Source organism: Sphingomonas sp. MJ1 (PH-R8) (genome assembly GCF_048058635.1).
GTDB lineage: Bacteria > Pseudomonadota > Alphaproteobacteria > Sphingomonadales > Sphingomonadaceae > Sphingomonas.
In genome coordinates this window covers 1-55,900 of the sequence record NZ_JBBEFX010000021.1, presented here as the reverse complement: position 1 = coordinate 55,900, position 55,900 = coordinate 1, and the positions used below count along the sequence as shown (strand labels likewise).

The following is a 55,900-nucleotide window of genomic DNA, read 5'->3' as shown; positions in this document are numbered from 1 at the left end:
AGGCGGACCTGAAGCTCTCCGACTCGCAGCTGGGGATGCTGGGGGGACTGGCGTTCGCGACGCTCTACTGCACGCTCGCGATTCCGCTGGCGATGCTGGCGGACCGGACGAGCCGCAGCTGGGTCATTACGATTAGCCTGGCGGTGTGGAGCGGGTTCACGGCGCTGTGCGGGACGGCGCAGGGCTTTGCGCAGATGTTCCTGTTTCGCGTGGGCGTGGGCGTGGGTGAGGCGGGGGGCGTGGCGCCCTCCTATGCGCTGATCGCCGACACCTTCCCGCCCGGCCGGCGCGCGCGGGCGCTGGCGATCTATGGGCTGGGCATCCCGATCGGATCGGCCGTCGGCGTGCTGCTGGGCGGCGCGATCGCGGCGGCGGTCGAATGGCGCACGGCGTTCGTGGTGATGGGGGTGGCGGGGCTGCTCACCGCGCCCGTGTTCCGGTTGCTGGTCCGCGATCCGCCGCGCACGCGTACCGGACAGGCGCCGCTGCTGCCGGTGTTCGGGATGCTGGCGCGCAAGCCGAGCTTCTGGCTCCTCTCGCTGGGCGGGGCTGCGGGGTCGACGGCGGGCTATGGCATCGCCTTCTGGATGCCGAGCCTGATGATGCGCAGCTTCGGGCTGGACCTGGCGGAGACCGGGCGGTTCGTGGGCGCGCTGCTGCTCACCGGCGGCGTGGCGGGCATCCTGCTGGGCGGGGTGATCGCCGATCGCTGGGGGCGGCGGACCCGGCGCGCCTATGCGCTGGTGCCGGCGATCGCCTATGCGGCGGGCGTGCCGTTGCTGGCGGCGGGGCTGCTGTCGGGTTCCTGGGTCGCGGCCTTCGCGCTGTTCCTGGTGCCGCAGGCGCTGGTCTATGCCTGGCCGGGTCCGCTGCTGACGGCGGTGCAGCAGCTGGTTCCGGCGGCAATTCGCAGCACCGCGAGCGCGTGTTTCCTGCTCATCAACAACCTGATCGGGCTGGGGCTGGGATCGTGGCTGGTGGGCGCGCTGTCGAAGGCGCTGACGCCGCAGCTGGGGGACGAGGCGCTGCGCTATGCGATGCTGGCGGCGCTCGGATGCTACCTCGTGGCGGGCGCGCTGATGGCGGCGGCGGCGCGGGTGCTGCCGGGCGACTGGGTCGACGAGTAGCGACAGCGGGGGCGGGGCGCCCTATATCGGCCGGGCCGGCGCAACGACGCCGTGCACGCAGGAGAGATGTATGACCGCCGCCGACCCGACCGTGATTTTGTCCTATGCCCGCACGCCGATGGGCGGGTTCCAGGGGGCGCTCGCGGCCGTTCCCGCCACCCGATTGGGCGCTACCGCGATCCGCGCGGCCGTGGAGCGCGCCGGCGTCGCCCCGGAAGACATCGAGCGCGCCTATATGGGCTGCGTGCTGTCGGCGGGGCTCGGCCAGGCGCCGGCGCGGCAGGCGGCGCTCCATGCCGGGCTGCCGCAGTCGGTCGAGGCGACCACGGTCAACAAGATGTGCGGATCGGGGATGAAGGCGGCGATGATGGCCGCCGATGCGCTGGCCGCCGGATCGTGCGACCTGATCGTCGCCGGCGGCATGGAGAGCATGTCCAACGCGCCGTATCTGATGACGAAGCATCGCGCCGGCGCGCGCATCGGTCACGACACGATCTACGACCATATGATGCTCGACGGGCTGGAAGACGCCTATGAGCCCGGCCGTGCGATGGGCACCTTTGCCGAGGACAGTGCCCGCGAATACCAGTTCACGCGGGAAGCGCAGGACGCGTTCGCGATCGAATCGCTGACCCGCGCGCAGGCGGCGCAGGCGTCGGGCGCGTTCGACCGGGAGATCGTCCCCGTCGAGGTGGTGGGGCGCAAGGGCAGCGTCACCGTGACCGCCGACGAGCAGCCGGCGAAGGGCGACGTCGCGCGCATCCCCACGCTGAAGGCCGCGTTCGCCAAGGAGGGCACGATCACCGCCGCCAATGCCTCCTCGATCTCGGACGGGGCGGCGGCGCTGGTGCTGGCGCGCCAGTCGGTGGCGGAGGCGCGCGGGCTCAAGCCGATCGCGCGGATCGTCGCCCATGCCGCGCATGCCCGCGCGCCTGCGCAGTTCACCACCGCGCCGGTGGGGGCGGTGCAGCGCGTGCTCGACAAGGCGGGCTGGTCGGTCGGCGACGTCGACCTGTTCGAGATCAACGAGGCGTTCGCCTGCGTGGCGATGATCGCGATGCAGGACCTGGGCATCGCGCATGACCGGGTGAACGTGCACGGCGGCGCCACCGCGCTGGGGCACCCGATCGGGGCGTCCGGGGCGCGGGTGCTGGCGACGCTGTTGTCGGCGATGGAAGCGCGGGGCGCCCGGCGCGGGATCGCCACGCTGTGCATCGGTGGGGGCGAGGCGACCGCCATGGCGGTCGAGCGGATCGATTCATGATTGTTGGGGGGAGGAACTGCCGATGCGTCGTCGCGACCTGTTGGGGGCCGGCATGGCCCTGCCGCTAGCTTCCAGCGCGCTTGCGGCGCCTGCACCGGCGCTCCCCAGGGGCATTCGGCGGCTGTCGCCGAAGCTCGACGCGATCCTGGATGCCAACGCGCCTGTGGAGATACTGGGCGGCGGCTATCAATGGTCGGAGGGGCCGGTGTGGGTGCCGCGCGGCGGCGGCATGCTGCTGTTCTCCGACGTGCCGGCCAACCGCATGTGGCGCTGGCGGCGGGACAAGGGCTTCGACCTGTTCCTGGAGCCGTCTGGCCTCGTCGGGCCGATCCCCAAGTCGATCCGGGAAGCGGGATCGAACGGGCTGGCGCTCGACGGGCGCGGGCGGCTGCTGATCGCGGACAGCGGCAGCCGTGTGGTGGCGCGCCTTGACTTCGCCACCAAGCGCAAGACGACGGTGGTGGACCGGTTCGAGGGCAAGCGCTTCAACAGCCCCAACGACGTGATCTGCGCCAGCGACGGCGCGCTCTATTTCACCGATCCGCCCTATGGGCTGGCGGGCGAGGGCGAGTCGCCGCTGCGCGAGCTCGACTTCTGCGGCGTGTATCGGCTGGCGCCGGACGGGCGGCTGGAGGTGCTGGACCGCAGCCTCACCCGGCCGAACGGCATCGCGCTCTCGCCCGATGAGGGCACGCTCTACGTCGCGGTGTCGGACCCCAAGGGGCCGGTGCTGGTCGCCTATACGCTCGGCGGCCGCGGCATGCCGAGCGCCAAGCGCGTGCTGGTGGACTTCGCCGCCGACGTGGCCGCCGGCCTGCCGGGGCTGCCGGATGGCATGAAGGTCGCGGCGGAGGGGCATCTGTTCGCAAGCGGCCCCGGCGGCATGCACGTGCTGAGCCCGGAGGGCGAGCGCCTGGGGCTGATCCAGAGCGGCGACGTCATCTCCAACTGCACGATCGGCGAGGGCGGGGCGGCGCTGTACATGTCGTCGAACCATGCGATCGCGCGGGTTTCGCTGAAGCCGCGGGGGTAGGTCGGGAGACGAGGGTGACCTCAACTCGTACCCCGGCGGAGGCCGGGGCCCAGTTGGTGTGGCCTCCGAGGTTCGGCGCTCCCCTCCGCCGCTATCCCACCTGGGCCCCGGCCTTCGCCGGGGTACGCAAGAAGGAAAAGGCGTTCCCCCTCTTCGTGCTCCCGCGCAGGCGGGAGCCCAGGGTTTTTATCGCTGACGGTGGTTTGCTTGGCCCTGGATCCCCGCCTTCACGGGGATACGGTGGGAGCGCGTCGTCCGCCCAAAGGCGGGGAGGGGGACCGGGCCCTCGCCGCGAGTCAGAGAATGCCCGGGAAGGTGCCGCCGTCGATCAGCAGGCTCTGCCCGGTGATGTAGCCGGCATGGTTCGAGCAGAGAAAGGCGCAGGTGGCGCCGAATTCGGCCGGGGTGCCGAGCCGCCTGGCGGGGATCGAGGCTTCGCGCCTGGCGCGTTCCTCGGCCTCGCTTGCGCCGGACTTGGCCGCCGCTTGCGCGACGATGCTGGCGATGCGGTCGGTGTCGAAGGAGCCCGGCAGCAGGTTGTTGATCGTCACATTGGCGTGGGCGACCGAGCGGGCGACGCCGGCGACCAGGCCGGTGAGTCCGGCGCGCGCGCCGCTCGACAGGTCCAGGCCGGGGAGCGGCATCTTCACAGAGCCCGACGTGATGTTGACGATCCGGCCGAAGCGCCGCTCGACCATGCCGGGCAAGAGCGCGTGGATCAGCAGCGTCGGGGTGACGAGGTTGCTTTCCAGCCCGGCGCGGATCTTGTCGGCGTCGAGCTCCTCGAACGGGCGCAGCGGCGGCCCGGCATTGTTGTTGACCAGGATGTCGGCATCCGGCGCGGCGGCGAGCAGCGCCTGGCGCCCCGCCTCGGTGCCGACGTCGGCGGCCACCGCGATCACCTCCGCACCGGTCGATTGCCGGATCGCCGCGGCCGTCGCCTCGAGCTTTTCGGCATTGCGGCCGTTGAGGATGATGCGGGCGCCCGCCTCAGCCAGCGCCTCCGCACAGCCGCGGCCGAGCCCGGCGCTGGAGGCACAAAGGATGGCGGTGCGGCCGGCGATGCCCAGGTCCATGGTCTTGCTCCTTTTTCCGCGCGCCCGTCCGTTTCCGTTGGCGGCGGATTTGCGTTGAAACCGCGCATGGTCCATTTTGGGGCCCGGACAAAGAGTTGAGTGGCGCGTGACGACGGTAGAGCAACTGCAGGAAAGCGCGCCGATCGGCCATGACCTTTCGGCCTGCGATCGGGAGCCCATCCACCTCTCCGGGGCGATCCAGCCGCACGGGCTGCTGCTGATCGTCGATGCCGCGACGCTCAGGACCGTCGCCGGTGCGGGCGACCTGGAGGCGCGGCTTGCGCCCGACTGGCTCGACCGCCCGATCGCGGAGCTGATCGGCCAGGACATCGCCGCGCTGCTGCGATCGGCCGACATGGGACCCGGCGGCACGCTGCGGCTGGCGCCGGTGGCCGGCACCGAGGGGCGGCTGGAGGCGAGCCTTCACCGTTCGGGCGACATGCTGATCGTCGAGCTGGAGCCGCAGCCGGAGCCGGTGCGGCCGGCGATCGAGGTACTGGTCGGGCTGGAGCGCGCGGCCGCGACCTTCGAGCGGGCGGCCGACCTGGTCCAGCTGTGCGAGCGGGCGGCGGTGGCCTTTCGCCAGCTCACCGGCTTCGACCGGGTGATGCTCTATCGCTTCCTGGACGACGGCGCCGGGGTCGTGCTGGCGGAGGACCGGGCGCCGGGGCTCGACAGCTTCCTCAACCATCATTTTCCCGCCTCCGACATCCCGCGCCAGGCGCGCGCGCTCTATGTGCGCAACCGCGTCCGCGTGATCCCGGACGCGCGCTACACGCCCGCGCCGATCCGGCCGGCATCGGCGAACCAGGGCGGGATCGACCTGTCGGACGTGGCGCTGCGCAGCGTCTCGCCGATCCACCTCCAGTATTTGCGCAACATGGGCGTGGAGGCGTCGGCGTCGATCTCGATCGTGCGCGACGGCGTGCTGTGGGGGCTGGTCGCCTGCCATCACGACAGCCCGCGCCGGATGGATCCGGAACTGCGCGCCGCCGCCCGCGCGCTGGCGAGCGGCCTTGCCCGCCAGATCCGCGCGCAGGAGGAAGCCGAAAGCTATCGCGAGCGGCTGCGGCTGCATGCGGGCGAGGACCTGGTCACCGCGCGGCTGGGCGGCGAGCAGCCGATCCGGGTGCAGCTGGCCCAGTGCGGCAAGGAGCTGGCGGAGCTGCTGGACGCCGACGGCTTTGCGTTGGTGTGCGGCGATAGCGTGACGCGCGAGGGGCATTGCCCCGAGGACGCGGACCTGCTGCGGCTGGCCGAGTGGGTCAACGGGCAGGGCGGCGGCCTGGTGGTCAGCCGGGAGCTTTCGACGCTGTTCCCGCCGGCAGAAGGCTATGCCGGCGTCGGCAGCGGGCTGCTGGGCATGCCGATCGACGGCACCGAGTGCATGGCGCTGTGGTTCCGGATGGAGGAGGTCGAGCGCGTCAACTGGGCCGGCAACCCGCACAAGGCGGTGGAGGTGGAGCCCGGCGCGGTGCTGACGCCGCGCGCCTCGTTCGAAAGCTGGTCGCAGATCGTGCGCGGACGCGCTCGCCGCTGGACGCTGGAAGAGGTCAAGGCCGCGCACCGGCTGCGCGGCGTGCTGCACGACCTGCGCCAACGGGTGCGGCTGCGCGAGCTCAACGGCCAGCTGTCAGCGGCGAACCGCGAGCAGGAGCTGCTGCTGCGCCAGAAGGACGTGCTGATGCACGAGGTGAACCACCGCGTGCAGAACAGCCTGCAGCTGGTTTCCGCCTTCCTGGGCATGCAGGCGCGCGCGGTTGGCGATGCCGACCTGACGAGCCACCTGACCGAGGCGCAGGCGCGGCTGTCCGCCGTGGCGCTGGTCCATCGCCGCCTCTATCGCGACGACCAGGTCGAGGCGGTGGAGCTCAGCCGATACCTGGACGAGCTGATGACCGACATGCGGGCGTCGCTGGGGGCGGACTGGGGATCGGCGCTGCGCGTCTATCTCGCGCCGGTGCTGGTGCCGACGGGCCGCGCGGTGGACATCGGGCTGATCACGACCGAGCTGGTCATCAACGCGACCAAATACGCCTATCCGGGCACCACCGGCCCGATCACGGTGATGCTGGAGCAGCATCGCGCCAACCTGCGGCTGATCGTCGAGGACCAGGGACGCGGCAAGAGCGGCGCCGGCGAGGGCTTCGGCAGCCGGATGATGAAGGCGCTCGTCGGCCGGCTGGGCGGCGAACTGGCGTTCGAGGACAATGCGCCCGGACTGCGCGTGATCCTGACCGCGCCGATCGAGGAGGCCGGCCGCTAGGCGGCTTCGGCCGCCTGCTGGTAGAGCGCGAAGCCGGCGGCGGCGCCGGCAAGCGCAGCCTCGATCCAGCCGGGGCCACCGGCCTCGCCCGCCTGGTCGAGCCAGGCGAGGAACGCGCGCCATTCGCCCTTCTCATGCGCGGCGGAGAGGTAGCGCGCGGGGAGCCCCGCGCCCACCTGCCGCGCGAGATAGACGCCGCCCAGGCGCGATCCCTCCACCACATAGGCGAGGCCGGCGATCGCCCCGGGACCTTGCGGCAGCGCGAACGGCAGTTGGGGCGGCAGCGGCCGGCCGAGGTCTGCGAGGTCCTGGGCCAGCAGCGGGGTGCGCGGGCGCCAACGGGGAAGCGCCGGGGCCGCTGCCATCGCCGCCTCCGCCACGGGCAGCGCGCGGGCGTGGGCCACCAGCATCGCGGCATAGCTGTCGCGATCGGCGAGGTCGAAGCGCGCAAAGGCGGCGTCGACCTGCTCGTGCGCGGCGCGGGTGGTCTCGCGGAGAAGGGCGCTGGCGTGCATCGCGGCGGCTGTAGCGCCGGGGCCGCACCGGGTCGAGCCTGCGGGTCGCGTGGCCCAGTGCGTGCGCTTGCGGCCTACGGCTTCGTGCTCCCGCGTAGGCGGGAGCCCAGGGTAGCGGGAGCAGGCGGGGGTTGTTTTGCTGGGCCCTGGGTCCCCGCCTGCGCGGGGACACGGGTGCGCTTTGCTTTGGGGGGACGTTCCAACTGGGCCCCGGCCTTCGCCGGGGTACGGAGAAGATGGGCGGGGCCGCCCCTAAGCCAGCCGGGCGGCGGCGGTGCGGAGGTCTTCGACGAAGCGGGCGTATTCGTCTTCGGCCTTGGCCTTGTCCGGGATGCGCAGCAGGTAGCTGGGGTGGACGGTGATCCAGCCCTCGCCGCCGCTGGGAAGGGCGATCGCCTGGCCGCGCTCGCGGCTGATGGTGACGGTGCGGCCGAGCAGCGAGCGCGCGGCGGTGGCGCCCAGCGCCATCGTGACCTGCGGCTTCACCAGCGCGGTTTCCTGTTCGATCCACCAGCGGCAGGCGTCGATCTCGCCCGCATCCGGCTTGCTGTGGATGCGGCGCTTGCCGCGCGGTTCGAACTTGAAGTGCTTGACCGAATTGGTGACGTAGACGGTGCTGCGGTCGACGCCGGCTTGGGCCAGCGCGCGATCGAACATCTGACCGGCGGGGCCGACGAAGGGCTTGCCGGCCAGATCCTCCTGGTCGCCGGGCTGCTCGCCGACGAACATTAGCCGCGCGTCGACCGGGCCTTCGCCGAACACCGTCTGTGTCGCGGGCTTCCACAGGTGGCAGCGCTTGCAGCCCATCGCCTCCTCGCGCAGCGCCTCCCACGCGGCCTGGATGTTGCCGCCGATCTGGGTGCGGGCCTTGTCGATCATGCCTGCCTCTCGTGCCTGGGCGCCCGCGATCAGCTGTCCCACCAGCGCGGTCTCGGGCATGTTCTTCCAATATTTGCGCGGCATTTCCTTGAGCATCGCGCCCTTCTTGAGCCGCGCCGGGTTGAAGATGGAGGCGTAATAGGTCTTCCACACCTCCTCGACCGGATCCCCCTCGGGCGCATCGGCGCGGGTGGCGCCCGGGCCTTCGGTGAGCAACTCGCCGTCCCAGTGCAGCGACACCTCCGGCGTCAGGATCGACCAGCGCATGCTGGCGAAGCGGTTGACGAAGAAGGCGGCGTTGGCGCGCACGATGTGGTGCTCGGGCTCGAACCAGGCGACGTAGCGGCTGGTACCGTCGTCCTCCGGCACTTCGCGGAAGCGGAGGAAGGCGCGCATCTTGTGGATGTCGCGGCGGACTTCCTTGGCGAGCCCTTCCAGCTTGCGGATGAGCGGGTCGGCGCGGTCGTCGATCAGGCGGGGCTGGGTGCGCAGGCGGCACAAGAGCGTGTAGAGCAGCGCGAAGCGGTCGGGCGCCGAGGACATCACCACGTCGCGGGCGAGGTCGAGGAAGGCGCGCGGGACCGAGAAGCCGGGGCCGGCGGGGGAAGCTGCCGGCGGAGCTTCGGGTGCCCCTTGCGCGAACAGGTCCGCGACCGTGTCGCCGGTGCGCCACACCACCTGGTCGGGCGCCACCCCCTCGGCCGCGAGCTCGCGCGCGGCGTCGCGCCACGCGTCGAAGTCGTCGGGGGTCGGGAGGGTGACGCCGCGCACGTTATTCGCGCTCGTCGCTGCCGGGCGGGTTGTCGCGGGCTTCCTCCAGCTCCTTGGGCTTGCGGTCCTCGTAGATGTCGGCGAGCTTTTCCTCGGTCGCGTCGTCGAGCTCCTCGGCGGCGGCGGGAAACATCTCTTCCTCCTCCTCGTCGATGTGATGCTCGTAGCGGCGGCGCATGTGGAAGAACTTCTCCTTCCATTCGTCCGAGTCGAGCTCGAGGTTCATGAGCTCGCCGAGCACATCGTCGACTTCCTTGTGCTCGGAAACCGAGTGGCGGGCGTCGTCGCGAAGCTCGGGGTCGCCGAGCATGGTCGCGTAGAGCGACTCCTCCTCGGCCGCGGCGTGGCTCTGCAGCTCAAGGCGGAACTCCTCGAACAGCTGCTGGCGCTCCTCGGCAGGCGTGGAGAAATCGGCCAGCCGGGCGAGCATGCCGCGCTGCTTGTCGTGGTCGCGCTTCAGATCCTGGTAGATGCGGGCGTCCGCCATGATGTTCCTCCCTGGGTTCGAGGGGACAACCGGCGGCGGGGCGCGGCGTTTCACCCGCGAATCACTCTCAGGCGGCGAACAGCTCCAGCTGCTGCTTCTTGGCGGCGACCAGCGGCTTCAGCTCGGCGCGATCGGCGAGCGCGAGCGGGCGCCAGTCGTCCGCGATCAGGAAGGGGCGGAGCTTCTTGATCGAGACGGTGAGGCGGGCGACGTCGTCGAGGCGCAGGCGACGCCAGCGGCGGGCGGAGAGGATCGCGTTGACCGCCTTTACGCCCAGGCCGGGCACGCGCAGCAGCGCTTCGCGCGGGGCGCGGTTGACGTCGACGGGGAAGTTGTCGCGGAACTTCAATGCCCAGGCGAGCTTGGGATCGATGTCGAGCGGCAGCATGCCGGTAGCGTCGTCGGCGGCGGCGCGGACTTCGTCGGGCTTATAGTCGTAGAAGCGCATCAGCCAGTCGGACTGGTAGAGCCGGTGCTCGCGCATCAGCGGCGGGCGCTGGAGCGGCAGCACCGCTGACGCCTCGGGGATGGGGCTGAAGGCGGAGTAGTAGACGCGGCGCAGCTCGAAGCGGTCGTAGAGGGTGGCGGCGCGGCCGACGATGTCGCGATCGGTCGCGGCATCGGCGCCGACGATCATCTGGGTGGACTGGCCGGCCGGCGCAAAGCGGGGGGCGCTGCGATAGCGCTTGCGCGCATCGGTGCCGTCGGTGATCGCGGTGCGCATCCCGTCCATCGCGCCCTCGATCTGGCTCTCCGACTTTTCAGGAGCCAGGCGCTTGAGGCCGCTGGTGGTCGGCAGCTCCACGTTGATCGACACGCGGTCGGCATGGAGCCCTGCCTGGTGGATCAGCTCGGGATCGGCATCGGGGATGGTCTTCAGGTGGATATAGCCGCGGAAATCGTGGTCCTCGCGCAAGCTGCGCGCGACCTCGACCAGCTGCTCCATCGTGTAGTTGGACGATCGGATGATGCCCGAGGAGAGGAACAGCCCCTCGATATAGTTGCGGCGGTAGAAGCTCAGCGTCAGGCGCACGACTTCCTCGGCGGTGAAGCGCGCGCGCCGCACGTTCGAGCTCTTGCGGTTGATGCAATAATGGCAGTCGAAGATGCAGCTGTTGGTCAGCAGGATCTTGAGCAGCGAGATGCAGCGGCCGTCGGGCGCATAGGCGTGGCAGATGCCCATGCCCTCGGTCGAGCCCAGCCCCTTGCCGTCGCGCGAATTGCGCTTGGCCGTGCCGGAGGACGCGCAAGAGGCGTCGTACTTCGCAGCGTCCGCGAGGATCGCCAGCTTTTCGCGGGTGTCGAGCTGCGCCATCTGTTCTATCTATGTTCGAACGAGCGGCGGTGCAAGGCTGGAAGATCAGCGGGTTAGGTTGACGAGCGCTTCACATCGATCCGTTTGTGCTGAGTAGGGCTGAGCCTGTCGAAGCCCGTATCGAAGCATCCTTCGATACGCCATTTCGACTACGCTCAATGGCTACTCAGGACGAACGGCTTTCTGTCGTGAGAGAGCGACAGAACCGTCGTCCGCGCGCCATGCCAGCCAGGCGACGAGACCCAGCAGCGGCAGCGCGACCAGCGCCCAGATGCCCAGTCCTTCCCAGGGGGTGAAGCCCAGCCATTCGTCGGCGACGGTGCGGAGGTAGCCTGGCGCGAATCGCTCCAGCAGGACTGCGCGCCAGACCGCGTAGTCGAAGAAATCCGGCGCGGCGATTTCCGCCGAGGCGATCATCAGGTTGATGGCGATGGAGACGGCCAGCAGCTGCGCGGCGAGGAGCTTGCCGACGGGCGTGCGCAGCAGGGTCCAGAAGCCGGCGAGGCCGAGTCCCAGGAAGCCCAGGGCGGGAACCGCGTGGCGGGGGCCGGTCGAGTGGCCGCCGTCCCAATAATAATAGGCGGCGTTGTAGAGGAAGGGCAGGATGCCCAGCACGATCGCGAGCACGGCGAGGTCGCGGTAGCGGCGATCCCAGAGCAGCCAGGCGAGGCCGATCGGCGCCAGCACCAGCACCGGCGAGACCCACAGGATCCCGCGCCGCGGGCCGAACACGATCTCCCACAGCACGTGCGGCTTGGGATAGGTGAGGCCGAAGAAGCCCTGCTGCATGCCGGCGAAGTCGGTGACCCCGGCATAGCCCGACTGGAACGGCGATCCGAAGGCAAAGGCGTTGTAGGCGAACAGCGGCAGCACCGCGACGAGGGCCACGCCGGCGGCGGCGAGCATCACCGGGAGCCGCTGCGCCCAGGCCCAGCCCCGCATCCGCCACAGCGCCCACAGGCCGATCGGCAGCGCCTCCAGCACCGAAGGCGGCTCGATCACCGCGCCCCAGCCGAGTGCCAGGCCGGCGATCGCGGCATAGCCGATGCTGGCGCGGGTGCCGCCGGGCGTGCGGGTGCCCCGCCACACCGCCCAGACGGCGATCACCAGCATCGCGCCGGAGGCGGCATGGCCGAAGATGGTGGTGGCCCAGCCCCAGGCGATCGAGCCGAGCGCATAGCCGAGCGCCCCGAACAGGCCGGCGGTGGTGCTGCCGGTCACGCCGCGGCCAAGGTCGAACAGCAGCATCGCAGCGATGGCGACGAACAATGCGGAGGTGAAGACGGCGGTCAGGCGGACCCGGATCTTGATGAAGCGGTTGAAGCCGGGGTCCTCGTTACGGATGCGGTGGAACTCGGCATCGTCGCCGGTGACGGCATCGGCGAGCGCGACGAAAGGCACCGCCATCAGCGTCATGCCCGGTGCCTTGTCGGTGTAGAAATGGTCGCCGAACTGCGCGCGATCGATCGTCAGCGCGGCATATTCATCGATGGTGGCATCGCCCTGCTCGACCAGCGAGACGGCCGCGTACATGCGGGTGGCGTTGTTGGGATTGAACTCCCAGGAGCCGAACCAGCCGCAGGAGAACCAGACGACCGCGAACAGCAACCAGGCGATCGGATCGCGTCTCAGTCCCGTCTGTGCCGTCATGCCGCCGCCGCCGTTCCCCGTTCAACGAGGCGTGCGGCTACGACGGCAGGGACGCGGACGCAACGTCCGGCGCGATCAGGGAACGCTGCGTTCGGCCTCCGCCTTGGCGGCGCGGCGTTCCGCCTTCCAGCGGTTCGCGTTCTGGACGAAGCAGCCCGACTGGCCGCTGGCACCCACGGTGCTGCACGAACCGACGCCGGTGGCGCCTGCCTCCAGCCCGGACTGCTGGCGCACGGCCCAGCTCTGCTGGTCGGGCGACGCCTCGGTGGTGCGCAGCTCCTTGGGGATGCGGAAGCGCTCTTCCTCGCCGCGGCGCACGCACACCACGATTTCCTCGCCATTGGCGTTGGTGGGGCATTTGTCGTTGCCGTAGATCACCAGCACGCCGTTCTGGGCGGCATTCTGGGCGACCGCGGGGGCGGAGAGGCCCAGCACCGGCGCGGCCAGCCCGATCGCTGCCATCAGCATCCACTTTGCCATCGGTCGTCCTCCTGTTGCCGCCATCCTAACGCGGCAAGCCTCATATGCGTTTCGATGCGGCGATTGCCACCCGGCAGCCGAGCCGGATCACGGCGGACAGCACCGGATAGCCGATCGCCTGTTCGGCGCCGTGGGCGATCGCCGCTTCCTTGTGCTCCAGCTCCTCGGCCTGGAACTCCAGCACCGCGGCCGAAAGCTCCGGCTCCTCGTCGCGAAGCTCGGCGAGCTGCTGGTCGTAATGCTTGTCGATCTCGGTCTCGACCGCGGCGGTGCAGGCCATCGCGGCCTCCGGCCCGATCGCGGCGGTGACGGCGCCGAGTGCGAAACCGGCGACGCTCCAGAAGGGCTGGAGCAGGGTCGGGCGGACGCCGCGTTCGGCGATCATGCCGTCGAACCAGGCGCGGTGGCGTTCCTCCTGCTTGGCCATGCCGACGATCTCGCGCGCGAGCGGGACGCGATCGCCCATCACCGCGAGCTGCCCCGCATAGATGCGGGTCGCGCCATATTCGCCCGCCTGATCCACCCGGATCATCTGGGAGACCGGTTCCCGCCGATCGCCGGGTCGCCACCGCTTCATGCGCGTTTTCCTGCCAGCACAAAGATCCCCAACGCACCGACGAGCGAAAAGATCGCGTTAAAGCCCGCCAGAGAAATGCCCGCCAGCGTCCATTGCGGCACGTCGCAGCGGATCACCGGCGCCTTCATGATCGCGTCGAGCATGTCGCCGCCGCCGCCCGAAAACGGCGTCGCGCAGCCGGTGATGCCCTGCCACCAGCCATATTCGACCCCGGCGTGAAAGACGCCGATGCCGCCGCTGATCGCGATGGCGATGCCGGCGAGCAGCACCAGCGCGACGCGTGCGGAGGTGCGGGGTGCCACGAAGCTCAGCAGCGCCAGCACGATGGCGGCATAATGCGGCCAGCGCTGCCAGTGGCACATCTCGCACGGGTAGAGCCCGCCCAGATATTGCGATCCGAGCGCGCCCAGCATCAGCACTGCCGGGACGAGCAGCGCGAGCCAGCGCGCCGCCTGGAGATTGCCGCCGCGCATGTCAGCGCTTCTTTGCCGGCGTCGCCGTCGCCACCGCGCGCGGCGCAGGGCCCAGGCGGCCGAGCGTCTGCAGGGCATAGTGAAGCTGGAAGTCCTCGACGCCGCGCTTCTTGAGCGCCTCGGCAGACTCGGTGAAGCGGGGATCGGGCTTGCCGTCGTCTTCCAGCACCGAATTGTCGACCTTGGCCTCGTTGATCAGGTGGCGGCGCAGGTCCGCCTCGCGGAACACCGGGCGGTCCTTATAGTCGGGGTCGGAGATCTGCGGCACCTTCAGGTCGGGCTCGATGCCGCCCTCCTGCACCGAACGGCCCGAGGGCGTGTAGTAGCGCGCGGTGGTGAGGCGCAGCGCCGTCTCCGGCCCGAGCGGCAGCAGCGTCTGCACCGACCCCTTGCCGAAGGTCCGCTCGCCCATGACGATCGCGCGGTGGTGATCCTGAAGCGCGCCGGCGACGATTTCGGAGGCGGAGGCGGTGCCTGCATCGACGAGCACGATGATCGGCAAACCCTGGGTCAGGTCGCCGGCCTCGGCATAATAGCGTTCGATGTCGGTCTTCTCGCGGCCGCGCTGGGAGACGATCTCGCCGTGGTCGAGGAAGACGTCCGACACCTCGATCGCTTCGTTCAGCAGGCCGCCGCCGTTCTCGCGCAGGTCGACGATGTAGCCGAGCGGCTTGTGGCCGAGCGCCTTGTCGATCGCGGCGACCGCGGCGCGGGTGTCGGCGCCGGTCTGGGCGGAGAAGGTGTTGATGTTGATGATGCCGATGCCGTCCTTCACCTCCCACTTTACCGGCTTCTGGACGATGATCTCGCGGGTCATCGTGGCGGTGATCGGCTTTTCCTGGCCCGGGCGGACCAGCGTCAGCGTGACCTTGGTGTTGGCGGGGCCGCGCATCTGGGAGATCGCCTCGTCCAGCGAGCCGCCGTAGATCAGCTTGCCGTCGATATGGGTGATGTAGTCGCCGGCCTTGATGCCGGCGCGTGCCGCCGGCGTGTCCTCGGTCGGCGCGATGACCTTGATCGCGCCGTCGATCATGGTGACGGTGAGGCCGAGGCCGCCGTAGTTGCCCTCGGTCGCGATGCGCATGTTGTCGAAATCGAGCGCGTCGACGTACGAGCTGTGCGGGTCGAGCGCCGCGAGCATGCCCTGGATCGCGCCCTTCACCAGTACCTTGTCGTCCACCTTGTCGACGTAGGACGCACGGACGCGATTGTAGACGTCCATGAAGGTGTCGAGCTCGCGATAGCTGTCGCTGTCGACCTGCGCCATTGCGCCGTTGGCGATCGGAACCAGCGCCAGCGCGCCCACGATCGCAGTGGCCTGGAGGAGCGGGCGAACCATGCGGGGAACCTTATGAACGGACATGCCGCACCGGAATAGCGCCAAAGCGTGGCCGCGTAAAAGGAACTCTGGCGGTCTGCCTCAGCCGAGCATCGTCGCGATGTCGATGGCGGCGCCGTGGCGGCGCAGCTCGACGGTGACCTGGGGCGCGTCGCCGCCGGGGGCGAGGCCGAGCGGCGTGCCGGCGGCCACCTCGGTCCCGCGGCGCACGGTGGCGCGGCCGAGCCCGGTCACGAGGGTCGTCCAGCCGTTGCCATGATCGAGCAGGATGATGGTGCCATAGCTGCGAAAGGGGCGGGCGAGCAGAACGCGGCCCGCCAGCGGCGCGACCACGCGCGCGCCGGGTGCCACCGCGAGCGTCAGGCCGCGCGACCGCACGCCCGCGTCTGAAATCTCGCCGAAGCCAGTCACCACCGCGCCAGCCACCGGCAGGCGATAGGGCGAGCGGTGGACGGGCGTGCCGTCCGACCCCGGGCGCAGCAGCGGCCCGGAAAGGCTCGTGAGCTCGCCCAGCGTCACCGCGGCGAGCTGCGTCTCCTGCATCTGGTCGACGATGTCGCGCGCGCGTTCGCCCAGCGCGATCGCGCGGTCCGACTCGACCAGCGCGGTGCGGCCGAGATCCTGCGATCGCAGGCGCTCCGCCGCCTCCAGCCGCACCAGCTGGAGGCGCTCGTCCTCCAGTCGCCGCCGGCTGCTGCCGAGCGCCTGCACCGCGAGCGCGGCCTGGCGGCGGGTGCGCTGGACCTCGGCGACCTCTGCCCGGACGGCGCTGGTGCGCTGGCGGACGGCGGGAAGCACGGTCGCGAGCACGGCGCGGACGTGGACGGCATCGGCGGTGGAGCCGGGCTGGGCGACGGCTGCCACCGCCGGCCGGCGGGCGAGCGACTGGAGTGCGGCCATCAGCCGCACGATCGGGTCGCGGCGGCGGGCAAGCTCCTCTCGGCGTTCGGCGAGCAGGCGGCCGACGACCGCCACGCGGGCTTCGGCGGCGCGGTGCTCCGCCTCGGCCGCGGCGATGCGGGCGGCCATGCTGCGCTGCCGGGCGGCGGCGCGATCGGCGGCTGTGCGGGCGGCGGCGGCCTGGTGCTCCAGCGCCTGGGCGCGGGCCTGGGCACGATCTGCCTCGATCCGGGCGGTGCGCAGCCGTTCGCGCTGCTGGTCGAGCGGCGGGGGAGCGGCGGTGCCGATGGTGGCGGCGCCCAGTGCCGCGCCCCCGGCGGCCAGCACCAGCAGGGCCGCCGCGACTTTCCCGCCGCGGCGCATCAGCCCTCGCGGTGATAGGGGTGGTTGGCGAGGATGCTGGCGACGCGCCACAACTGCTCGGCGAGCATGGCGCGGGCCATCATGTGCGGCCAGGTGAGGCGGCCGAACGAGATCAGCAGGTCCGCCTCCCGCCGGTCGGCATCGTCGAAGCCGTCGGCGGCGCCGATCAGGAAGCGCGCCTCGCGGACGCCGTCGTCGCGCCATCCACCCAGGACCTGGGCGAACTGGCGGGAGGGCATGTCGCGGCCGGTTTCATCGAGCATGACGATGCGGGTGCCGGGATCGCGCGGCGGCACCTTGCCGCCCTTGTCGGGCAGCTCGGTGACGCGGGTCGGCCAGGTGACGCGCTTGAGATAGCGATCGACCAGCTCGGCCTCGGGACTGCGCCCGATGCGCCCGCGCGCGACGATATGCAGCAGCACGGGCGCGAAGGGTCAGACGGAGGCGGGCGGGTTGCCGGTCGAACCCATCGTCGGCGTGTCGCCGAACGCCCACATCCGCTCCAGGTTGTAGAAGGTGCGGACTTCGGGGCGGAACAGGTGGACGATCACGTCGCCCGCGTCGATCAGCACCCAGTCGGCGGTCGGCAGACCCTCGACCCGGGCGCTGCGGCCGAACTCGGCCTTCACCTTCTCGGCGATCTTGGTGGCCATGGAGGCGACCTGACGGCTCGAACGGCCGGAGGCGACGACCATATAGTCGGCGATGCTGGACTTGCCGGCGAGCGGGATCGAGACGGTTTCCACCGCCTGATCGTCATCCAGCGAGGTGAGGACGAGGCGGTGCAGCGCCTCGACGTCGTCGGTACCGCCTTCGCGTGCGGAAGAGGGGTTGGGCAACTTGTCTCCTAGCCTTTCATGGCCGTGCGCGTGGGGATTTGGTTCGGCGTCGGGTGCCGGTGCCAGGCGGGATCGGCGGCTCGGATGCCGGTCGCCGAGGTCGGATCGGGGCGGAAGCGCAGCAACACAAGTGCCGGCAAACTCCAATTCGTCCATCGTTTCGCCTGGCCTGCGGGCCGCGCATGGCGCCGCAGCCAGCCCATCGCGACACTTGCGCGGGCCCGCCGATCATACCCCGGACGCGCGATAACCGCAATCGGCATGGTGCGCGCGATTTCGCGCCATCCGCGCCAGCGGTGGAACTGGGCGAGATTGTCGGCCCCCATCACCCAGATGAAGTCGTGATCGGGGAAGCGCGCGACGAGCTTTCGCAGCGTGTCGAGGGTGTAGCGCGTGCCGAGCCGTCGTTCGATATCGGTCGCCCGGATGCGCGAGTGGCGCGCCATGCGGGTGGCGGACGCGAGGCGCGCGGCAAAGGGCGCCATGTCGGTCGCGTGGTCCTTGAGCGGATTGCCGGGCGACACCAGCCACCACAGCTCGTCGAGCTCCAGCGCGCGGATCGCCTGGAGCGAGATGCCGCGGTGGCCGCGATGCGCCGGATTGAAGGAGCCGCCGAGGAGGCCGATGCGGGACATGGGGGCGCGATGCCAGTGTTGCGCGGCGGGTGCAACGGCGTGGGGGCGGTGGTCCGCTTCGCCTCGCGCGCGCAAGGTACCCCGGCGGAGGCCGGGGTCCAGGTGGGAAGGCGGTTGCGGAGTGCCCCAAACCCCCTTCGCCGCAACTGGGCCCCGGCCTCCGCCGGGGTACGAAGCGCGTTCCGGGGTGCGGCAGCGCGACCCTCTACGTCGCGCCCTCCGTGCTCCTGCGCAGGCGGGAGCCCAGGGTTTCGCGCGATACCGGTCGTTGCTTTGCTGGGCCCTGGACCCCCGCCTGCGCGGGGGTACGGTTGCGGGTGTGGTTGGCGTTAGCGCTTCCGTCCCGCCGCGAGCGCCGGGGCGCGGTACTCGGATTGGCGCTCGATCATCCAGCCGGGGTATTCCGGCGCCAGCTTGCTGGCCGCATCGAGCGACGCGAGCTGCTCCGCCGTCAGCGCGACGTCCACGGCGGCGAGATTGTCCTCCAGCTGGTCGACGCGCTTGGCGCCGACGATGACGCTGGTGACGACTTTCTGGTGGAGCAGCCAGGCGAGCGCGATGCGGGCGACCGACACGCCATGCGCCGCCGCGATCGGGTCCATGGCGGAGAGCACCGCCTCGCCGCGGGTCTGGTCGACGGGCGGGAAGTTGAAGTTGGTGCGGCGGCCGTTGCTGTCGCCGGCGCGGTACTTGCCCGACAGATAGCCGCCGGCAAGCGGGCTCCACACCATCAGGCCGAGCCCTTCCGATTCCATCATCGGCGCCAGCTCGCGTTCCAGGTCCCGACCTGCGAGCGTGTAGTAGGACTGCACCGTCTCGAACCGGGCGAAGCCGCGGCGTTCGGAGATGCCGAGCGCCTTGGCGATCTGCCACGCCGCCCAATTGGAGACGCCGATGTAGCGAACGTGGCCTTGGCTCACGAGATCGTCGAGCGCGCGCAGCGTCTCCTCGATCGGCGTCACCGAGTCCCAGCCATGGATCTGGTAGAGGTCGATATGGTCGGTGCCGAGCCGCTTGAGGCTGGCCTTCACCTGGTCGAGCAAATGCCCGCGTGAGGCGCCGCGATCATTGTGGCCCGGACCCATCGGCCCGAACGCCTTGGTGGCGAGCACCACGTCTTCACGCCGCAGCCCCAGGTTGCGGATCGCCTGGCCGGTGATCTCCTCCGACAGGCCGTCGGAATAGACGTTGGCGGTGTCGATGAAGTTGACGCCCGCGTCCACCGCGGTGCGGAGCAGCGCGTCGGCGTCGGCCTGCTGCACCTGGCCAACCGCCTTGAACATCCCCTCCCCGCCGAAGGTCATGGTGCCGAGGCAGAGTTCGGACACGAACAGGCCGGTGCGGCCGAGCTGGTTGTAGTGCATGGGGGATGCGCCTCCTGAGCGATAAGCGCCCGGCAGATGGGGATGCTTTTCGCCCGCGCAACCGATCGGTATGAAAAAGCCCCGCGTCAGGGGCGGGTCTGGCCGGTGCCGGTGACGGTCCATTTGTAGGTGGTGAGACCTTCGAGCGCGACGGGGCCGCGGGCATGCAGGCGGCCGGTGGAAATACCGATCTCCCCGCCCAGCCCGAACTCGCCGCCGTCGGCGAACTGGGTGGAGGCGTTCCACATCACGATCGCCGAATCGACCCCGTTGAGGAAGCGCTCGGCCGTGGTTGCGTCCTCCGTCACGATCGCGTCGGTGTGGCCGGAGCTGTGGCGGGCGATATGGGCCAGTGCGCCTTCCACGCCGTCGACCCGCTTCACCGAGAGGATCGCGTCGAGATATTCGGTGTCCCAGTCCTCGGCCGTGGCGGGGCGTACGCGCGGGTCGATCGCCTGGACGTCCGCGTCGCCGCGCAACTCGCAGCCGCCGTCGATCAGGGCGGCGAGCAGCGGCGCCGGATCGGCAAAGGCGCGGTCGATCAGCAGCGTCTCGGTCGCGCCGCAGATGCCGGTGCGGCGGAGCTTTGCGTTGACCACCAGGGTGCGGGCCATGTCCGGGTCGGCGGCGCCATCGACATAGCTGTGGTTGATGCCGTCCAAGTGCGCGAGCACGGGCACGCGCGCCTCCGCCTGGACGCGGGCGACCAGGCTCTTGCCGCCGCGGGGCACGACCATGTCGATCAGGCCCTCGGCCGTGAGCATGGCGCCCACGGCGGCACGATCGGTGGTGGGGACCAGCTGGATCGCATCGGCGGGCACGCCCCCGGCGGCGAACCCGCGCTGCATGGCCGCATGGAGCGCGCGGTTGCTCTCGATCGCCTCTGATCCGCCGCGCAGGATGGCGGCATTGCCGGCCATGACGCACAGCGCGCCGGCGTCCGCGGTGACGTTGGGGCGGCTTTCGTAGATGATGCCGATGACGCCGATCGGCACGCGCACGCGGCGCAGCACCAGGCCGTTGGGGCGACGATCCTCCGACACCAGCGCGCCGACCGGATCGGAGAGGCCGGCGATCGCCTCCATGCCGGCAGCGGCGCCTTCGAGGCGGGCGGGGTCGAGGCGAAGGCGGTCGAGCAGCGCCGGGCTCAGGCCGCGCGCTTCGCCGGCCGCGACGTCGCGCGCGTTGGCGGCGAGGATCGCGGACGCATCGGCGCGGATCGCGGCGGCGGCGGCGCGCAGGGCTGCGGCCTTGGTGGCGGTCGGAAGCGCAGCCAAGGCGCGGGCAGCAGTGCGGGCGCGGGCGCCCATCGCACGCACGAGGGCGACGGCATCTTCGGGTGCGGCGGCGGTGGCGAGGTCAGCGGACATATGCCCCACGCTAGCATGGCCGCGCAGGCCTCCCAAAGCCTCTCGACAGGGTGCAGGGACGTGATAGCTTTTCGTCATGGGGGAAGTGGAAACAGGGGGCGACATCGTCGCCGGGGGGCTGTTCGCGCGCGCGATCGAGCCGGGCGCGGGTGAGGGCCGGGCGCGGGTGAGGGCCGGGGCCATGGGGCGGGCCATGCGCATGGCCTGTGCCTCAACTGCGGGACCGCGCTGATCGGGGCGCATTGCCACCGCTGCGGGCAGGCGGGGCACATCCACCGCACGCTCCATTCGGTCGGCCACGACCTGCTGCACGGCGTGTTCCATTTCGAGGGCAAGATCTGGGACACGCTGCCGATGCTGGGGACGCGACCCGGCGAACTCACCCGCCGCTATGTAGAGGGCGAACGGGCGCGCTTCGTGTCGCCGCTGGCGCTGTTCCTGTTCACGATGTTCCTGATGTTCGCGGTGTTCGGCTGGGCAGGCGTCGGCAGCTGGATGCAGGAAGAGACGTTTCCGGAGCACATCGTCAAGGTCGATGCCGGGGATGCCGAGCGCCTGCGTGGGCGCATCGCGGAACTCGATCGCGAGATCGCCCGCGGCGATGCCAAGGGGCAGGCGGCGCGTGGGTTGCAGATCGAACGCTATGCAATGGAGCAGGAGCTTGCCGTCGTGCAGGGGCACAGCGGCATCCCCGCGATGCTGCGCCGGCTGGGCGTGCAACTGGAGGGCAATGGCTACAAGAAGCTCGGCCACAAGCTCCAGAACCCGGAGCTGCTGCTCTACAAGATCAAGTCGAGCAGTTACAAATACAGCTGGGCGCTGATCCCCTTGTCGCTGCCGTTCATGTGGATGCTGTTCGCCTGGCGGCGGCAGTATCGCATGTACGACCACGCGATCTTCGTGATCTACTCGATCAGCTTCATGAACCTGCTGTTCGTGGCGATGGCGCTGTTCAGCATGACGCGCTTGCTCTCCTGGCTCGACCCATGGCTGCTGCTGGTGCCGCCGATCCACATGTTCGCACAACTGAAGGGAGCGTACCGGCTGCGCACGTTCAGCGCGGCGTGGCGGACGGTGGCGCTGCTGTTCGTGACGGCCCTGGTGCTGTCGATCTTCGTGTCGCTGCTGGTGGTGCTCGGGGTGATGGGGTGACCTGCCGCCGCGAGGGCGGCGGCGGGAGGTAGGGAATACGGCGACGGCAGCGATTGTGATCCTGGGGTCCTGCCTGCGCAGGAGCACGGTTGGGTCGTATAATCTTTGGAGCCGACTGTCGGGGGACGTCACTTCCCGCCATCTCTCCACATCATCAGCTTCCCGACTGCGAACGATCGTCAAGCAAGCCTGCCATGCCGCAGCCGCCAGCACACCCGCCAGTGGATCACTCAGCTTTAACGACTCTCTCGATCACGCCGAGTGGCGGAAGCGCCAGCATCTTGCGAGACAAGGAAAGCAACTCGGAGCGGGAATTGACCGCACAGTAGCGAGTGACCCAGATGTCGAACCCCTTGGCCTCTAGTTTGCTCCCGGAAGGGCAGCGCTGCTGTAGCACGATAAACCGATCGATTTCAGCGCTATCTGGCTCACGTGCTAGGAGTGTGTATTCGCTCCCAGGATTGAAGCCTTTCTGAAGCGCCCAAAGCTCCCACTCGGCGCCTGCTGCACGCGCCGTTCCCAACTGGACAAAGAATCCATACTCCGATTGAGCTTCGTCCAACCCGCTCTGTTCATCGGCCGTTCGCATGATTGCCGAACAATGGAAGACCCCATAGTTGGTGAACCGCTCCCAATGCTGCTCGCCAAAGCTGTTGTTCGGGCTAGGCGTGAAGCGCCAGTCGCCAAACTGCACTCGTGAAGTGCACCCAAATTCATCACCTGACGAAAAACTTCGCGGCCACATCTGCTCCCAATCAAAAGTGTAAAGCGGCAGCGATGAATGAATACGCTCGCCCGCCATTTCTTCGCCCGCGAGAGCTGGAGCCGATATCGAAACAAGGGCCGCCAAACCTATGCCAGCCGCCCAAGCGCTTAAGTGCTTCATGCGCCTCCCCCTTGCGCCAAGTCTGAACGCGAAGGAATGTGTCTACAAGAGAAGTCATCTTGCTATGGACGCCGAGCGGGATCCACTCAAAGCCGGACATTAAGCATTCAATGGGCTCTTGCGAAGAAGGGAGCCCAGGACCACGGCTGCGCGAGCCGTTGTTCTGCTTGGCCGTGGGTGCCTTGTGCAGGCAACTCGGGGTGCGCTCCCTATCGTGAGCCACCGCAACTGGACCCCGGCCTTCGCCGGGGTACGGGTTTTGCTTGGGGCGACAACGCGGCCTGGTTCACAGGACCTACGGCCAAAGAAAAACCCCTCCGCGAGGTCGTCGCGGAGGGGTTTTCTGTTCGTGCCGGGCCGGATCAGGCGCCGGCGGGGCTGGGGTTGCCGAAGGGACCCTGGGGGCGCCGCGTGCGCGGGATCGAGGTGCCGGCGGCGGCGACCGGGCGGGTCGGGCCGTCGGTCGGGCGGCCGAGGTCCTCGCCGGCGATCAGGCGCTTGATCTCGTCGCCGCTCAGCGTCTCATACTCGAGCAGGGCGCCGGCCAGCGTGTGGAGCTGGTCGACATGCTCGGTCAGCACGTCGCGGGCGCGGGTGAGGCCACCCTCGACGATGCGCTTGATCTCGCTGTCGATCAGTTCCGCCGTCTTGTTCGACATGCGGGCCGGGGCCGACTGCGAATAGCCGAGGAAGCTCTCACCCTGCGGCTCGGCGTACTCGACCGGGCCGACCGCGTCGGACATGCCCCAGCGGGTGACCATGTCGCGCGCCAGGCTCGTCGCCTGCTGGATGTCGCCCGAGGCGCCCGAGGACACCTTGTCGTAGCCGAAGATGATCTCTTCGGCGACGCGGCCGCCCATCGCCACCGCCAGGTTCGCGTACATCTTGTCGCGGTGGTAGCTGTAGCTGTCGCGCTCCGGCAGGCGCATCACCATGCCCAGCGCCCGGCCGCGCGGGATGATCGTCGCCTTGTGGATCGGGTCCGACGCGGGCTCGTGGATCGAGACGATGGCGTGGCCGGCTTCGTGATAGGCGGTCATCCGCTTTTCGTCGTCGGTCATCACCATGGAGCGCCGCTCGGCGCCCATCATGACCTTGTCCTTGGCCTCTTCGAACTCGAGGTTGGCGACCAGGCGCTTGCCCTTGCGGGCCGCCATCAGCGCGGCTTCGTTGACGAGGTTGGCGAGGTCCGCGCCCGAGAAGCCGGGCGTGCCGCGCGCGATCGTGCGGGCATCCACGTCGGGCGCCAGCGGCACCTTCTTCATGTGGACCTGCAGGATCTTGATGCGGCCCTCGATGTCGGGGCGGGGCACCACGACCTGGCGGTCGAAGCGGCCCGGACGCAGCAGCGCAGGGTCGAGCACGTCGGGGCGGTTGGTCGCCGCGATGATGATGATGCCTTCGTTCGCCTCGAAGCCGTCCATCTCGACCAGCAGCTGGTTGAGCGTCTGCTCGCGCTCGTCGTTGCCGTTGCCTAGACCCGCGCCGCGATGGCGGCCGACCGCGTCGATCTCGTCGATGAAGACGATGCACGGGGCCGACTTCTTGGCCTGTTCGAACATGTCGCGCACGCGGCTGGCGCCGACGCCCACGAACATCTCGACGAAGTCCGAGCCGGAGATGGTGAAGAAGGGCACGCCTGCCTCACCCGCGATGGCGCGGGCGAGCAGGGTCTTGCCGGTGCCGGGCGAGCCGACCAGCAGTGCGCCCTTGGGGATCTTGCCGCCGAGGCGCGCGAACTTGGTCGGGTCCTTCAGGAACTCGACGATCTCCTGCAGCTCCTCGCGCGCCTCGTCGATGCCGGCGACGTCGTCGAAGGTGACCTTGCCTTCCTTCTGGGTCAGCATGCGGGCGCGCGACTTGCCGAAGCCCATCGCGCCGTTCGCGCCGCCGCCCTTCTGCATCTGGCGCACCACGAAGAAGGCGATGCCGAGGAACAGCAGGAACGGAAGCGCCTGGACCAGCATGTACTGCCAGATCGACGGGCCTTCCTCCGGGCGCGCGGTGATGCTGACGCCGGCCTTGCGCAGGCGCTCCGTCAGCTGCGGGTCGTCCATCGCATAGGTGCGGAACTTCTCGCCGTTCGACTGGGTGCCGGTGATGACGTTCTTGGTGACGTTGACGTCCTTGACCGACCCTTCCTCGACCCGGTCGAGGAACGCGGAATAGGGGATCGACGTACCGGCGTTCTGCGCCCCGCCGCTGGGGAACAGCGACACGAACAGCGCCAGGGCCATGAGGATGCCCACCCAGATGAGCAGGCTCTTCATCCAGGGGTTGCCGTTGCCGCCGTTCTCGGGGCCGGGCTGCTTGTCGTTGTCGTTCATGAAAGCGCGTACCTCTTCGTCCCTGCAAGATAGGCTGCGGGGGATGAATGGCAATGGAACAACATCGATCAGGCTGATCGACGCGGCGGTGCGGGCCGGAAATGCCACCGGTCCCCGTGCGAAGAGGCGGAGACGCCTGCCTGGGTAGCGCCGCTGCCGGCCTCCAGCGCGTCCAGCAGCGGCTCGACGTTGGCGGAGTCGGACCAGCTTCCCTCGGCCGCGGGCGCGTGGTGGCGGACGTGGTGGATGGCGCGGCGGACGAGGCGGCGACGCAGTTCGCGGGGCAGGCCGGCCATGTCCAGCGCGTGTTCCCCGGGGGGCGCGGGGCACAGCCGCTCGCGCTCGATCCAGGTCACGGTCTCCCCAATTGCTGCATCCGTTTCGGCGCAATGCTGCGCAGCACGTGCGAGCCCCTCGACATCCAGCGCGGGCGTCCCGGCCAGCAGCGCGCGGGCCCCGGTGCGGTCGTGGCGGGGGTCGGTGTTGGAGGGATCGTCGACGAAGGGGAGGGCGGCTGCCTCCGCCAAGGCGCGCAGGGTCGCGCGCCGCCAGCCGAGCAGCGGGCGGACGACCGGGAGGCCGCGCGCCTCGCCGGCGCCGGTGCCGTCCCAGCGTTCGGGGTGCCAGGTCCAATAGCGGCGGATGCCGGCAAGCCCGGCGGGGCCCGAGCCGCGCACGGCGCGCATCAGGAAGGTTTCGGCCTGGTCGTCGGCATGATGAGCGGTGAGCAGCGCGGCCGCGCCCTCGCCGAGCGCCCATCGGCCGAGCAGCTGGTAGCGCAGCTGCCGCGCCTGTGCCTGGATGCTGGCGCCCCGGGGCGGCCGGTCCGGGACGAGCGTGGCATGCGGGATGCCGGCGTCGCGGCACCAGCGGGCGACGATTGCGGCCTCGTCGGCGGCATCGGGGCGGAGGCGGTGGTCGACGGTGGCGGCGATCACCCGGCCGGGGTGCGCGGCATGCGCCAGCGCCAGCATCGCCATGGAATCGGGGCCGCCCGAGACGGCGAGCGCGATCGGGCCGGTGAGTGGGGCGCCGATCGCGGCGGCGAGGTCGTGCGCGAACCGCGCGACCGCCGCCGGATCGAGGATCACCGGATCAGCTGCACTTGGCGGCGGTGCGTCCACGCTGGATATCCGCCTTCATCGTCGCCGAGATGCGATCGGCATAGACGTCGGACAGCTCGGCATAGACCTCGCACGCGTCCTTCGGCTTCTTGAGCTGCACCAGCGCGTCGGCGAGGTAGAAGAGGCTGTCGGGGGCGCGCTCGCCATCCGGCATCTTCTTGTAATTGTCGTAAAAGGCGATCGAGGCGAGGCTGGGCTTGCCGTCGTCGAGATAGGACCGGCCGATCAGGTTCTGGGCCCAGCTGGCGCGGCGGTGCTTGGGGTATTTGTCGACCACGGTTTTGAGCTGGGCCGCGGCCTCCGAATAGCGCTTCGCCGACCACAGGCGATAGCCGTAGACATAGGCGTCCTCGGCCGGATCGCCGCTGGGCGCGGGCTTTTCGACGGCAGCACCCGCCCCCGCAGGAGCGGCAGCAGCAGCGGGGGCGGCCGGCTTGGTCCCGGCATTGCCCGGAAGCGTCAGCACGCCGCCGCCGTTGCCAGGGCCGCGGGCCGGGGCAGGGGAAGCGGCCGGGGCGGTGTCAGGCTCGCCGCCCTGCGCGGCCGGCGCGGCGGCGCCGCCGCCCTCCAGCGCGGTGAGCCGGCCGTCGTTGGCGCGGCGATAGGCCTCGAACGCCTCCTCCATCTGGCGCAGCTTGTACTGCGCCTGCTCGACCTGGCCGGTCAGCGTCATCTGCTGCGATTCGAGCGCGGCGACGCGCGCTTCCAGATTGGCGATCGGGCTGCCCGCGGGCGTGCCCGGCGCCTCGATCGGCGCCTGGGGCGCGGTGATCTCCGGCTCGACCTGGGCCTGGGCGCCGCCCGGGAACACCTTGCGCTGGACGGCGCGCATCTCGCGCTCGAGCTTGTTCACCCGGCCTTCGATCGCGGTCTGCGCGGTCGCGGGGACGGAAACTGCAAGGCCGGCCGCCAGAAGCGGAAGCGTCATGAGGATACGCATGTCGTGACACCCCCCGGTGGGAATTGGGAAAACTAGGGGGACCCTAATGGTCCGGCGATGCTGTCGCCAGCCTTAAGCGCGCGCGGAAAAGCCCGGGCGCGCCCAAGGCGAGCGCATCAGCCCTGGGGCGCAGCCGGCGCGGGGGCGGCCCCGGTATCGGCGGCGGCAGGCGCCGGGGTGGCGCCGCCGTCGCGGGCGCGCAGCGCCTGGGCGCTGACGCCGATGTCCTTGATCGGGCGGGCGCCGCTGCCGAGCGGGGCCACCGACGATCCGTTGATGGTGACCGTCAGCTTGTCCGGGCGGCCGACGTTGATCATCGGGCCGTTGGCATCGACGGGAACGTCGTAGCGCTCGCCCGCGGTCATCGTCTTCTGCATCAGCGTCTTGCCGGCAGCGTCATAGACGCGGACCCACACTTCGTCGGTGGCGGTGAGCGTCACCTGGCTGCCGGTCACGGGCGCGGCCGGTGCGGCAACGGCCGGGGAGGCGGCGGGCACCGGCATCACGCCGAGTTCGCTCTCCGCCGTCGCCTGCTGCGCGGGCGGCGCGTCCCCGCCGCTGAGCAGGGTGGTGCCGAACCAGATGGCGAGCAGAAGCAGGATCAGGGCACCCGCAATCAACCCGCCGGTGGCGAGGCCGCGCGAGGGAAGCCGCGGGGGTGCATGGGGCTGAAGGTCGGGCTTGGGCTCGCGCCGCTGGTAGCTGGTATCGAGCTCGCGGCGCAGATCGCGGGCGAGCGCCACCTCGTCCACGCCCACCGCCCGTGCGTAGGAGCGGCCGAAGCCCATCGCATAGGTGGTGGAGGGCAGCTGGGAGAAGTTCGACGTCTCGATCGCCTCCAGATGCCGCTGGGGGATCCGAGTACGCGCCGCCACCTCGGCAAGGTCGAGGCCCTGGGCCTCGCGCGCCTGCCGCAACCGTTCGCCTGCCGTCATCGCTGCCGGGCTCCGTTCCACGGCGCCCTCGCCCTCACCCATTCCAGTCTCCACGCGGGGAATATTCACCAAGGTCGCGCCCCCGTCTTCGGGGCAGGTTTCGGACACGCATAAACCTGTGTCAACGTCGGGACGCGCGTATCCGCCGCCGTTTCACGCCAGTTCAACCCCATTGTCGCTCGCCCAGGCGGTCAGCGCGGCCCGCATGTCGGCCGGCGGGGCCGCCAGCAGCCGCTCCATGGTTGCGGTGATGGCGGCGCGATCGAGCGAATGGATCATCGCCTTGATCGGGCCGACCGCGGCCGGCGTGATCGACAGCCGGTCGATGCCGAGGCCGAGCAGCGCCATTGCTTCGAGCGAGCGCCCGCCCATTTCGCCGCACACGGTGACCGGGACGCCGGCATCGCGGGTGGCGCGCACCACCCGGCGCAGGAAGCGCAGGATCGCCGGGCTCAGCCAGTCGTAGCGCAGCGCCAGCTGCGGGTGCGCGCGATCGGCCGCGAACAGGAACTGGGTGAGATCGTTGGTGCCGATCGAGAGGAAGTCGAGGCGCGGGAACAGCAGGTCGAGCGTCTCGGCAAGCGCCGGCACTTCCAGCATGGCGCCATAGAGGATCTCCAGCGGCAGCTTGCGCCCGCGCGAGGCGACCCAGTCGCGCTGGCGCTCGAACAGCTCTCGCGCCTGCTCGAACTCCCAGGGTTCGGACACCATCGGGAACATGACGCGCAGCGTGCGGCCGGCCGCCGCCTCGATCAGCGCGCGCGCCTGCGCCTTCATCAGCCCCTCTCGGGTCAGCGCGAGGCGCAGCGCCCGCCAGCCCATCGCCGGGTTCTCTTCCTCATGATCGCCGGTCGCGAGATAGGGCAGCGCCTTGTCGCCGCCGATGTCGACGGTGCGGAACACGACCGGGCGATCGCCGGCCACGTCGAGCACCTCGCGATAGAGCCGCTGCTGGCGCTCGCGCGAGGGAAGGGTGGAGGAGACCAGGAACTGGAATTCGGTGCGGAACAGGCCGATGCCGTCCGCGCCGGTGAGGTCCAGCGCGGCGGCGTCGTCGCGAAGGCCAGCGTTGACCAGCAGGGTGATGCGATCGCCATCGCGGGTGACGGGCGGCTCGCTGCGCAGCGCAGCAAAGGCCGCGCGGCGGCGCTGCGAATAAAGCAGCTTGGCGTCGAACGCCTCCTCCAGATCGGCGGTGGGGCGGATGACGCAATAGTCTTCCGACGCGTTGAGCAGCAGCCGGTCGCCTTCCGAGATCAGCCGGCGGACGTCGCGCACCCGGCCGAGCACCGGCACGCCCATGGCGCGGGCGACGATGGTCACGTGCGCGGTGAGCGAGCCTTCCTCCAGCACCACGCCCTTGAGGCGCCGGCGGTCGTATTCGAGCAGTTCGGCCGGGCCCAGGTTGCGGGCAATCAGGATCGTATCCTGGCGCAGGCCCAGCTGGGCGGCGGTGCCGAGCTGGCCCGAGACGATGCGCAGCAGCCGGTTGGAGAGATCCTCCAGGTCGTGCATGCGATCGGCGAGCAGCGGATCGGAAATCTCGCGCATGCGCATGCGGGTGCGCTGCTGGACGCGCTCGATCGCGGCCTCGGCGGTCAGGCCGGAGTCGATCGCCTCGTTGATGCGGCGCGACCAGCCCTCGTCATAGGCGAACATCTTGTAGGTCGCGATGACCTCTTCATGCTCGCCGCCGACGCCGAATTCGGCCTGGCTGGTGATGCGGTCGATCTGCTCGCGCATCTTGTCGAACGCGGCATAGACGCGGTGGCGCTCGGCCTCCGTATCCTCGGCCACCGTGTGTTCGACGGTGATGCGCGGCTGGTGGAAGACGGCGACGCCCGCGCCCATGCCCTCGACCAGCTTGAAGCCGTTGATGCGGGCGGTGCCGGTCGCCTGGGGGCGGCTGGCGGCGGTGGGTCCGGCCGCGTCGATCAGGTCGGCGTTGGCGATCAGCTCGGACAGCACCATGGCGACCGTCTGCAGCGCCTCGATCTCGACGTCGTCGTAGCGGCGCGGCTCGGTATGCTGGACCGCGAGCACGCCCACCGCCCGCTCGCGCCGGATGATCGGCACGCCGGCAAAGCTGTGGAAGCGCTCCTCGCCGGTTTCCGGACGATAGGCGAAGTCCGGGTGGCTCGCGGCTTCGGCCAGGTTCAGCGTCTCGACATTGGCGGCGATGGTGCCGACCAGACCCTCGCCGGGTGCCAATTTGGTGACGTGCACCGCCTCTTCGGCGAGGCCGACGGTGGCGAAGAGCTCGAACACGCCCTCCCGCAGCAAATAGATCGAGCAGACCTCGCTATCGAGCGTTTCCCCGATGATGTTGACCACGCTGTTGAGCTTGGCCTGTGCGGGGCTGCGCGACGCCATCACGTCGTGGAGGCGGGTGAGGATCTCTCGGGCGGAAGCGGCGGCCGATGCGGGCATGGGGCTGGCTACCATGCCGTTGCGCCCGACGCCATCGGCCCGCCGGAAACTTCGGTAACGAAGTGTGCAAGCGGAGCGTGCGGCATCACAGCGTCCGCACGAGGCGCACGGCCATGGCGAGCCAGGCCGGTTCGGGCACCACCTGCTGGCGGGCGCCGGCACCGGGCGGCAGCAGGTGGAGCTTGCCGTCGCTGCGGGCGAGCAGGCGGCCGAACACGAAGCGGCCGGCGGGGCGGGGGACCAGCACGTCGCGGTTCATGGCGCTTCCGAACGCGTCGGGGGCGAGGCGGGCGCACCAGATCTCGTCGCCCGCCCGATAGTCGCCGACGCCGCCGGAGACGGTGACGGCGACCAGGCTGGGATCGATCCGGGGTGCTGCGACCGTCGCGGCGCGGCGGGGCGCGGTGGCGCCGCCGGCGTCGAGGATGGCCGCCACGGCGACGTCGGGGCGGTCGGGCAGCTTCACCAGATCGGCGGAATCGACGCCCAGCGCCTCTGCGATGCGGTTGAGCCAGCCGATCGAGACGGTGCGCGTGCCCGTCTCCAGTCGGCCGATCGTCTGGGCGGTGGTGGCGGGGCGGCAGCGCAGCGCCACCTCCTCCAGCGTCAGCCCCTTCGCACGGCGCACTTCGCGAATGGCGGTGATCATCTCCGGCTCCCGCAACAAACCATATCGGTTTGTCACTGTCCTACAAACAAGCCGATGTGGCAAGGACGAGTCGCGAGGATGGAGACGAACGATGCGCGAACTGGCCGAACGCGGACTGGAAGGCGAACGGGTGGCGGGCACCCCGCCGGCGCGGGGGCGGCGCAGCGTCACGGTGAACCTGGCCGAATCGCCGCTGTCATGGCTGCGCTCCCGCGGGCTGGTGAGCCCGCGCCAGTTCGATGCGGGCGAGCAGCTGCGCGAGGATTATGAGCGGGCGTTGCTCGGGCCACAGGTGACGATGCGCTGGGATGCGGCGCCGCGCGGCAGCGGCAGCCGGGGTGCGCCCTCCGCAGGCACGCCGGGCGGACCGCAACTGTCGGCCAAGCGGCGCTTCGACGCGGCGATCGCGGCGGCGGGGCCGGGGCTTGCCGACGTGCTGTGGCGCGTGGTGTGCGCGGGCGAGGGCCTGCCGGCCGCCGAAAAGGCGCTGGGCTGGCCGGCGCGGGCCGGGCGGCTGGTGCTTACGCTGGCGCTCGATCGGCTGGCGGAGCACTACCGGCTTCCGTGAGGAAGCGGCGATAGGCCCAGCCGATGCCGATGAGCGCGAAGCCGAGGCCCAGGAAGGAGAGGATGCGCAGCACGCCTTCGAGCGCCGCGGCGTCGACCAGGAACACCTTGAAGGTGGTGGCGGTGAGCAGCAGCAGGCCGAGCAGCCGCAGGTCGGACGCTTTGGCCGTGATGCCGCGCCACAGCCAGAACAGCGACAGGCCGAGCATGGCGGCCGAATAGCCCCAGTTCTCGCCGGTCCCGAGCGGGCCGGTGAGGATACTGCCGTGGGTCGCCTGGCGCACGGTGGCGACGAGGGCCATCAGGGTGAGGGCGGCGGCGATCGGGCGGGAGCCGCGGCGGGGCGGCAGCGTCCAGAACAGCGCGGCGGCGAGCGCGAAGTGCAGCGTGGCGGCGTTCAGCAGCGGGATTGCCCCTACGGCCTGGACCACGCCGGCGGGGTTGAACACCATCAGGTCGAACCAGACGATGCGGGCGACGCCGAGCGCGAGCAGCAAGCTTGCGACGCGCGGGAGGCGGCGGTTGCGCACCAGCGCCCAGCCGGCGAGGAGCAGCGCCTGGGTGATGACCGCGCGCTCAATGAAGCCAACGGCGGCGAAGGCCGGGGGCTCGGCGATGGCGAGGGGTTGCTTGAGCAGGAGATAGGCGAGCAGCGGCACCGCGCCGCCCGCGATGGCGAGGGCGATGCGGCGGGCGCGGCCGAAGCTCTGCCGGTCGGCGAACAGGATCGCGACGAGCACGGCGGTGGGGAGGGCGAGGAAGCGCAGGATGTCGCGCAGCGGCGGCAGCAGGCGGTAGGGCAGCATCTCGCCGAACAGCGAGCGGCCGAACGCTTCCGCCACCTGGGCGAGCGGGATCAGCGCCAGCACCAGCAGCCCGAGCAGCGGCAGGAGGGTGAGGCGGCGCACCGACGCGTCGCCGGTGACACGCCCCCAGCCGGCGAGCGCGGCCATCGCGGCGGCAAGCGGCAGGGCGACCAACGCGCCGGGCACGAGCTGCTGGAGGCCGGCCGAGAGCAACGCCGCGGCGGCGAGCCCACCGCCGACGAGGCCGGTGTCCTGCGCGTCGGCGCGGTCGCGGTGCCGCCAGCTCAGCCACCCGCAGGCGCCGGCGAGCAGCAGGTCGAGCAGGCACCACAAGCCGGGGTCGAGCAGCCGGGTGGCGGCGAGCTGGGCGATGAGCACCGGTCCCGCGGTGCCAACGACGCCGAGCAGCGCCCAGCCGCGCCCCGTGCGCGACAGCAGATGGCCGGGGATGGCGAAGAGCAGCGTGGCGAGGATGGCGGCGGTCGCGGTCACGCCGGGGACGGGGCGCATCAGGCCGACGCCGAGCAGCACCAGCACGAGGCCGAGCGCGGCGACGGGCGCGGGCATCAGCTTGGGGTCTCGCCATGCCAGGAACAGCGCGGCCGCCGAAAGGACGAGGTAGAAGCCCCAGGCGAGCGGGCCGAAGTCGAGCAGCGGGGCGGCAAGCAGCAGCTGCGCGAGCCCTGCCACCATCGGGGCGGCGCGCAGCCACGGGCGCCGGATGCCGGCGGAGGGGAGCGCGAGGGTGACGCCGAGCGCGAGCGCGACGATGAAGGCGGCAACGCCACCGACCTCGTCGGCGCGGACGGCGGCGAGCAGGAAGCCGGCCCAGCCGAAGGCCGAGGCGCCGGCCGCGAGCCCGAGCCACATCCAGCCGCGCGCGACTGCCAGCCACAGCAGCGCCGCCACGAACAGACCGAGATAGACGAGCAGCGGCCCGATGCCGGCGGCGTCGAAGCCGGCCACCAAGGGCGCGGCGAACCCGCCCGCCAGCGCCATGACCGCGGTGGGCGGGCCGTGGCGAAGCGCCAGCCCCAGCGCGACGCCGCTGATCGCGAGCATGATCGCGAAGCCGGCGATCGGGCTCACCAGATCGTAGGCGGCGGCCGCGAGATAAAGGGTCGCATAGGCGCTCGCGATGCCGGCGCCGGCAAGCACCTGGGCGATGCGCGGGTCGTCGCGGGTGGCGGGCAGGCGGCGCGCGACTTCGCCGCCCGCAAGCAGCAGCAGTGCGAACAGCCCCGCGAGCGCGGTGCGGATGCCGGGGGTGAGCAGGCCGCTCTCGATCGACAGGCGCACCAGGAAGACGCCGGCCAGCACCAGCGCGGCGCCGCCGACCCAGACCGGCAGGCGGCCACCGACCAGCGCCTCGAAGCTCGGCATCTCGAAGCGGGGCCTGGGCGGGGCCTCGGGTTCGGGCGGGGCCGAGAGGGTGGTGGCAGGCGCAGCGGGGCGGCGGACGACCGCGGGTTCTTCGCGGCGCTCGACCGGGGGTGGTGCTGCGAGGGGCGCTTCGGCGCGCGGCTGGAAGCGTGCCTCGACCAGCGCCTCGCGGAGGTGCTCTACCTCGCGCTCGACCGCCGTGAGCCGGCGCCACATCAGGACGAGCGCGGCGACGATGCCGGCGAACAAAAGCGTCATGAACAGGTCCACGCCCGTGTTGTGGCACAGCTGTGCTCCCAAGTCCGCACGCAATCGCGTGGACGCGGGCAGCGGCTCGCCTATATGCGCCGGCGTCCTTCAGGAGTGCCCAGCCATGCAGATCGCGTTCGTCAAATGCCACGGGTCGGGCAACGACTTCCCGCTGGTGGATGCGCGCGAGCTGGATCTGCCGGAAGACGCCTGGGTGCGATTGGCGCGAGGGCTCGCCGATCGTGGCGGGCCGGTGGGCGGCGACGGGCTGCTGCTGCTCACCCGCGGCGATGCCACACATGCGTTCGGGATGCGCATGTTCAACTCCGACGGCAGCGAGGCGGAGACGTGCCTCAACGGCGTGCGCTGCACCGCGCGGCTGGGGTTCGAGCGGCTGGGGATCGCGGACGCGCGGGTGCTGCTCAAGACCAGCGATGCCGAAGCGCGGCTGCAGCCGGAGCTCGCGCCGGGCGTCACCACCATCCGCACGCGGGTGGGGCCGGTGTCGACGCGCGCCGCCGACGTCGGGCTACGGATCGCGGAAGCGCAAGTGATCGATGCGCCTATCGCGGGACTGCCGAGCGCGCGTGCCTTCACGGCGGTGGCGATGCCGAACCCGCATCTGGTGACGTTCGTCGACCAGGTGGACGAGGCGGAGCTGGTGGCGCTGGGGGACTGGTGCGAGGCGGCACCCGCGCTGCTCCCCGCGCGCGGCAACGTCAGCTTCGTGGAGGTGCGGGGCGACGAGGACGCGCTGGCCTTGTTCGTGCGCACCTATGAGCGGGGCGTGGGCCTCACCAACAGCTGCGGCAGCGCGATGGCGGCGTCGACCTATGCGGCGGCGCGGACGGGCCGCATCCCGTTCGACCGCGAGACGCGCGTGTTCAACCGTGGCGGCATGGTGCGGGCGAGCGCGACCGAGGCTGCCGAGGTGACGATCGCGGGCAATGCGACGTTCGAGTGGGACGGGCGGATCGGGTTCGATCCTGCGACCGGCACCTTGGGTGAACTGGAAGTGGTTGCGCGGCGGCCTGACGAGATTGCCGCGTGGGAGGCGATGCTCGCGGGGCTCTGAACTCGCCCGATCCCACCGACACCGTGTTCCTGCGCAGGCAGGAACCCAGGGCCGAGCAGAGCAACGCCTGTTGGCGTTCGGAACCCTGGGCTCCTGCTTTCGCAGGAGCACTGGAGGAGGCGGCGTGCGGGTTCACCCCCGGGCGCAGCAAGGCAGCATCGGGTGAGGCTCCATTCCTGAAATTTCTCGCAAGCATCGAAACGCGCAATAAAATGTTGCGAACGCCGGCGCTGCTGGCGTAGGGGCGGCGCGATTTCGTTGGAAAGAGTGTCATGCCCGCATATCGTTCGCGTACCACCACCCACGGCCGCAACATGGCCGGCGCCCGCGGCCTGTGGCGCGCGACCGGGATGAAGGATTCGGACTTCGGCAAGCCGATCATCGCGGTGGTGAACAGCTTCACCCAGTTCGTGCCGGGGCACGTCCACCTCAAGGATCTGGGCCAGCTGGTCGCGCGCGAGATCGAGGCGGCGGGCGGCGTCGCCAAGGAGTTCAACACCATCGCGGTCGACGACGGCATCGCCATGGGCCACGGCGGCATGCTCTATTCGCTGCCCAGCCGCGAACTCATCGCCGACAGCGTCGAGTATATGGTCAACGCCCATTGCGCCGACGCGATGGTGTGCATCTCCAACTGCGACAAGATCACGCCCGGCATGCTGATGGCGGCGCTGCGCATCAACGTGCCCGCGGTGTTCGTCTCCGGCGGGCCGATGGAAGCCGGCAAGGTCGTGGTGAAGGGCAAGAAGCGCGCGCTCGACCTGGTCGACGCGATGGTGGTCGCCGCCGACGAGAGCTACAGCGACGAGGAAGTGGCCGCGGTCGAGCGTTCGGCGTGTCCCACCTGCGGCAGCTGCTCGGGCATGTTCACCGCCAATTCGATGAACTGCCTGACGGAGGCGCTGGGGCTGTCGCTGCCGGGCAACGGATCGACGCTGGCCACCCATGCCGATCGCGAGAAGCTGTTCCGCGAGGCGGGGCACCTGATCGTGGATCTGGCCAAGCGCTGGTACGAGCAGGACGACGTGACCGCGACGCCGCGCGGCATCGCCACCATGGGCGCGTTCGAGAATGCGATGAGCCTGGACATCGCCATGGGGGGCTCCACCAACACGGTGCTCCACCTGCTGGCGGCCGCGCACGAGGCGGGCGTCGACTTCACCATGGCCGACATCGACCGGCTGTCGCGCCGGGTGCCGTGCCTGTGCAAGGTCGCACCCGCGAAGGCCGACGTGCACATGGAGGACGTCCACCGCGCGGGCGGCATCATGTCGATCCTGGGCGAGCTGGAGCGCGGCGGGCTGATCGATGCGAGCCTGCCGACGGTGCATGCGCCGACCATGGCGGACGCGCTGGCGCGCTGGGACATCGGCCGCACCAACAGCGAGGAGGTGCGCGACTTCTTCCGCGCAGCCCCCGGTGGCGTGCCGACCCAGACGGCGTTCAGCCAGTCCGAGCGCTGGGAAGATCTCGACACCGATCGCCAGAGCGGCGTGATCCGTTCGACCGAGCATCCCTTCTCCAAGGACGGCGGCCTGGCGGTATTGTTCGGCAACCTCGCGCCCGAGGGCTGCATCGTGAAGACCGCGGGCGTGGACGATTCGATCCTGACCTTCCGCGGGCGCGCGCGCGTCTATGAGAGCCAGGATGCGGCGGTGGCGGGGATCCTGGGCAACCAGGTCGAGGCCGGCGACGTGGTGGTGATCCGCTACGAGGGGCCCAAGGGCGGGCCGGGGATGCAGGAGATGCTCTACCCGACCAGCTATCTGAAGTCGAAGGGGCTGGGCGCGGCGTGCGCGCTGATCACCGACGGGCGCTTCTCCGGCGGCACCTCCGGCCTGTCGATCGGCCATGTCTCGCCCGAGGCCGCCGAGGGTGGGCTGATCGCGCTGGTGGAGACCGGCGATCCGATCCTGATCGACATTCCCAACCGCGGCATCCGCCTGGACCTGGACGATGCCGTGCTCGCCGAGCGGCGCGCGGCGATGGAGGCGCGGGGCGCGAAGGCGTGGAAGCCGTTCGGGCGCAAGCGCGAGGTGTCGCCGGCATTGCGGGCGTATGCCGCGCTCACCACCAACGCTGCGCGCGGCGCGGTGCGCGACGTGAGCCAGGTGGAGGACTGAGGCGCGAGAGCGGCGTCGTGTTCGTACCCCGGCGAAGGCCGGGGTCCAGTTGCGGTGGTGCTCGATGTGTCGCGCGACCCACAGCCGCCTTCCCAACTGGGCCCCGGCCTTCGCCGGGTACGGTCTTGCTTTGGAATGGCAGTTCGACACAGCTTCTCGCACACCCTTCCCCGGCCTCGCGGCCTCGGCTAGACCCGCGCGGATGACGCCACCCCTGGACTGCCCCAGCGAAGGCCGCTTCGACGGCGCCGAACACCGGTTCGCCCTGCGCGTCTATTTCGAGGACACGGACCTGTCCGGCGTGGTCTACCATGCCAACTACCTGCGCTACATGGAGCGGGCGCGCTCGGACATGCTGCGGCTGACCGGCTGCGACCAGCGCGCCGCGTTCGAGGCGGGCGAGGGGGCCTATGCGATCCGCGACCTGCACATCCGCTATGCGAGCCCTGCGCGGCTCAACGACGCGCTGGTGGTGGTCAGCCGCATGACGCAGTTGCGCGCGGCATCGGTCGTCATTCATCAACGAGTAATGCAGGGTTCGGTGTTGGTAGCCGAAGCGGAGGTCGAGGTGGCGTTCGTGGCACCATCGGGCACCCCGCGTCGGCATCCGCCGGCCTGGCGGCGCACGTTCGAGACCCTGATCTGGAAGGAAAGCTGAGAGCCTGATGGACGTTCTGGTAAATACCGACGCGGCCTCCATGTCGCCGATTGGCTTGTTCATGCAGGCGGACTGGGTCGTGAAGTTCGTGATGCTGGGGCTGTTGGCCGCCAGCATCTGGACCTGGGCGATCATCCTGACCTTCCTGGGCCGGCTGCGCCGCGTGCGCCGCGATACCGAGGCATTCGTCGAGGAGTTCGAGCGGACCGAGGACATCGACGCGTTCCACAAGAAGCACGTGACCGGCAAGAGCGCCGTCGCCCACGTCTTTGTCGCGGGCGTGCGCGAATGGCGCCGCTCGACCGCGAGCACCACGATCGACCGCGACGGCACGCGCGAGCGGCTGGCGACCAGCATGGGATCGGCCGTGGCCGAGGAAGTCGACAAGCTTTCGGACCGGCTGAACGTGCTGGCGACGATCGGCTCGGTCGCGCCGTTCGTCGGCCTGTTCGGCACGGTGTGGGGCATCATGCGCAGCTTCACCGGCATCGCCCAGGCGCAGAACACCAGCCTCGCGGTGGTGGCACCGGGCATCGCCGAGGCGCTGTTCGCCACCGCGATCGGCCTGTTCGCCGCAATCCCCGCGGTGATCGCGTACAATCGCTACAGCCACCGCATCAACCAGGTGGAGGCGCGGCTCAACCGCTTTGCCGACGCGTTCCACGCGACGCTAAGCCGCCAGCTGGAAGGCGTGGACTAAGCCCATGGCGATGCAGCTTCCGTCCAGCCGCGGCAAGGGCCGGCGCACGCCGATGGCGGAGATCAACGTGACCCCGCTGGTCGACGTGATGCTGGTGCTGCTGATCATCTTCATGGTGACGGCGCCGCTGCTCACCACCGGCGTGCCGGTGAACCTGCCCGACAGCCGCGCCAAGGGGCTGGAGCAGGAGCAGGAGCCGGTGCAGCTGTCGCTCGCCGCCGATGGCAGCATCTATTTGGGCGACACGCCCGTCAGCGAGCAGGCGCTGCCCGAGCAGCTGGCGCGCATCGTGGGCAGCCAGCCGGCCGGTGCCGAGCCGCGGCAGGTGATGCTGCGTGCCGACACTGCGCTCGACTATGGCCGGGTGATGCGCGTGATGGGCGAGCTCAACCGGGCAGGGCTGAACCGCGTGGCGCTGGTGTCGACGCAGGGGGACGCGCCCTGATCGTGCGGTTGCCAACGGAGGTGCGGCGATGAGCCGTACGGAAAAATGGGCGCTGGGCGGGGCTGCGATCGGGCATGCGCTGCTGTTCGTCGGCCTGTCGCTCGTCTGGAAGGGCGAGCAGCCCAAAGAGCTGAAGATGTCGCCGCCGATCGACGTCAGCCTGGTGGACGAGGTCGCGCTGGAATCAACCGCGCCGGCCGAGACCGAAGCGCCCAACCAGTCGGTGGCACCCGAGCAGGGCGCGCCGGAAGACGCGGCCCCTCCGGAAGAGACCGCGCCCGAGCCGGAGCCCCAGCCCGCGCCTGCGCCCCCGGTGCCGCAGCCCAAGCCCGAGCCCCGGCCCGAGCCGAAGCCGGCGCCCAAGCCGCAGCCGGCACCAAAGCCCGTGCCCAGGCCGCAGCCGCCCAAGCCCAAGCCGGCTCCGGCCCCCAAGCCTGCGCCCAAGGCACCGGCAAAGCCCGCGCCCAAGGCCGAGCCGAAGCCGGCGGCAAAGCCTGCCGCAAAGCCCGCCCCGGCGAAGCCCGCAGCGGCCGCCGCCAAGCCCAAGGCGGCACCGGCGAAGGGCAGCGGCACCGACGCGGCGGCAAAGGCAGCCAAGCCGCGCGGATCGCGGCTGGGCGCCGACTTCGCCAAGAGCCTGGCCGACACGGCAGCCGAAAAGGGCAAGGGCCAGACCGCGCGTGCGGCGCAGGTCGGCGCGCAGTCGCTCGCCGGCCTGGCCGCGGCGATCAGCCGCCAGGTCCAGCCGTGCGCCAACCGGATCACCAATCCGGGGCCGGGCGCCAACCGTATCCGCTCGCGCATCAACCTGCAGATGGCGAAGGACGGCAGCCTGACCGCGCGTCCCAAGCTGATGGGCCAGTCCGGCGTCGACGACGAGAACGGCCGCTATGCGCAGCGCGTGGGCGAACTCGCGGCGGCGGCGATCATCCAGTGCGCCCCCTTCGAACTGCCCGACGAGCTGTACGAAGGCGGGTGGAAGAACATCACCATCAACTACAAGCTGCCCGGCTGACGGAGAGAGCCATGCGTATCCCCTTGTCCCGCCTTGCCACGCTTGCGTTGGCATCCCTCAGCTTCGGCCTTGCCGCGGCGCCCGCCCATGCCCAGGTCGAGGTCGACATCGAAGGCGGCATCTCCGACCCGATGCCGATCGCGGTGCCGGTGATGCCGACCCCCAGCGACGTCGGCACCGCCGCCGGCCAGACCAGCGCGCTCGGCCGCCAGCTGGCCGAGGTGGTGGCGAACGACCTCAAGAACTCCGGCCTGTTCACGCCGCGCGGGCCGCAGGGCATTGCCGCCGTGCCGTTCGCGCAGGCGGCCGCTCCGGACTTCGGCTATTGGGCCGGCACCCAGGCGCAGGCGCTGGTGCAGGGCTTCGTGCGCGCCAATGGCGACGGCACGCTGACGGTGGGCTGCTACCTCTACGATGTGTTTGCGCGCACCGAGCTGACGCGCCAGGGCTTTGTGGTGACGCCGGCCGAATGGCGCCGCGCGGCGCACAAGTGCGCCGACACCGTCTACACCCGCCTGTCGGGCGAGGGGCCCTATTTCGACAGCCGCATCGTCTACGTCTCGGAGACGGGGCCCAAGGGCAAGCGCATCAAGCGCCTGGCGATCATGGACCAGGATGGTGCCAACCACCGCTTCCTGACCAACGGCCAGTCGATCGTGCTGACGCCGCGCTTTGCGCCCAACCAGCAGTCGATCGTCTACATGAGCTACCAGAACGAGCGGCCGGCGATCTATGTCTATGACATCGCTTCCGGCCAGCAGCGGCTGCTGGTGCGCAACGCCAGCCTGACCTTTGCACCGCGCTTTTCCCCGGACGGGCGCTGGGTGATCTTCTCCATGGCGCAGGCGTCCAACACCGACATCTATCGCGTGTCGGCGTCGGGCGGCACGCCGCAGCGGCTGACCAACTCGCCCGGCATCGATACCGGCGGCAGCTATTCGCCAGACGGCAGCCGGATCGTGTTCGAAAGCGATCGTTCGGGCACGCAGCAGCTCTATGTCATGAACGCCGATGGCTCCAACCAGCAGCGCATCAGCTTTGGGTCGGGCCGCTATGCGACCCCGTCGTGGAGCCCGCGCGGCGACCTGATCGCGTTCACGCGCCAGGGCGGCGGCAGCTTCCGCATCGGCGTGATGAGCCCGTCGGGCGGCGGCGAGAAGCTGCTGTCGGACGCGTGGGGCGACGAGGGGCCGAGCTGGTCGCCCAACGGCCGCGTGCTCACCTTCTTCCGCGCGTCGCAGGGCGGGGCGGGCAAGGCAGACGTGTGGTCGGTCGACCTCACCGGCCAGAACGTCCGCCGCATCCCGACGCCGCTCGACGGGTCGGATCCGAGCTGGGGGCCGCTGCGCCCCTGACGGGCGCGGCACCCGCAGGGCGGGCGTCCCAGAACCAGGCTTTAGCACTTGCCGCCGCATCGGGTTGTGGCGGAATATACATCTGTAATCGAGGAGACAGCTGATGGCGAAACTGACGAGCAAGTTGATCGTGGCGGCGGCCCTGGTGGCGACGGCCGGCTGCGCCAAGAAGCGCCCGGAAGTGCTGCCGCCCGCCCCGGGCGAGACCGCTGCGCCGGTCGACGGCACCGGCACGGGCGGCCAGACGGGCACCGGCGTGGTTCCGGGCAGCCGCGAGGACTTCCAGCAGTCGGTCGCGAGCGACACCGTCAACTTCGCGCTCGACAGCTATGACATCGACCCGCAGGCGCGCTCGATCCTGGACAGCCAGGCGTCCTGGCTGCAGCGTTATCCGAACGTGCGCATCACCATCGAGGGCCATGCCGACGAGCGCGGCACCCGCGAATACAACCTGGCGCTGGGCGATCGCCGTGCGAACGCCGCCTCCAACTATCTGGCGGCACGCGGCGTCGCTGCGGCGCGGATCACCACGATCAGCTATGGCAAGGAGCGCCCGCTGGCGCTCGGCTCGGACGAGAGCTCCTACGCGAAGAACCGCCGCGCAGTGACCGTCGTCCTCCAGTAACCTCCAGCCGCCGCCGGAACCGGGCTGGTTTCGGCGGCGTTCCCCTTGGGCATGAAGCCCGTCCAGCCGCCTGCCATCCGCGATCCGGTCGATCTCGTCACCGCAAAGCTGCACGCCTGGGTCAACGGCTTCTTCCTCCAGCTTCCCAACATCGTCGCCGCGATCGTGCTGCTGCTGGTGGCATGGGGCGTCGGCAAGGCGATCGCCTGGGGCATCCGCCGGGTCGGTCGACGGCGCCACCGCCTGGACTTGAGCGCGGTGCTGGGTTCGCTCGCCTTCGGTGCCGTCATGGTGGCCGCGCTGCTGCTGGCGGCGACCATCGTCTTTCCCAGCGTCAAGCCGGCGGACGTGCTCGCAACGCTTGGCATCGGATCGGTCGCGATCGGCTTTGCCTTCAAGGAAATCCTGCAGAACCTGTTTGCGGGCCTGCTGCTGCTGATGCGGCGGCCGTTCCGGCGCGGCGACCAGATCGTCATCAAGGACTATGAGGGCACGGTCGAGCACATCCAGAGCCGCGCGACCCTGATCAAGACCTATGACGGCAGGCGCGTCATCATCCCCAATGCCGACCTCTATATCTCGCCGGTGATGGTCAACACGGCCTTTCCGGTGCGGCGCGAGCAGTTCGACGTCGGCATCGGCTATGGCGACAAGCCGTCCCATGCCGCCGAGCTGTTCCTGGAAGCGATCCGCAAGGTGGAGGGCGTGGTCGCGGACCCGGCGCCCGAGGTGCTGCCCTGGGGCCTGGACGACAATTACATCACCCTGCGCGCGCGCTGGTGGACGGAATCGAAGCGCACCAGCGTGGTCCACATCCGGTCGCGCGTGGTGCTGGCGCTGTACGAGACGGCGATCGAGCATGGCATCGACCTGCCGTTCCCGACCCAGATGGTGCTGTTCCACGACCAGACCGAGGAGGCCGACGGCGACCGTGCCCGGCAGCGCGAGGGCTGGCCTGCGGGCGGGCGGGCGCCGCGCCCGCGGCGGCTTCGGCGGCGGGAAGGTGCCGCCGACGAGGGGACGCAGGAAGAGCGCGTCGTCACGGAGGGTGCGCGGGAGGAGCGCTGAGCGCTGCGTCTCTGCGTACCCCGGCGGAGGCCGGGGCCCAGTTGCGGCGCCGTTTCGGTTTCGCGCACCTACAGCCGCCTTCCCAACTGGGCCCCGGCCTTCGCCGGGGTGCGGTGTCGTGCGGGGCGGGCGCCCGCCAGGATCTCGCGGGTGGGAATGGGCTGAGCAACGCAGGAGCCCAGGGTTGCTCGCGCTCCCCTTGTTGTCCCGCACCAATCCCGCTTGCGTTCCTGCCGACCTGATATAAAAGTGATATCACATTAACACGGAGGCGGAGATGGCATCGGATCGGGTGGTGCGGCAGAGCCTGGAGCGGCCGGCGACGACGTACAACGGCTTCGTGATGCTGCTGGTGGGGCTCGGACTGATCGTGCTCGGCGCCGTGGGGGCGCTCAACGCGCCGGTGCATCCCTGGGGCATCGTGCTCCTGAGCGTGGCGGGGGTCGCGCTGCTGCTGGTATCCTGCGGCTTCTACCTGCTCCAGCCCAACCAGGCGGCGGCGATCCTGCTGTTCGGCGACTATCGCGGCACCGATCGCACGACCGGGCTGCGCTGGAACTGGCCGTGGCTCACCAAGTCCAAGATTTCGGTGCGCATCCACAACATCACGTCCGAGCGGCTGAAGGTGAACGACCTGCGCGGCAACCCGATCGAGATCGCGTCCAACGTCGTGTGGCGCGTTGCCGACACCGCGCAGGCGCTGTTCGACGTCGACGACTATAAGGCGTTCGTGATGGTGCAGATCGAGAGCGCGGTGCGCGCGATCGGATCGCGCTATCCGTACGACGACTTCACCCATGAGGAGATGACGCTGCGCGGCAACGCCGACGTGGTGAGCGAGGAGCTGCGCGTCGAATTGCAGGAGCGGGTGGCGAGCGCGGGCGTGCAGGTCGACGAATGCCGGCTGACCCACCTCGCCTATGCGCAGGAGATCGCCCAGGCGATGCTCCGCCGCCAGCAGGCGGAGGCGGTGATCGCGGCCCGGCAGAAGCTGGTCGAGGGTGCCGTCTCGATGGTCGAGACCGCGCTCGCCCAGCTATCGGAGAAGAACGTGGTCGAGCTCGACGACGAGCGCCGCGCGGCGATGGTGTCGAACCTGATGGTGGTGCTCTGTTCGGAGCGCGACACCCAGCCGGTCGTGAACGCAGGCTCGCTGTACCAGTAACGTGGCTGCGCCCCCGAAAAAGGCGTTCCCCCTGCGCCTCGATCCCGCGCTCTATGCGGCGATCGAGCGCTCGGCGGCGGGCGAGTTGCGCAGCGTCAACGCGCAGGTCGAATGCCTGCTGCGCGAGGCGCTGGCGAAGCGGGGCGTGAAGCTTGCCGATCCCCAGCCGGTGCGCCGCGGCCGGCCCCCCAAGGAGAGCGATCATGGCGAATGAGCAACGCGGGCAGGACGACGTCTGGTTCGCCCCCAAGCGCTTCGGCTATGGCGCCGGCTGGCCGATCGCATGGCAGGGATGGGTGCTGCTGGGCGGCTATCTGGCGATGCTGCTGCTGGGCTCGCATTATGTGGCGCCGAAGCATCCGATCGGCTTCGGCATCTTCGTGGGCGTGCTGACGATCGCCGTCCTCGCCCTCTCCGCCGCGCACACCCGCGGCGGGTGGCGGTGGCGCTGGGGCGGCGACGACGAATAGCCGGGCTTTGCACCACCCGCGTCCGGAAGGGCTTGCCCGTGCCGCCGCCCCGCCCGAGAGGGGGCTGGAGGCAGCGAGGGGAAGCGCGATGTGGATCGAGGTGGTCGGCTGGTCTGGATCCTTCCTGATCCTGCTCGCCTATGCGCTGCTGTCGACCGGCCGGCTGGATGCCCGCGGCGCGCCGTACCAGCTGATGAACGTCGCCGGTGCGCTCGGCATGGCGATCAACGGCTGGGCGCACGGCGCGCTGCCGAGCGTGTTCAACAATGCCATTTGGATGGGCATCGGCCTGCTCGCGCTCGCAGGGCTGCGCGTCCGGCGGGCCTGACCCCCGTCCTCAGGCGGCGCGGGTCGGGGACGGTAGCAGCGCGTCGAAGGCCTCGACCGGCATCGGGCGGCCGTAGAGATAGCCCTGGGCGACCGTGCAGCCGCACTGGGCGAGGAGGTCGCGCTGCGCCTCGGTCTCGACACCCTCGGCGATGACCTCGATCCCGAGCATGCTGCCGAGGAACGCCAAGGCGGTGACCACCGCTGCATCGGCCTTGTCGTCGACGAGGTCGCGAACGAAGCTGCGGTCGATCTTGATGCGGCTGATCGGATAGTGCTTCAGCACGCTCAGCGAGGCATAGCCGGTGCCGAAGTCGTCCAGCGCGACGCCCACCCCCTGGTCGCGAAGCACGCGCAGGGGGGCGAGCATGGTCTCGTCTTCCCGCAGGATGATGTTCTCGGTCACCTCCAGCTCCAGGGCGCTGGGGGGAAGCCCATGGCGGTCGAGCTCGGCGCGAACGCGCTCGGCAAGCGTGCCGTCCCGGAACTGCGCGCTGAACAGGTTGATGCCCAGCACGAAGCCGGGGGCGCCCGCATGCCAGCGGGCGGCTTGGCGGCATGCCGTCTCCAGCACCCAATGGCCCACGTCATGCGCGAGACGCCCGGACTCCAGCGCGGGCAGGAAGGCGTCGGGCGTCAGCAGCCCACGCTCGGGATGCTGCCAGCGCAGCAGCGCTTCCGCGCCGAGCAGGGCGCCGTCGGCCAGCCGGACCTGGGGCTGGTAGAAGAGCCGGAACTGGCCCTGGTCGAGCGCGTCGCGCAACTCGCCCTCGAACGCGCGGCGGTGCAAGGCCGCGCTGCGCAGCGCGGGCGTGTAGAAGCGCTGGCAGTGCCGCCCCTCGCTCTTGGCCTGGTACATGGCGAGGTCGGCGGCGGAGAGCAGGTCCTCCGCATCCGTGCCGTCGCCTGGATAGGTGGTGACGCCCACGCTGGCGCTGACATGCACGTCCTGCCGCTCCAGTGCGATCGGGGCCGAGACCGCCTGCGTCAGCCGATCGGCGATGGTGGTGGCATGGGCGCGCGGATCCGCGCCCGGCAGCAGGATCGCGAACTCGTCGCCCCCGAGCCGGGCGACCGTGTCGAACGGCCGGACGCAGTCGAGCAGGCGAGCGGCGATCGTCTTGAGCACCGCGTCGCCGGACGAATGGCCGAGCGTGTCGTTCACGTCCTTGAACTGGTCCAGGTCCAGCATCAGCAGCGCGAAGGGCTCGTCGCGCGCGACCAAGGCCGAGGTGCGGTCGAGCAGCGCGGCGCGGTTGGGAAGCTCGGTCAGGGGATCGAAATGCGCCATGTGGAACAGCCGGTCCTCGGCCGCGCGCCGCTCCGTCAGGTCGCGCATGATCGATCCGAACGCCGCATGCGGGCCCTCCGACCACATCGACAGGGAGAGTTCGATCGGGAACTCGCGGCCGTCCTTGTGCAGCGCGACCAGTTCGACCTTGCGCCCGATCAGCTTGGTGGTGCCGCCGTGGGCGGCACGCATGAGGCCACCGTCGTGCAGTCCCCGCGCCTTGGGCGGCACGATGATGTCGATGTCCTGCCCCTCGGCCTCCTCGGCAGTGAAGCCGAACATGGCTTCAGCCCCTGCGTTCCAGAAGCTGATGCGGCCATGATGGTCGGCGACCACGATCGCGTCGGGCGTGGTTGCGGCGATGTTGTGGAAGCGCGACTGGCCGATGGTGCGCGCGATCTCCAGGCGGCGCACCTCGAGCCGGTTCATGACGATCGCGGCAAGCGCCGAGAGGTTGGCGCGATCCGCATCGGTGAAGCGGCTGCGGGGGCGCGGGTCGATCAGGCACAGCGTGCCGATGCCATAGCCTTCCCGCGTGCGCAGCGGCGCCCCTGCATAGAAGCGGATGAAGGGCGTGTCGGTCACCAGCGGATTGTCGGCGAAGCGAGCGTCGGTGCTCGCATCGAGCACGACCAGTTCCGCCTCATCGGCGAGCGCATGCGCGCAGAAGGAAATTTCGCGCGGGGTCGTGGAGATGTCGGTGCCGACGGCCGCCTGGAACACCTGCCGGTCGTCGGCGACGAAGGAGACGGCGGCGCTCGCGGTGCCGAAGACGCGCGATGCCAGCCGGGTGATCTCGTCCAGCCCGAGGTCCACGTCGGGCCCAAGCGCGTCATATTCGGCGAGCGCCGCGAGGCGTTCTTCCTCATTCCACAGGAGCGGGGGCAGGCGCATGCGGTCTCCGGCCGACGTTGGGAGACCGTTATACGGTTCAAAAGGCTAAGGTTCCGTTAGCCACGCTGCGTGCCCGGCCGCGCGAAACGCAGCCGGGCAGCGCGCATCACGCCTCGCCGAAGACGCGGGCGAAGATCGTATCGACGTTCTTGAAGTGATAGTCGAGGTCGAAGCGCGCATCGATCTCCTCCGGCGAAAGCGCGGCGGTGACTTCGGGATCGGCCTTGAGCAGGTCGAGCAGCGACAGCGCGCCGTCCGATCCCCACACCTTCATCGCGTTGCGCTGGACGAGGCGATAGGCGTCCTCGCGGCTCACGCCCGCTTGCGTCAGCGCCAGCAGCACGCGCTGCGAGTGGACCAGCCCGCCCATGCGGTCGAGGTTCTTCTGCATCCGCGTCGGATAGACGAGCAGCTTGTCCATGACGCCGGTGAGGCGTGCGAGTGCGAAGTCGAGCGTGATCGTCGCGTCCGGGCCGATGTAGCGCTCGACCGAGGAGTGCGAGATGTCGCGCTCGTGCCAGAGTGCCACGTTCTCCATCGCCGGGATGGTGGCGCTGCGGACCATGCGGGCGAGGCCGGTCAGGTTCTCGGTCAGCACCGGGTTGCGCTTGTGCGGCATCGCCGACGAACCCTTCTGACCGGGCGAGAAATACTCCTCGGCCTCGAGCACTTCGGTGCGCTGGAGGTGGCGGACCTCGGTCGCGAGCCGCTCGATCGAGGAGGCGATGACGCCCAGCGTCGCAAAGAACATCGCGTGGCGATCGCGCGGGATCACCTGGGTCGAGACGGGCTCCACCGAGAGGCCGAGCTTGTCCGCGACATAGGCTTCGACCCGCGGGTCGATGTTGGCGAAGGTGCCGACCGCGCCGGAGATCGCGCAGGTTGCCACGTCCGCGCGCGCCGCCACCAGGCGGGCGCGGTTGCGCGCGAACTCGGCGGACGCCTCGGCCATCTTGAGGCCGAAGGTCACCGGCTCGGCATGGATGCCGTGGCTGCGGCCGATCGTGGGCGTGAGCTTGTGCTCATAGGCGCGGCGCTTGAGCACCTCGAGCAGCCGGTCGAGATCGGCGAGGAGGATGTCGGACGCGCGGGCGAGTTGGACCGCCAGGCAGGTGTCGAGCACGTCGGACGAGGTCATGCCCTGGTGCAGGAAGCGCGCTTCGGGGCCGGTGCGTTCCGACACATGGGTCAGGAAGGCGATGACGTCGTGCTTGGTCTCCGCCTCGATCGCATCGATGCGGGCGATGTCGAACGGGCCGGCGGCTTCGTGCGCCGCCCAGATCTTTTCGGCAGCTTCCTTGGGCACCACGCCCAGTTCGGCGAGCGCATCGGTGGCGTGGGCCTCGATCTCGAACCAGATGGCGAAGCGGGTCTCGGGCGACCAGATCGCGGTCATCTCTGGGCGGGCGTAGCGGGGAACCATGCGGGTCTGCCTGTCTGGAGTTTCGGTTGGCCGCCGAATGCCAACGCTTTGCCCCCGAGTCGAGCGGAAAAGCCGACAAGATGTCGTCTAAATGATGACCGGCTAGTGGTGAAAACCAAGAATTAATGCCTATATTCTTCTCACAGCCAGAAGCGCTGCGCCGACACTGTGTCGGTGCGCGCAAACATCGGAAATGGAGGCTGAAGATGTTGAAGCAGATTCTTCTGATCGGTGCGATGACGGTTGCTGCGCCTGCACTGGCGCAGACCGGCCAGACCACACCGGGAAGTCCGTCCGCAGGGATGGGGACGCCGGGTGCGCAGCCGCAAAGCTTGCCCCCGACGGCGACCACTCCGGGCACGACGCAGGCAGCGCCGCAATCGGCGCCGGATGCGCAGTCGTCTGCGGCCGCCACCCCGTCGCAGATCGCACAGGTGGTCGAGCAGGATTTCCCCAAATATTCGGGCGGCAAGGAGACGCTGACGCAGACGCAGTTCGGTGCCTGGATGGCCTCGCTGCGCTCGGCGACGGAGCCCGGCGCCACCGCCGACAGCCCGCAGATGAAGACCTGGATCACCCAGGCCTTTGCGCAGGCGGACACCGACAAGTCGAAGTCGGTGACCAAGGCGGAGCTGACGAGCTTCCTGACCAGCGCGGCGGGCTGACCCCGCGCCGGGTGACCCAAGCACCCCATTCCGGCCTCCTTCCCCTGGGCCGGTGCCGGCCGCCGGACGTCTGTCCGGCGGCCGTTTGCGTTGTTGAGTGGGCGCTTTGCCGTGGGTGTGGAGCGTCGGTATTCGGACCGGAGCGCCAGATTTGCCGGAAGCAGGGTGAACGGTCCGCGCCCCTGCTGAGACGCCCCCCAGCTGGACCCCGGCCTTCGCCGGGGTACGGGATGGTTTGCCGATCAGACGCGCCCACCCGCGCCGACTTCCTACCCTTGTGCCTTATTCGTACCCCGGCGGAGGCCGGGGCCCAGTTGCGGTGATCTGGCGTGGGTACGCGACGCGTGCGCTTCTCGTGACTTCACCTGCGGGAACCCCGCCGTCCCTACATCAGCCCCTTGGCGCGCAGGCTGGTATGGCCTTGGGTGCCGACGACGATGTGGTCGTGCACGGCGATGTCGAGGTGCTTGGCCGCCTGCATCACGATGCGGGTGAGGTCGATGTCGGCGCGGCTGGGGGTCACGTCGCCGCTGGGATGGTTGTGGACCAGGATGATCGCCGCCGAGCCGAGCTCGATCGCGCGGCGGATCACTTCGCGCGCATAGATCGGCGCCTGGTCGATCGAGCCCTCCGCCACCAGTTCGTCGCGGATCAGCATGTTGCGGACGTTGAGGTGCAGGACGCGCACCCGCTCGATGCTGTGATAGGCCATTTCGGCGTGCAGATAGTCGAGCACCGCCTGCCAGTTGGACAGCACCGGCCGCGCCGCCATCTCGCCGCGCAGCATGCGGATCGCCGACGCATGGGCGATCTTGAGCGCGGCGACGGCGGTGTCGCCCATGCCGGGCACGCGGGCGATGGCGCGGGGATCGGCCGACAACAGCCCGCCCAACCCGCCGAACTCGTGCAGCAGCGCCTTGGCGAGCGGCTTGGTGTCGCGGCGCGGGATCGCCAGGGCGAGCAGATACTCGATCAGCTCATGGTCGAGCAGCGCTTCCCCGCCGTCGTCGAGCAGCCGGCCGCGCAGGCGTGCGCGGTGGCCGGTGCCGTCGGTGCTGGGCCCAGGCGGGGCGGATGCGTTCATGGCGCGTTGAGGCTAGGCGGTGCAGACGCCGGGTGCAATCGTGGTGCTTGACCCATCCGGAGGGGGCCGTAACGATCGCTGGCGATGGGAGAGTGGCAATCCGCGTGACGCCTGGGACGATCGACACGCCGGATGACCTGCCCGGGCGGCGGCGCTGGTCGCGTCGCAGGCGCGCGGCGCTGGCGGTGGCGCTCGTCCTGCTGCTGGCGCTGGTCGCGCTGTGGTTCAACCGCCGGCCGATCGCCGACAGCTTCGTTCGCCGCGCGCTTGCCGACCGGGGCGTGCCCGCCCGCTACAAGATTTCCGACCTGAGCTTCGGTCGCCAGCGGCTGACCGACGTGGTGATCGGCGACCCCCGCAACCCGGACCTCGTCGCCGACTGGGCGGAGCTGCGCACGCGCATGACGCTGCGCGGGCCCGAGGTGATCGGCGTGCGGGTGGGGCGGGTGCATCTGCGCGGGCGGCTGGTGGACGGCACGGTGTCGCTGGGCGCGATCGACAAGCTGATGCCGGCCCCTTCGGGCAAGCCGTTCGCACTGCCCGAACTCGACGCGCAGATCGGCGACGCGCGCATGCGGCTGGAGACGCCGGGCGGCGTGGTGGGGCTGAAGCTCACCGGCAGCGGCCGGCTCAACGACGGGTTTTCGGGCAACCTCGCCGCGGTCTCCGATCGGCTGGGAATCGGCGATGCCTGCACGGCCGGGCAGCTGCGCGCGGCCGTCGCGATCCGGATCGCCGACGCGCGGCCGACGATTGAAGGGCCGGTACGGGCCGGATCGCTTGCGTGCGGCGACACGCGCCTGACGGGGCTTGCCACTCGCATCGACCTGACGCTCGGCGAGCGGCTCGATCGCTGGCAGGGGCGCGCCGAGCTTGCCGCCACCGCAGTGGCGGGCGCCGGCGCCCGAGTGCGCGGCGTGAAGGGCCGGCTCGATTTCACCGGCAGCGCGCGCGACACGCAGGGCAGCGCGGCGCTGGAGAGCGGCGCGTTCGCCGCGGCCGGGATCGGCGGCGAGGCGCTGGCGATCGACGGCCGCTACCGGATCGGGGCGGAGCAGGCGTTCCAGGGCAGCGCGCGGGTGCGCGGGGCCGCGTTGCCGGCGGCGGTGCTGCGGCAGGTCGCAGGGCTGGGCACGGCCGGGGCGGGATCGCCGGTCGGGCCGCTGATGGCGGCAATCGCCAAGGCAGGCGTTGCCGCCGGCCGGCGATTCGACGCGGGCGCAGAACTGGACGCCACCAACGGCGCCAAGGGCGGGCGGGTCGTGGTGCGGCGACTGTCGGGACAGGCCGCGAGCGGCGCGCAGGTCGTGCTCTCGGGCGCCGAGGGCGTCGCCTATGGCTGGCCGGACGGCAGGGCATCGCTCAACGGCACGCTGACGATCGGCGGCGGCGGCTTGCCGGAGGCGGCGATCCAGCTGGCGCAGGCGCAGCCGGGCGGCGGCGTCACCGGCGCGGCGATCGTGCGGCCCTATGCGGCGGGCGGCGCGCGGCTGGCGCTCACCCCCGTGCGCTTCACCCGCGCACGCGATGGCAGCACCCGCTTCGACACCCAGGCGACGCTGAGCGGACCGCTGGCGGACGGCCGCGTCGACGGGCTGGTGGTGCCGCTGTCGGGGCGCTGGGACGGGGGTGCCGCGGTGGCGGTGAACCCGGACTGCACGACCGTCGCGTGGCAGCGGCTGGCCGTGTCCTCGCTGGTGCTGAACCCTGCGCGGCTGCGGCTCTGTCCCACCGGCAGGGCGCTGGTGGCGGTGAACCGCGCCGGGTTGGGCGGCGGCGCGCGGCTGGGTGCGACGCGACTTGACGGACGGCTGGGCGGCACGCCGTTAACACTGGCGATGCGCGGCGGGCGGCTGGACCTCGCCCGCCTCGACTTCGCGCTCGACGGCGTGGAGAGCCGGCTGGGGGCGCCGGAGCGGGTGACCCGGATCGACGCGGGTCGGCTGGAGGGGCGGATCGCGGGCGGCGGCGTCGGCGGGCGCTTTGCGGACGCGGCCGGGCAGATCGCCAACGTGCCGCTGCTGCTGTCGGGCGCGGCGGGCGACTGGCGCTTTGCCGGCGGCGTGCTGAAGCTCGCCGGCGGGCTGAAGCTGGACGACACCCAGACCGGCGAGCAGCGCCGGTTCGAGACGATGGCGAGCGACGATGTCGCGCTCACCCTCGCGGGCAACACCATCGCCGCGACCGGCACGCTCAAGCATCCCGCCAAGCAGGTGACGGTGGCGACGGTCGCGATCACGCACGAGCTCGGGACGGGGGCCGGCACCGCCGACCTCAAGGTGCCGGGCATCGCCTTTGGCGACGATTTCCAGCCCGAGGAGCTGACGCCGCTCACCTTCGGCGTGATCGCCGATGTGAAGGCCGTCGTGTCGGGCGACGGGCACATCGCCTGGAACGGGCAGGGCGTGACCAGCACCGGCACGTTCCGCACCGAAGACGCCGAGCTTGCGGCGGCGTTCGGCCCCGCGACCGGCATTTCGGGCGAGGTCCACTTCACCGACCTCCTGGGGCTGGTGACGGCGCCGAACCAGCTGCTCACCATCGGCGAGGCCAATCCGGGCATCCCGTTCAAGGACGGGCAGCTGCGCTATCGGTTGATCCCGGAGCAGCGCATCCAGATCGAGGGCGGGCGCTGGCCGCTTGCGGGCGGCGAGATGGTGCTGGAGCCGACCGTGCTCGACTTCTCGCCGCAGAAGGACCGGCGCATGACCTTCCGTGTGACGGGGGTGGATGCGGGCCTGTTCCTCCAGGAGTTCGAGTTCAAGAATCTCAGCGCCAGCGGTACCTTCGACGGCGTGCTGCCGATGATCTTCGACCAGCGCGGCGGCCGCATCGAGGGCGGGCGGCTGGTGGCGCGCGAAGGCGGCGGCAACATCGCCTATGTGGGCGAAGTGACCAAGGAGGACGTCGGCTTCTGGGGCAATCTGGCGTTCCAGGCGCTGAAGAGCCTCGATTATCGCAACCTCACGCTGGAGATGAACGGGCCGCTGGCGGGCGAGATGATCACCGCGATCCGCTTTGCCGGCGTGAGCCAGGGCGAGGGCACCAGCTCCAACTTCCTGATCCGGCGACTCGCGCGGCTGCCGCTCGTCTTCAACGTTCGGATCAAGGCGCCTTTCCGCCAGCTGATCGATTCGGTGCAAAGCTATTATGATCCGGGCCGGCTGATCGAGCGCAACCTGCCCGCGCTGATGGAAGCGCAGGAGCAGCAGGGCGGGGCGCCCGCGCAGCAGCCGTCGGCACCGACGGGGGCGACCCCGCCCGTTCAGCCCCCGGAAAGCGACGATAGACCATGAACAACACGATGAGGCGTGCAGATGCATAGGTGGATGGCGGCGGCGCTCGGCGTCGCGACCGTAGCGGCGACGGGCGGGTGCGTGAACGTGAGCGCACCGGACAAGCCGATCGAGATCAACCTGAACATCAACATCACGCAGGAAGTGGTGTACCGTCTGGATGGCGAGGCGAAGAGCCTGATCCAGCAGAACCCGGGGATTTTCTGATGCGCAAGGGAATGAAGATCGTGTTCGCGGCCGCAGCGGCGGTGGCGGTCACCGGCATGGCGGGCGCTGCCTGGGCGCAGCGCGACCCGGCCTATGAAGCCGCGCGCGAGGCGGGGCAGGTCGGCGAGCAGCCCGACGGCTATCTCGGGATCGTCGGCAGTGCCACGCCGGAGCTGCGCGCGCTGGTCAACAGCATCAACATCAAGCGCAAGGCCGCCTATACCCGCGGCGCCAGCAACGGCGCGACCGTGGAGCAGTTCGCCTTCGTGTCCGGCTGCAACCTGATCGCCAAGACCCGGCCGGGCGAGAAGTACAAGGGCCCGGACGGCAGCTGGAAGACCCGCGGGGCCGGCGCGCCGGAGCGCGACCCGCGCTGCGTCTGATTGCCTGAGCCGCCGTTTCCGCGGGAACGGCGGCGGACCGGCCGCGCCCGGGCGTCTGCGCCCCATTGTCGACCGCCGCTCCGAGGCGTAGATTTCGCGCTGTGCCGCCAAGGCACCGGCCGAAACTGCGGCCGAATGGGGGGAGGGGCGAAATGGCACCGGCGCAGCTGAGTGTGATCTTCTTTTTGCAATTGTTCGCGATCGTCGCGGTCTCCCGCGGCGTGGGCTGGCTTGCCCGGCGCTACCTGGGACAGCCGCAGGTCGTGGGGGAGATGATCGCGGGGGTCATCCTGGGCCCGTCGCTGTTCGGCCTGCTCGCGCCCGATCTCCAGGCGATGCTGTTCCCCAAGGAGGCGCGCGGCATCCTCTACGCCGGCGCGCAGCTGGGCGTCGGGCTCTACATGTTCCTGGTCGGGCTGGGCTTCCGCGCCGATCACTTCCGCAGCAATGCCGGCAGTGCGGCCGCGGTGTCGCTGTCCGGCATGGCGGCCCCGTTCCTGGTGGCGGTGGCGATCACGCCCTGGCTGATCGGCGTCCCTGGACTGTTCACGCCCAGCGTCACGCAGATGCAGGCGACGCTGTTCATGGGCGCGTGCATCGCCATCACCGCCTTTCCGATGCTGGCGCGCATCATCCACGAGCGCGGGCTTTCGGGCACGCCGCTCGGCACGCTTTCACTGTCGGCCGGTGCGATCGACGATGCGGGTGCCTGGACGGTGCTGGCGGTGGTGCTCGCGACCTTTGGCGACGGGCCGATGGTGGCGGTGAAGGCGATCGGCGGCGCGATCCTCTTCGCCGTGGTGGTGCTGGGCCTCGGGCCGCGGCTGCTGGCACCGCTCGGCCGCCGGGCGGAAGCGCGCGGCGGGATTGCGCAGGGTGATCTCGCGATCGCGCTGATGCTGTTCCTGGGCGCCGCCTTCGCGATGGACGCGGTGGGGATGCACGCGGTGTTCGGCGGCTTCCTGCTGGGCGTGGTCATGCCGCGCGGGGTGTTTGCCGAGGGGCTGCGCCGCCAGCTGGAGCCGGTGACGGTGGTGCTGCTCCTGCCGATGTTCTTCGCCTTTTCCGGCCTCAACACCCAGCTGACTCTGGTCGACAACCTGGGGCTGCTGGGCGTCACGCTCGCGATCCTGGCCGCGTCGGTACTGGCCAAGGGCGGCGCCTGCTGGGCGGCGGCGCGGCTGACCGGGCAGGACAATCCGACCGCGCTCGGTATCGGTGCGCTGATGAACGCGCGCGGGCTGATGGAGCTCATCATCATCAACATCGGACTGCAGCGCGGGATCATCGGCCCGGCGCTGTTCTCGATCCTGGTGCTGATGGCGATCCTGACGACGCTGATGGCGTCGCCGCTGTTCGAGCTGGTCTATGGCCGCCGCGCCCGCAGCACCGGTGCGCTCGGCACGCTGTCGGAGGAGGAGGGGATCAGCGCGCGCGAGGCGGTCGCCGCGCGCTAACCC

The 55,900-nt window shown here is 70.4% G+C and carries 50 protein-coding genes and 1 pseudogene (1 of these 51 cut by a window edge); 24 read left to right on the top strand and 27 right to left on the bottom strand.

Annotated features, from left to right (window positions below; translation table 11 throughout):
* From VPH46_RS14650 to VPH46_RS14640, 3 genes are all read left to right on the top strand, one after another.
* Positions 1 to 1,127: the 3' portion of a spinster family MFS transporter gene (locus VPH46_RS14650; protein WP_416612375.1), read on the top strand. 70 nt of this gene lie to the left of the window's left edge; only the last 1,127 of its 1,197 coding nucleotides appear in the window; the start codon falls outside the window, past its left edge; its stop codon occupies positions 1,125 to 1,127.
* 70 nt (positions 1,128 to 1,197) lie between these two features.
* A complete protein-coding gene (locus VPH46_RS14645; protein ID WP_416612362.1) occupies positions 1,198 to 2,391 on the top strand; it encodes an acetyl-CoA C-acyltransferase in 1,194 nt (397 codons plus the stop codon).
* A 22-nt stretch (positions 2,392 to 2,413) separates the two neighbouring features.
* Positions 2,414 to 3,424, top strand: coding sequence for an SMP-30/gluconolactonase/LRE family protein (locus VPH46_RS14640; protein WP_416612360.1), 1,011 nt, complete (start codon positions 2,414 to 2,416; stop codon positions 3,422 to 3,424).
* A gap of 296 nt (positions 3,425 to 3,720) precedes the next feature.
* Here the strand turns inward: VPH46_RS14640 and VPH46_RS14635 are convergent, their stop codons facing one another.
* Positions 3,721 to 4,500 (bottom strand): SDR family oxidoreductase, encoded by a 780-nt coding sequence (locus VPH46_RS14635; RefSeq protein WP_416612358.1) that lies wholly within the window; start codon positions 4,498 to 4,500, stop codon positions 3,721 to 3,723.
* 106 nt (positions 4,501 to 4,606) lie between these two features.
* Between VPH46_RS14635 and VPH46_RS14630 the strand changes: the two genes are divergently transcribed.
* Positions 4,607 to 6,766 carry a histidine kinase dimerization/phosphoacceptor domain -containing protein gene (locus VPH46_RS14630; protein WP_416612355.1) on the top strand — a complete coding sequence of 720 codons (2,160 nt, stop codon included), beginning with the start codon at positions 4,607 to 4,609 and terminating at the stop codon, positions 6,764 to 6,766.
* Here VPH46_RS14630 and VPH46_RS14625 read toward each other — a convergent pair.
* The 15 genes from VPH46_RS14625 to VPH46_RS14555 all read right to left on the bottom strand — a co-directional run bounded on the left by VPH46_RS14625 (position 6,763) and on the right by VPH46_RS14555 (position 20,723).
* Positions 6,763 to 7,281: a biliverdin-producing heme oxygenase gene (locus tag VPH46_RS14625; protein ID WP_416612353.1), complete on the bottom strand. Its 519-nt coding sequence runs from the start codon at positions 7,279 to 7,281 to the stop codon at positions 6,763 to 6,765. The genes VPH46_RS14630 and VPH46_RS14625 overlap by 4 nt on opposite strands.
* Positions 7,282 to 7,533: 252 nt before the next feature.
* A complete protein-coding gene (locus VPH46_RS14620; RefSeq protein WP_416612350.1) occupies positions 7,534 to 8,931 on the bottom strand; it encodes a UdgX family uracil-DNA binding protein in 1,398 nt (465 codons plus the stop codon).
* 1 nt (position 8,932) lies between these two features.
* The gene (locus VPH46_RS14615; protein WP_416612347.1) at positions 8,933 to 9,418 is read right to left on the bottom strand and encodes a hemerythrin domain-containing protein; all 486 of its coding nucleotides are present in this window, start codon (positions 9,416 to 9,418) and stop codon (positions 8,933 to 8,935) included.
* Positions 9,419 to 9,485: 67 nt separating this feature from the next.
* Positions 9,486 to 10,733: a putative DNA modification/repair radical SAM protein gene (locus VPH46_RS14610; RefSeq protein WP_416612345.1), complete on the bottom strand. Its 1,248-nt coding sequence runs from the start codon at positions 10,731 to 10,733 to the stop codon at positions 9,486 to 9,488.
* A gap of 162 nt (positions 10,734 to 10,895) precedes the next feature.
* Positions 10,896 to 12,383 (bottom strand): hypothetical protein, encoded by a 1,488-nt coding sequence (locus VPH46_RS14605; protein ID WP_416612343.1) that lies wholly within the window; start codon positions 12,381 to 12,383, stop codon positions 10,896 to 10,898.
* A gap of 75 nt (positions 12,384 to 12,458) precedes the next feature.
* The gene (locus VPH46_RS14600; protein ID WP_125959068.1) at positions 12,459 to 12,863 is read right to left on the bottom strand and encodes a hypothetical protein; all 405 of its coding nucleotides are present in this window, start codon (positions 12,861 to 12,863) and stop codon (positions 12,459 to 12,461) included.
* Positions 12,864 to 12,903: 40 nt separating this feature from the next.
* Complete coding sequence (locus VPH46_RS14595) at positions 12,904 to 13,440, bottom strand: demethoxyubiquinone hydroxylase family protein (protein ID WP_239435631.1); 537 nt, start codon at positions 13,438 to 13,440, stop codon at positions 12,904 to 12,906.
* Positions 13,437 to 13,913, bottom strand: a complete 477-nt coding sequence (locus VPH46_RS14590; RefSeq protein WP_416612340.1) for a disulfide bond formation protein B — start codon at positions 13,911 to 13,913, stop codon at positions 13,437 to 13,439. Before VPH46_RS14590 ends, VPH46_RS14595 begins: the two co-directional genes overlap by 4 nt.
* 1 nt (position 13,914) lies before the next feature.
* Positions 13,915 to 15,252, bottom strand: a complete 1,338-nt coding sequence (locus VPH46_RS14585; protein WP_416612338.1) for a S41 family peptidase — start codon at positions 15,250 to 15,252, stop codon at positions 13,915 to 13,917.
* 81 nt (positions 15,253 to 15,333) lie between these two features.
* Positions 15,334 to 16,515, bottom strand: coding sequence for a murein hydrolase activator EnvC family protein (locus tag VPH46_RS14580; RefSeq protein WP_416612336.1), 1,182 nt, complete (start codon positions 16,513 to 16,515; stop codon positions 15,334 to 15,336).
* On the bottom strand, positions 16,515 to 16,937 hold the full coding sequence (locus tag VPH46_RS14575) for a 23S rRNA (pseudouridine(1915)-N(3))-methyltransferase RlmH (RefSeq protein ID WP_416612334.1): 423 nt from the start codon (positions 16,935 to 16,937) through the stop codon (positions 16,515 to 16,517). The genes VPH46_RS14580 and VPH46_RS14575 overlap by 1 nt, the downstream gene beginning before the upstream one ends.
* Positions 16,938 to 16,949: 12 nt before the next feature.
* A complete protein-coding gene (gene rsfS / locus VPH46_RS14570; RefSeq protein WP_416612332.1) occupies positions 16,950 to 17,354 on the bottom strand; it encodes a ribosome silencing factor in 405 nt (134 codons plus the stop codon).
* A gap of 8 nt (positions 17,355 to 17,362) precedes the next feature.
* Positions 17,363 to 18,064, bottom strand: coding sequence for a nicotinate-nucleotide adenylyltransferase (locus VPH46_RS14565; RefSeq protein WP_416612329.1), 702 nt, complete (start codon positions 18,062 to 18,064; stop codon positions 17,363 to 17,365).
* Positions 18,065 to 18,318: 254 nt separating this feature from the next.
* Positions 18,319 to 19,353 (bottom strand): aldo/keto reductase, encoded by a 1,035-nt coding sequence (locus tag VPH46_RS14560; RefSeq protein ID WP_416612326.1) that lies wholly within the window; start codon positions 19,351 to 19,353, stop codon positions 18,319 to 18,321.
* 86 nt (positions 19,354 to 19,439) lie between these two features.
* Positions 19,440 to 20,723, bottom strand: coding sequence for a glutamate-5-semialdehyde dehydrogenase (locus tag VPH46_RS14555; RefSeq protein WP_416612324.1), 1,284 nt, complete (start codon positions 20,721 to 20,723; stop codon positions 19,440 to 19,442).
* Positions 20,724 to 20,799: 76 nt separating this feature from the next.
* Between VPH46_RS14555 and VPH46_RS14550 the strand changes: the two are divergent.
* Positions 20,800 to 21,875: pseudogene (locus VPH46_RS14550) on the top strand (DUF3667 domain-containing protein).
* Positions 21,876 to 22,101: 226 nt separating this feature from the next.
* On the opposite strand, the gene VPH46_RS14545 reads toward VPH46_RS14550, so the two are convergent.
* The 7 genes from VPH46_RS14545 to VPH46_RS14515 form a co-directional block, all read right to left on the bottom strand.
* Positions 22,102 to 22,761 (bottom strand): hypothetical protein, encoded by a 660-nt coding sequence (locus VPH46_RS14545; protein WP_416612322.1) that lies wholly within the window; start codon positions 22,759 to 22,761, stop codon positions 22,102 to 22,104.
* Between the two features lie 362 nt (positions 22,762 to 23,123).
* A complete protein-coding gene (gene ftsH / locus VPH46_RS14540; protein WP_132882619.1) occupies positions 23,124 to 25,088 on the bottom strand; it encodes an ATP-dependent zinc metalloprotease FtsH in 1,965 nt (654 codons plus the stop codon).
* Positions 25,089 to 25,156: 68 nt separating this feature from the next.
* A complete protein-coding gene (gene tilS / locus VPH46_RS14535) occupies positions 25,157 to 26,179 on the bottom strand; it encodes a tRNA lysidine(34) synthetase TilS (RefSeq protein ID WP_416612319.1) in 1,023 nt (340 codons plus the stop codon).
* Between the two features lie 4 nt (positions 26,180 to 26,183).
* Complete coding sequence (locus VPH46_RS14530; RefSeq protein ID WP_416612316.1) at positions 26,184 to 27,140, bottom strand: tetratricopeptide repeat protein; 957 nt, start codon at positions 27,138 to 27,140, stop codon at positions 26,184 to 26,186.
* Positions 27,141 to 27,268: 128 nt separating this feature from the next.
* Positions 27,269 to 28,156: a helix-turn-helix domain-containing protein gene (locus tag VPH46_RS14525; protein WP_416612373.1), complete on the bottom strand. Its 888-nt coding sequence runs from the start codon at positions 28,154 to 28,156 to the stop codon at positions 27,269 to 27,271.
* A gap of 84 nt (positions 28,157 to 28,240) precedes the next feature.
* On the bottom strand, positions 28,241 to 30,517 hold the full coding sequence (gene ptsP / locus VPH46_RS14520) for a phosphoenolpyruvate--protein phosphotransferase (protein WP_416612314.1): 2,277 nt from the start codon (positions 30,515 to 30,517) through the stop codon (positions 28,241 to 28,243).
* 85 nt (positions 30,518 to 30,602) lie between these two features.
* Positions 30,603 to 31,166 carry a helix-turn-helix domain-containing protein gene (locus tag VPH46_RS14515; protein WP_125959050.1) on the bottom strand — a complete coding sequence of 188 codons (564 nt, stop codon included), beginning with the start codon at positions 31,164 to 31,166 and terminating at the stop codon, positions 30,603 to 30,605.
* Between the two features lie 91 nt (positions 31,167 to 31,257).
* Here VPH46_RS14515 and VPH46_RS14510 point away from each other — a divergent pair, with 91 nt between their 5' ends.
* Entirely contained in the window at positions 31,258 to 31,734 is a 477-nt protein-coding gene (locus VPH46_RS14510) for a DUF6456 domain-containing protein (protein WP_416612312.1), read from the top strand.
* On the opposite strand, the gene VPH46_RS14505 is transcribed toward VPH46_RS14510, so the two are convergent.
* Positions 31,688 to 34,180, bottom strand: coding sequence for a DUF2339 domain-containing protein (locus VPH46_RS14505; RefSeq protein WP_416612309.1), 2,493 nt, complete (start codon positions 34,178 to 34,180; stop codon positions 31,688 to 31,690). The two genes, VPH46_RS14510 and VPH46_RS14505, sit on opposite strands and share 47 nt — an antisense overlap.
* A 115-nt stretch (positions 34,181 to 34,295) precedes the next feature.
* Here VPH46_RS14505 and dapF point away from each other — a divergent pair, with 115 nt between their 5' ends.
* From dapF to VPH46_RS14440, 13 genes are all read left to right on the top strand, one after another.
* The gene (gene dapF / locus VPH46_RS14500) at positions 34,296 to 35,246 is read left to right on the top strand and encodes a diaminopimelate epimerase (protein WP_416612307.1); all 951 of its coding nucleotides are present in this window, start codon (positions 34,296 to 34,298) and stop codon (positions 35,244 to 35,246) included.
* Between the two features lie 272 nt (positions 35,247 to 35,518).
* Positions 35,519 to 37,369, top strand: a complete 1,851-nt coding sequence (ilvD, locus tag VPH46_RS14495; RefSeq protein WP_416612305.1) for a dihydroxy-acid dehydratase — start codon at positions 35,519 to 35,521, stop codon at positions 37,367 to 37,369.
* Positions 37,370 to 37,571: 202 nt separating this feature from the next.
* On the top strand, positions 37,572 to 38,027 hold the full coding sequence (locus VPH46_RS14490) for a YbgC/FadM family acyl-CoA thioesterase (RefSeq protein ID WP_132882610.1): 456 nt from the start codon (positions 37,572 to 37,574) through the stop codon (positions 38,025 to 38,027).
* Between the two features lie 7 nt (positions 38,028 to 38,034).
* Positions 38,035 to 38,727: a protein TolQ gene (tolQ, locus tag VPH46_RS14485; RefSeq protein WP_416612303.1), complete on the top strand. Its 693-nt coding sequence runs from the start codon at positions 38,035 to 38,037 to the stop codon at positions 38,725 to 38,727.
* A gap of 4 nt (positions 38,728 to 38,731) precedes the next feature.
* Positions 38,732 to 39,172 carry a protein TolR gene (gene tolR, locus VPH46_RS14480; protein WP_125959043.1) on the top strand — a complete coding sequence of 147 codons (441 nt, stop codon included), beginning with the start codon at positions 38,732 to 38,734 and terminating at the stop codon, positions 39,170 to 39,172.
* A 28-nt stretch (positions 39,173 to 39,200) separates the two neighbouring features.
* Entirely contained in the window at positions 39,201 to 40,187 is a 987-nt protein-coding gene (locus VPH46_RS14475; protein WP_416612301.1) for a cell envelope biogenesis protein TolA, read from the top strand.
* 11 nt (positions 40,188 to 40,198) lie between these two features.
* On the top strand, positions 40,199 to 41,542 hold the full coding sequence (tolB, locus tag VPH46_RS14470; protein WP_125959041.1) for a Tol-Pal system beta propeller repeat protein TolB: 1,344 nt from the start codon (positions 40,199 to 40,201) through the stop codon (positions 41,540 to 41,542).
* 103 nt (positions 41,543 to 41,645) lie between these two features.
* Positions 41,646 to 42,167: a peptidoglycan-associated lipoprotein Pal gene (gene pal / locus VPH46_RS14465; protein ID WP_132882606.1), complete on the top strand. Its 522-nt coding sequence runs from the start codon at positions 41,646 to 41,648 to the stop codon at positions 42,165 to 42,167.
* A gap of 51 nt (positions 42,168 to 42,218) precedes the next feature.
* Positions 42,219 to 43,235, top strand: coding sequence for a mechanosensitive ion channel family protein (locus VPH46_RS14460; protein ID WP_416612297.1), 1,017 nt, complete (start codon positions 42,219 to 42,221; stop codon positions 43,233 to 43,235).
* Positions 43,236 to 43,512: 277 nt separating this feature from the next.
* Positions 43,513 to 44,400 carry an SPFH domain-containing protein gene (locus VPH46_RS14455; RefSeq protein WP_416612295.1) on the top strand — a complete coding sequence of 296 codons (888 nt, stop codon included), beginning with the start codon at positions 43,513 to 43,515 and terminating at the stop codon, positions 44,398 to 44,400.
* Position 44,401: 1 nt separating this feature from the next.
* Entirely contained in the window at positions 44,402 to 44,614 is a 213-nt protein-coding gene (locus VPH46_RS14450; protein WP_132882603.1) for a toxin-antitoxin system HicB family antitoxin, read from the top strand.
* A complete protein-coding gene (locus tag VPH46_RS14445) occupies positions 44,604 to 44,870 on the top strand; it encodes a hypothetical protein (protein WP_416612293.1) in 267 nt (88 codons plus the stop codon). The genes VPH46_RS14450 and VPH46_RS14445 overlap by 11 nt, the downstream gene beginning before the upstream one ends.
* Positions 44,871 to 44,958: 88 nt before the next feature.
* Positions 44,959 to 45,198: a CBU_0592 family membrane protein gene (locus VPH46_RS14440; protein ID WP_416612291.1), complete on the top strand. Its 240-nt coding sequence runs from the start codon at positions 44,959 to 44,961 to the stop codon at positions 45,196 to 45,198.
* Between the two features lie 9 nt (positions 45,199 to 45,207).
* Here the strand turns inward: VPH46_RS14440 and VPH46_RS14435 are convergent, their stop codons facing one another.
* Both VPH46_RS14435 and purB read right to left on the bottom strand, forming a co-directional pair.
* Positions 45,208 to 47,382 (bottom strand): putative bifunctional diguanylate cyclase/phosphodiesterase, encoded by a 2,175-nt coding sequence (locus VPH46_RS14435; protein ID WP_416612289.1) that lies wholly within the window; start codon positions 47,380 to 47,382, stop codon positions 45,208 to 45,210.
* Between the two features lie 106 nt (positions 47,383 to 47,488).
* Positions 47,489 to 48,805 carry an adenylosuccinate lyase gene (purB, locus tag VPH46_RS14430; RefSeq protein ID WP_416612287.1) on the bottom strand — a complete coding sequence of 439 codons (1,317 nt, stop codon included), beginning with the start codon at positions 48,803 to 48,805 and terminating at the stop codon, positions 47,489 to 47,491.
* A gap of 206 nt (positions 48,806 to 49,011) precedes the next feature.
* On the opposite strand from purB, the gene VPH46_RS14425 reads away from it, so the two are divergent.
* The gene (locus VPH46_RS14425) at positions 49,012 to 49,470 is read left to right on the top strand and encodes a hypothetical protein (protein ID WP_416612285.1); all 459 of its coding nucleotides are present in this window, start codon (positions 49,012 to 49,014) and stop codon (positions 49,468 to 49,470) included.
* 385 nt (positions 49,471 to 49,855) lie between these two features.
* On the opposite strand, the gene radC is transcribed toward VPH46_RS14425, so the two are convergent.
* Complete coding sequence (radC, locus tag VPH46_RS14420; RefSeq protein ID WP_416612283.1) at positions 49,856 to 50,554, bottom strand: RadC family protein; 699 nt, start codon at positions 50,552 to 50,554, stop codon at positions 49,856 to 49,858.
* Positions 50,555 to 50,646: 92 nt separating this feature from the next.
* Here radC and VPH46_RS14415 point away from each other — a divergent pair, with 92 nt between their 5' ends.
* The 4 genes from VPH46_RS14415 to VPH46_RS14400 all read left to right on the top strand — a co-directional run bounded on the left by VPH46_RS14415 (position 50,647) and on the right by VPH46_RS14400 (position 55,897).
* Positions 50,647 to 53,850 (top strand): YdbH domain-containing protein, encoded by a 3,204-nt coding sequence (locus tag VPH46_RS14415; protein ID WP_416612281.1) that lies wholly within the window; start codon positions 50,647 to 50,649, stop codon positions 53,848 to 53,850.
* Between the two features lie 21 nt (positions 53,851 to 53,871).
* Complete coding sequence (locus VPH46_RS14410; protein WP_241211690.1) at positions 53,872 to 54,057, top strand: YnbE family lipoprotein; 186 nt, start codon at positions 53,872 to 53,874, stop codon at positions 54,055 to 54,057.
* Entirely contained in the window at positions 54,057 to 54,440 is a 384-nt protein-coding gene (locus tag VPH46_RS14405) for a YdbL family protein (protein WP_416612279.1), read from the top strand. Before VPH46_RS14410 ends, VPH46_RS14405 begins: the two co-directional genes overlap by 1 nt.
* Before the next feature lie 152 nt (positions 54,441 to 54,592).
* Entirely contained in the window at positions 54,593 to 55,897 is a 1,305-nt protein-coding gene (locus tag VPH46_RS14400) for a cation:proton antiporter (protein WP_416612277.1), read from the top strand.
* Positions 55,898 to 55,900 lie beyond the last annotated feature (3 nt).

Excerpts from the sequence above, each read along its gene's own strand:
- VPH46_RS14400 (WP_416612277.1), top strand. The coding sequence starts at position 54,593 with ATGGCACCGGCGCAGCTGAGTGTGATCTTCTTTTTGCAATTGTTCGCG.
- VPH46_RS14505 (WP_416612309.1), bottom strand. The coding sequence starts at position 34,180 with ATGACGCTTTTGTTCGCCGGCATCGTCGCCGCGCTCGTCCTGATGTGG.
- dapF (WP_416612307.1), top strand. The coding sequence starts at position 34,296 with ATGCAGATCGCGTTCGTCAAATGCCACGGGTCGGGCAACGACTTCCCG.
- ilvD (WP_416612305.1), top strand. The coding sequence starts at position 35,519 with ATGCCCGCATATCGTTCGCGTACCACCACCCACGGCCGCAACATGGCC.
- VPH46_RS14440 (WP_416612291.1), top strand. The coding sequence starts at position 44,959 with ATGTGGATCGAGGTGGTCGGCTGGTCTGGATCCTTCCTGATCCTGCTC.
- VPH46_RS14615 (WP_416612347.1), bottom strand. The coding sequence starts at position 9,418 with ATGGCGGACGCCCGCATCTACCAGGATCTGAAGCGCGACCACGACAAG.
- VPH46_RS14460 (WP_416612297.1), top strand. The coding sequence starts at position 42,219 with ATGAAGCCCGTCCAGCCGCCTGCCATCCGCGATCCGGTCGATCTCGTC.
- VPH46_RS14405 (WP_416612279.1), top strand. The coding sequence starts at position 54,057 with ATGCGCAAGGGAATGAAGATCGTGTTCGCGGCCGCAGCGGCGGTGGCG.
- VPH46_RS14585 (WP_416612338.1), bottom strand. The coding sequence starts at position 15,252 with ATGGTTCGCCCGCTCCTCCAGGCCACTGCGATCGTGGGCGCGCTGGCG.
- VPH46_RS14560 (WP_416612326.1), bottom strand. The coding sequence starts at position 19,353 with ATGCACTACAACCAGCTCGGCCGCACCGGCCTGTTCGTGTCCGAACTC.
- pal (WP_132882606.1), top strand. The coding sequence starts at position 41,646 with ATGGCGAAACTGACGAGCAAGTTGATCGTGGCGGCGGCCCTGGTGGCG.
- VPH46_RS14605 (WP_416612343.1), bottom strand. The coding sequence starts at position 12,383 with ATGACGGCACAGACGGGACTGAGACGCGATCCGATCGCCTGGTTGCTG.
- VPH46_RS14515 (WP_125959050.1), bottom strand. The coding sequence starts at position 31,166 with ATGATCACCGCCATTCGCGAAGTGCGCCGTGCGAAGGGGCTGACGCTG.
- VPH46_RS14580 (WP_416612336.1), bottom strand. The coding sequence starts at position 16,515 with ATGCGCCGCGGCGGGAAAGTCGCGGCGGCCCTGCTGGTGCTGGCCGCC.
- ftsH (WP_132882619.1), bottom strand. The coding sequence starts at position 25,088 with ATGAACGACAACGACAAGCAGCCCGGCCCCGAGAACGGCGGCAACGGC.
- VPH46_RS14510 (WP_416612312.1), top strand. The coding sequence starts at position 31,258 with ATGCGCGAACTGGCCGAACGCGGACTGGAAGGCGAACGGGTGGCGGGC.
- VPH46_RS14590 (WP_416612340.1), bottom strand. The coding sequence starts at position 13,913 with ATGCGCGGCGGCAATCTCCAGGCGGCGCGCTGGCTCGCGCTGCTCGTC.
- tolQ (WP_416612303.1), top strand. The coding sequence starts at position 38,035 with ATGGACGTTCTGGTAAATACCGACGCGGCCTCCATGTCGCCGATTGGC.
- VPH46_RS14530 (WP_416612316.1), bottom strand. The coding sequence starts at position 27,140 with ATGACGCTTCCGCTTCTGGCGGCCGGCCTTGCAGTTTCCGTCCCCGCG.
- VPH46_RS14445 (WP_416612293.1), top strand. The coding sequence starts at position 44,604 with ATGGCGAATGAGCAACGCGGGCAGGACGACGTCTGGTTCGCCCCCAAG.
- VPH46_RS14455 (WP_416612295.1), top strand. The coding sequence starts at position 43,513 with ATGGCATCGGATCGGGTGGTGCGGCAGAGCCTGGAGCGGCCGGCGACG.
- tolB (WP_125959041.1), top strand. The coding sequence starts at position 40,199 with ATGCGTATCCCCTTGTCCCGCCTTGCCACGCTTGCGTTGGCATCCCTC.
- VPH46_RS14635 (WP_416612358.1), bottom strand. The coding sequence starts at position 4,500 with ATGGACCTGGGCATCGCCGGCCGCACCGCCATCCTTTGTGCCTCCAGC.
- VPH46_RS14555 (WP_416612324.1), bottom strand. The coding sequence starts at position 20,723 with ATGTCCGCTGACCTCGCCACCGCCGCCGCACCCGAAGATGCCGTCGCC.
- VPH46_RS14600 (WP_125959068.1), bottom strand. The coding sequence starts at position 12,863 with ATGGCAAAGTGGATGCTGATGGCAGCGATCGGGCTGGCCGCGCCGGTG.
- ptsP (WP_416612314.1), bottom strand. The coding sequence starts at position 30,517 with ATGCCCGCATCGGCCGCCGCTTCCGCCCGAGAGATCCTCACCCGCCTC.
- VPH46_RS14425 (WP_416612285.1), top strand. The coding sequence starts at position 49,012 with ATGTTGAAGCAGATTCTTCTGATCGGTGCGATGACGGTTGCTGCGCCT.
- purB (WP_416612287.1), bottom strand. The coding sequence starts at position 48,805 with ATGGTTCCCCGCTACGCCCGCCCAGAGATGACCGCGATCTGGTCGCCC.
- VPH46_RS14640 (WP_416612360.1), top strand. The coding sequence starts at position 2,414 with ATGCGTCGTCGCGACCTGTTGGGGGCCGGCATGGCCCTGCCGCTAGCT.
- VPH46_RS14645 (WP_416612362.1), top strand. The coding sequence starts at position 1,198 with ATGACCGCCGCCGACCCGACCGTGATTTTGTCCTATGCCCGCACGCCG.
- VPH46_RS14545 (WP_416612322.1), bottom strand. The coding sequence starts at position 22,761 with ATGAAGCACTTAAGCGCTTGGGCGGCTGGCATAGGTTTGGCGGCCCTT.
- VPH46_RS14475 (WP_416612301.1), top strand. The coding sequence starts at position 39,201 with ATGAGCCGTACGGAAAAATGGGCGCTGGGCGGGGCTGCGATCGGGCAT.
- VPH46_RS14625 (WP_416612353.1), bottom strand. The coding sequence starts at position 7,281 with ATGCACGCCAGCGCCCTTCTCCGCGAGACCACCCGCGCCGCGCACGAG.
- VPH46_RS14595 (WP_239435631.1), bottom strand. The coding sequence starts at position 13,440 with ATGAAGCGGTGGCGACCCGGCGATCGGCGGGAACCGGTCTCCCAGATG.
- VPH46_RS14610 (WP_416612345.1), bottom strand. The coding sequence starts at position 10,733 with ATGGCGCAGCTCGACACCCGCGAAAAGCTGGCGATCCTCGCGGACGCT.
- radC (WP_416612283.1), bottom strand. The coding sequence starts at position 50,554 with ATGAACGCATCCGCCCCGCCTGGGCCCAGCACCGACGGCACCGGCCAC.
- VPH46_RS14490 (WP_132882610.1), top strand. The coding sequence starts at position 37,572 with ATGACGCCACCCCTGGACTGCCCCAGCGAAGGCCGCTTCGACGGCGCC.
- tolR (WP_125959043.1), top strand. The coding sequence starts at position 38,732 with ATGGCGATGCAGCTTCCGTCCAGCCGCGGCAAGGGCCGGCGCACGCCG.
- VPH46_RS14410 (WP_241211690.1), top strand. The coding sequence starts at position 53,872 with ATGCATAGGTGGATGGCGGCGGCGCTCGGCGTCGCGACCGTAGCGGCG.
- VPH46_RS14435 (WP_416612289.1), bottom strand. The coding sequence starts at position 47,382 with ATGCGCCTGCCCCCGCTCCTGTGGAATGAGGAAGAACGCCTCGCGGCG.